Here is a 57086-nt window from a genome sequence, read left to right as displayed (position 1 = left end):
GCTCGCGCTGGAAGCGGGCAGCGAGGACGAGCTGCGCGCGCACATCGAGCGCGTCAACGGGGATCCCGGGACCCACGGGCTCATCGTGCTCTATCCCCTGCGCTGCGCGCTGCACGACGAGGACGTCATGGACCTCGTCTCGCCCTACAAGGACGTCGAGGGCCTGCACTCGGTCTCGCTGGGCTACCTCATCAAGTACAAGCGCTTCCTCGACGAGGCGCGCGGGATCAAGTGCGTCGTGCCGGCGACGCCCAAGGCCGTCGTGAAGGCCCTGCAGAGCCGCCCCGAGGTCCGCATCGACGGCGCCTTCGCCGTCGTCGTCAACAACTCGATGCGGGTGGGAAAGCCGCTGGGACTCATGCTCGAGAACCTGGGCGCGACGGTCGTGAAGTGCTACCACAAGACGCGCAAAGACGACCTCGAGGCCTGCGTGCGCCGCGCCGACATCCTCGTGCTCGCCGTCCCCGACCCGACCTTCGAGCTCGACCCCGCCTGGGTGCGGCCGGGCGCCGTCGTGCTCGACGTCTCGCATCAGGGGAACGCCGATGCCGAAGCGCTCAAGGGCCGGGCCTCCCTCGTGACCGTGCCGAGCAACCGCCTCGGGAAGATCACCCGCGCGATGACCTTCGTGAACCTGGTCTATTGCGCGCGGTATAAGGGAACTTACTACTAACCCTTCCTTAACTCCCCTTCCCGCAGGAGGGGGAGTGGAGGAAGGGTTCGGCTCAGGCTTTCCCTGATACGGCCGCCTCCAGGCGGCTGAGGAACTCGCTCGCCGACTTCATGCGCTTCTCCGGGTCGGCCTGCAGGGCTTCGGACACGAGCTTGTCGAAGCTCTCCGAGAGGCCCTGCACGCGCACCGAGGGCGGCTGGAAGCGCATGTCGAGCTTGTCCGTGAGCTTCACGGGATGCGGGAAGGGCGCGGCGCCCGTCAGCATCTCGTAGAGGCAGGCGCCCAGCGAGTAGACGTCGAACGCCGGGCGGACCTCCCCGCGTTCGGCCTCCGGCGGCATGTAGGCGGGCGTGCCGGTGAGGTTGGCCGTGTGCGAGACGAAGAGCTTGTCGGCGGCGCCGGGGGGCGCCGTCGCGAGCACCGCCGGCGGCGGCTTCGCGGTCGAGTGCGCGATCCCGAAGTCCATGAGCTTGATGTAGCCCGCGGTCGTCACCATGATGTTCGCGGGCTTGAGGTCCCGGTGGACGACGCCCTTGCCGTGCGCGAAGTCGAGGGCCTGGCAGATCGGCCGCAGGACCTCCAGCGCGCGCTGGGGCGTCAGCCGCTTCTCCTCCGCGAGGAGCTGGGAGACCGTCTTCCCCGAGACGAGCTCGAAGACGAGGAAGAGCTCGGAACCGCGCTCGATGACCTCGTAGATGTCCACGATGCCCGGGTGGTGCAGGGAGGCCACGGTCTTCGCCTCCGCGAGGACCCGTTCCTTGGCGCGCGCGTCGAGCTTCGCGTAGGCCTCGGCGATGCGCTTGACCGCGACTTCGCGTCCCAGGGAGAGGTCGCGCGCCACGAAGACCTGGCCCATGCCGCCGCGGCCGATCATGCGCAGGACCTCGTACTTCCCGGCGATCTTCCCGTCGTCGACCGCTTCGGGCTCGCGCAGGGCCGCCATCTTCGAGCGGAAGGAGGCGTCCTCGTCCTTCTCCTTGCGCCGCAGGAAGGCCCAGAGCCCCCAGCCGAGGCTGCCCATGAAGAGGGCCAGCGCCCCGTAGAGCGAGGGCGCGACGGGCCGGTTCCCTCCGGAGGAGACCTCGTCGAGCAGCGAGAGGGCGTCGTCCTGCAGGGACTCGAAGATGCTCCCGCCGTTCTTGGCGTTCCGGTAGATGTCCTTGTAGCGGGAGTCGAGGCGGGAGGCGCGCTTCATGTCGTCGAGCGCCCCGCTCCGGTCTCCGAGTTTCTCGCGGATCATGGCCCGCATCGCGAAGTTCGAGGCGTTGTCGGGGTCGAGCTGGATGGCGCGGTTGATGCTGTTGAGCGCGTCCTTGAACTTGCCCTGCTGCATCTGCGACCAGGCGACGGTGTGCCAGCCCTCGGCGTGGTTGGGGGAGATCCCGATGGCGCTGAGCGCGTCGGCCTCCGCGCTCGAGTAGTCCTTCATGCGCGCGTAGGTGCGGGCGCGCACGAGATAGGCGTCGGGGTTCTTCGGGTCCAGGGCGATGGCGCGCGTGGCGTCCTTGAGCGCGCCCTTGAAATCCATCATCTTCATCTTGAGCAGGGCCGAGCGCTGGAACTCCTGCGACTGCGCGACGGGGTCGGCCGCCGCCTCGATGCTCATGATCTCCTGGACGCGCGCGTTCTCGGAGAGCGCGCCGTGCCGAAGGGCGGCCTCCATCGCCGCTTCCCCGGAGGGCGCGGAGACCGACGCGTTCAGGCCCGAGGCGTCGATCTCATCGTCGACGGGACGCAGCCCCTTGCTCCCCGTGCCGGCTCCGCCCTTCTTGGCGAACTCAGCGGCGGTGCCGTTGATCTCGGGGATGCCCACGAGCGTCCGGTAGCGGGGGGCGCTCACGGGAGGAGGAGTGTCGCTGATCTCCGGGGGCGGGACGTAGGGCTTCTGGGCGATGAGCGTCTCCTCCGGCTTCGGCTTCTGGGTCACGGCCGGGCCGCCGGCGGACTCCCCGCCCCCCCGGGGCGCCGTGTTCGTCGCCGGCTGCGGGGGGATGAGCCGCGTGCTGTCCTCCGTGTTGGGCTTCGGCATGGGGACCGGAGTGGGCGTCGGGAGCTGCCAGCCGCCGGAGGGCGGTTTGCTGCTGGTGCCGCCGCCGTCGTTATGGCTGCCGCCGTGATGGCTGCTGCTCTCTTTGTCCTTGTCGCACTTGCTTCCGCTGAAGACGAGGACGAAGACGGCGGGCATGAGCAGGATGCTGAAGGCGCGGGAGAGCATCATGACGGCCTCCGGACGGCGTTCGATCGCACCGCCCAGAGGGCGGCGCCCGCGGCCGACGCCATAGCCAGCGCCATGTAGTGATAGGCGCTCAGGCCCAGCGGCGGACGCGGGATGAAATCGTAGCGGAAGAACTGCACGACGAAGCGGATGAGGGCGTAGCCGAGCACGTAGAGCAGGACGAGCTCCCCGTCGGGGCGTCCCGCGACGCGCAGGCGGCGGTGCAGGAGCCCGGCCAGGACCAGGCAGAGCGTGCCGTCGAAGACCTGGGTCGGATAGAGGGGGATCCCGACCGGCGCCGCGGAGGCCGGATGGGTCATCGTGAGTCCGAGCCAGCTCGGGGCCGGACGGCCCCAGCAGCAGCCGGCGCCGAAGCAGCCGACCCGGTTGAAGACCTGGAAGAGCGCGAAGGAGGGCGCGCCGAGGTCGAGCGCCTTCAGGGGGGAGATCCGCGCGAGGCGGCTGCCGACGGCCACGACGGCGAGCATGCCGAGGATGGCGCCCTGGATGGCCGTGCCGCTGAAGATGTTCAGGACCTCTCGCGCCGTGAGCTGGGAGAAGGGGGTCGGCGAGGCGACAAGGAGGTAGAAAGCGTGGGCGCCGGCGAAGGCTCCGAGCACGATCCAAGGGAGGAGGATGACGATCGTCCAGCGGGGATACGCGCGCAGGGGGGCGTTGTAGAGGCCGAGGAGGAAGGCGGCGATCCAGCCGAGGTTGATGCCGAGCGCCCAGACGGACAGATGGAGAGACCCCAGATCCAGATACGGGAGCATGAGATAGTTTTAGAGGCTTTTCTATAGTAAGTCAAGGGTCCTATATCCACATAGGACCTAAGGCCTATAGGGTAAAAGAGACGGGGGAGGGCGGAAGCCCTCCCCCGTCGAGCGGACGCCCTGAGCGTTTACCGACAGCCCGGGCAGGCGGCGCAGGATTCCTCTTCCTCGGCGCCCCACCACGCGTTCTTCCAGGTCTTGTTCCACCAGGCCTTGATGGGGACGAGGGTCTCGGTCTGCCAGCCGACGCGGTTCATCTCCGCGACGTTCGACCAGACCTTGTCCCAGTCCTTCGCGCCGTTCCACATCAGGTAGTCCCAGTCCCCGGGGATGGAGGCGACGCTCGTCGCCCAGTTCCACTTGGAGATGGAGCGCATCTCGCCGTTGAGGTGCGGCGAGCGCAGCAGCACCCAGGCCCCGGCCGGCCACTCCCACCACCACTTCGCGTCCTTCGTCCCCTTGTAGACGAGGTGGGTCGAGGTGGCGCTCACGCCCTTCATCGCTCGGATCTCGACGACCTTGTCGTAGAGGTCCTCCCAGGTGTGGGCGTCGATCCAGACGATGACGCCCCAGTTCCCGGTCACCATCCAGGCTCCGATCGTCTCGGGCCAGGCCTGGACCTTCTTCCAGACGGCTTCGCCGGCCTTCCAGTCCGACTTCACGAACAGGTAGGCCGAGCGCTGGTTCCACTCGTTCGACGGCATGGGCGACCTCCGTTGCGGCGGGTGCTTCCGACCTACGCAACATCGATCCCGGGGCGTGCCCCGGGATCGATGATCAAGAGTGCATCGCGCAGCAGCGGCCGCGCTTGAGTCTGCGCTCATCGGCCGCGGTGAGGCGGCCCTGGAGCCAGGCGTTGAGGCGCCGGCGCGCGCCGAGCGGGTCGAGCCCGCCGGCGGCGAAGGCGGTGAGAAGCTCCACCGAGCCGAGGAAGTCGCGGCGATGGATGGTCTCGACGGCGACGCCCCGGGGCCCGTTGTTGTGGTAGTTGCCCAGCGGCAGGGCGAGGCAGATGGCGCGGTAGCCGGCGAGCCCGAAGGCCGTGGCCTCGCAGGTCCCGCCGTCCATGAGCTTGCGCTGCCAGAGCGTCCCGCGCGCGGCCTGGAGCTCCTTGGCCCGCTCGAAGGCGGAGGAGGCGAGGTCGGCGTCGAAGACGCTCATCTTGTCGCCCACGCGCACGACCGCGCCGCCGCCCTGGGGGATGCCGGGCAGCGCCTTGCTGCACTCGAGAACGACGACCGGGCGCTCGCGGGGGATGAGGCGGGACTTCACGGCGCCGAGCGCGCCCTTGAAGCCGACTTCCTCCGCGCGCGTGAACACGGCGAGCACGTCGCCCTCGAGACGCCGGCGCGCGAGGTGGTCGAGGGTGGCGACGACGGCGCCGCAGCCGGCGAGGTCGTCGTGGGCCTTCGAGCGGATGAGGTCCTCGGAGAGCTCGAAGAGGGGGAGGTCGGCGTGGCCGAAGAAGCCGGGCTTCGTCCCCTCGGGGACCTTGAGGAGGAGCTCCGCGTTGCCCGGGGCCGGCTTGCGTCCGTCGCCCTTGAGGACGACGGCGGTGCCGTGGCGGATGGCGCCCGGCTCCGAGGGCCAGAGCGCGAGCTTGAGCCCCTTGAGGTCGAAGACGGGGACCTGACCGTTCCAGCGCGCCTGGGCCGTGCGGCCGGAGACGGAGAGGACCTCGAAACCGGGGTGGTCCATGTGGGCGGTGAAGGCGACCGGGAACGCTTTGCCCCGCCGGTAGTGCGCGACGAGGTTCCCGTGCGCGTCGATGCGGCAGGGGATGTCCACGGTCTCGAGCGCGCGGCGGATCGTCGCGCGCACGCGGTGCTCGAAGTAGGGCGCGGTCGGCTCGCGCAGGACGGAGGCGAGGATGCCGAGCGCGCGGCCGGCGTCGAAGGTCCCGAGGGCGGGGATGGGCGGGGTCATGATTTCACTCCGGAGCCGTTGCAGTCGGGGCAGAGCGCGCCCTTCACTTTGCCGCGTCCCTTGCACGAGGGGCAGGTGGGTTGGAGGCGGATCGTGACGCGGGTCCCCGGGCGCTGGGGGGCGGCGGGCTTCGCCGGCTTGGGCGGGGGGGCCGGAGTCTTGGACATCGGCGCCGTCGGGGTCTGAGGGTCCTTGCGGACCATCGGGTCCGGCGGGCGGACCACGCCGAGCTTGGCGTCGGTCCGCGCCTGGATCTCGAGCAGGCAGGCCTGGCAGTATTCCGGACACGCGTCCAGGATCTGGGTGGATTCCTTGACGGTCTGACCGCAGCGGGCGCAGGTGAACTCGTAGGTGCGCATTCTCCCTCTCCGGCGCCGCCTTCCGTCCGTTTTCGCGGCGCCACCAACGTCTCCCGCAATGTACTTAAAAGATGCTCGGGGAACAATGATTTTGGATAACACGCGAAGATGTCTTTGGGAGTACCTTCCCCAATGCCTCCCTGCGGGGAGGAGGGAACTCGGGAAAGGCGAAGGCCTGCACGTGCAGGCCTTTGGATGCTCCCCCTACCCCTGACCCCTTCCCGCGGGAAGGGGAGGGGTGGAAGGGTTTGTCAATGTTGATCCAGTTTGCAGGTGTGGGTCTTGTTCCAGCGCTCGAGGGCTTCCTGTTCCTGCGCGCGGTAGGCGGCGGCGCGGGTCTGCAGGAGAGGGAAGTCCACGGCGTGCGCGTCGAACATGGGGCCGTCGACGCAGGCGAACTTCGACTTGCCCCCGACGACGACGCGGCAGCCGCCGCACATGCCGGTGGCGTCGACCATGATGGGGTTGAGACTGGCGAAGGTCGGCAGGCCCCAGGGACGCGTGAGCTCGGCGACGAAGCGCATCATCGGGATGGGGCCGATGACGAAGGCGGCATCCATCGCGGCGCCGCGCGCGTGCAGCTCGGAGAGCGCGTCGGTGACGAGGCCCTTCTTCCCGTGGGAGCCGTCGTCGGTGGTGACGAGGACCTCCTCGGAAAGCCCGCGCATCTCGCGCTCGAGGATGAGGAGGTCCTTCGTGCGGGCCCCGAGCACGGAGACGACGCGGTTGCCCGCGTCCTTGAACGCCTTGGCGATGGGGAGGACCTCGGCGATGCCGACGCCGCCGCCCACGCACACCACGGTGCCCCAGCGCTTGAGCTCGACGGGGACTCCGAGGGGGCCGGCGAGGGTGAGGAACTCTCCTCCGAGCGGGAGGGTCAGGATCTCGGTCGTCGTCTTGCCCACGGCCTGGACGATGACGGTCACCGTGCCGACCGTCGCGTCCCAGTCGACGAGGGTGACGGGGACGCGCTCTCCCGCGTCGCTCGCGCGCAGCATGACGAACTGCCCGGCCTTCGCCTTCGCCGCGACGAGGGGGGCGCGCACGACGAAGCGCGCGACCGTCGAGCTCAGGGCGTCCTTGGCGACGATGCGGTAGGGCTCGGGAGTGATCATCGCTTCTTGCCGCCCGCAAGGGCGTCGAGGTCGACGTTCATCGCCGCGGCGGCGACCTTGCCGTCGCGCATGGCCAGCAGTACGGTCGCGCCGCCGCGCACGACGTCGCCGCCGGCGTAGACGCCGTCCTTCGAGGTCTTCCCGCGCTCATCCGCCTGGAGAGTCCCCCACTTGAGCGTCGTGAGGCCCGGGGTGGTCTGCTGGATGATGGGGTTGGGGCTCTGCCCGATGGCGACGATGAGGCTGTCGGCCTCGAGCGAATACTCCGAGCCCTCGATGGGCTCGGGGCGGCGCCGTCCGCTCTTGTCCGGCTCTCCCAGACGCATGCGCACGCAGCGTGCGCTCTTGAGCCGGCCCTTGCCGTCGCCCTCGAGAGCGACGGGCGCGGAGAGGAACTCGAAGCGGACGCCTTCCTGCATCGCGTGCTCGATCTCCTCGGCGCGGGCCGGCATCTCGGCGCGCGAGCGGCGGTAGACGACGGTGACGCTCTCGGGGCGCAGGCGCAGCGCGCCGCGGGCCGCGTCCATGGCCGAGTTCCCGCCGCCGACGACGAGGACCCGGCGGCCGACGAAGACGGGGGTGTCGTAGCGGGGGAACTGGTCGGCGTGCATGAGGTTGACGCGGGTGAGGAACTCGTTGGCGCTGTAGACGCCGACGAGGTTCTCGCCCTCGACGTCCATCATCGCCGGCAGGCCGGCGCCGGTCCCCACGTAGACGAGGTCGTAGAACTCCATGAGCTCGGCCACGGTGACGGTGCGGCCGACGAGGACATCGGCGTAGAAGCGGACTCCCATCTTCTTGAGGGTGTCGATCTCCGCGCGGACGACCTCGCGGGGGAGGCGGAAGGTGGGGATGCCGTACATGAGCACCCCGCCGAACTCGTGGAGGGCCTCGTAGACGGTGACCTCGTGACCGAGGCGGCGCAGCTCGGCGGCGACGGTGAGCGAGGAAGGGCCGGAGCCGATGCAGGCGACCTTTCGGCCGGTCTCCTTCGCGATCGGCGGGGAGGCCTGGAGCCCCTGCGCGCGCGCCTCGTCCGCGGTGAAGCGCTCGAGGCGGCCGATGGCGACGGGCTTGAACTTCCCGCCCTTGTTGAGGATGCAGGCGTGCTCGCAGTAGGTCTCCTGCGGGCAGACTCGGCCGCAGATGGCGGGCAGGAGGTTCGATTCGAGGATCTTCGCGCGGGCGCCGGCGAGGTCGCCTTCGCGCACGCGCTCGATGAAGGCGGGGATGTCGATGTTGACCGGGCAGGCGGCGACGCACTGAGCGTTCCTGCACTGGAGGCAGCGGCCGGCCTCGCGGGCGGCCTCCTCGCGGTTCAGCCCCCGGGCGACCTCGTCGAAGTTCTGGACGCGCTCCAGCGGCGTCTGCTCGGCGCCGTCGCTGCGCGGCAGCGCGGGCTGGGGCTTGAACTTCTTGGGCTCGTCCTTGTTAGCACCCTGTTCCATAGGTGACCTGCCAATAACTATAACAAATAGGCATCCTCACTGCTCCCTTGTCCATGGGGGGGGCGTTTACTACAATCCCGAAGGTTCAATCGACGCCGCAGAAAGGGGGAAACCCATGGCCCAGAACACCGCGAAGCCCGAGCCGATGAAGAAGTTCACGAAGGAAGAGCTCCTCGCCAAGGCCTACCAGCCCGCGAAGGACGCGATGGTCCTGCACCCGTTCTACAAGGGGAAGATCGAGGTCTCCCCGAAGTGCTGCGTGCGCGATTTCGACGATTTCGCCATCTGGTACACCCCGGGCGTGGCCGAGTCCTGCAAGGACATCCACAAGAACCCGGAGAAGGTCTACGAGCACACCAACAAGGGGAACATGGTCGCGGTCGTCAGCGACGGCACCCGCGTGCTCGGCCTCGGCGACATCGGCCCCGAGGCCGGTCTGCCGGTCATGGAGGGCAAGGGCCTGCTCTTCAAGTACCTCGGCGGCGTCGACGCCTTCCCGCTCTGCCTGAACACGAAGGACCCCGACGAGATCATCAAGGTCGTCGAGGCGATCCAGCCCTCCTTCGGCGGCATCAACCTCGAGGACATCGCCCAGCCCAAGTGCTTCTACATCCTCGACGAGCTGCGCAAGCGCTGCAAGATCCCGGTCTGGCACGACGACCAGCAGGGCACGGCCACGGTCTGTCTCTCGGCGCTCATCAACGCGCTGAAGATCGTGAACAAGCGCATCGAGGACGTGAAGATCACGCTCGTCGGCGCCGGGGCGGCCAACATCCGCATCGGCACGCTCTACATGGCCGCCGGGGCGAAGCCGGGCAACCTCATCTACGTGGACTCCAAGGGGACGCTCCACAAGGGCCGGACCGACCTCAAGGAGACGCACAAGGACAAGTGGCACATGTGCCAGATCACGAACAAGGACGACCTCAAGGGCGGCATCGCCGAGGCGCTGCGCGGCGCGGACGTCCTCTCGGCGGCCTCGACGCCGGGCCCGGACACCATCAAGAAGGAGTGGGTGGCGACGATGGCGAAGGACGCCATCGTGTTCATCACCGCCAACCCCATCCCCGAGATGTGGCCCTGGGACGCGAAGGAGGTCGGCGCGCGCATCGTGGGCACCGGCCGCTCGGACTTCCCGAACCAGGTCAACAACTCGCTGGGCTTCCCCGGCATCTTCCGCGGGACTCTCGACGTGCGCGCGAGCACCATCACCGACGAGATGTGCATCGCGGCCGCCCGGGAGCTGGCGAAGTGCGCCGAGGACAAGGGCCTGCACGAGGACAACATCATCCCGAAGATGAGCGACCATGAGGTCTTCGCCCGCGAGGCCGTCGCCGTGGGCATGAAGGCCATCGAGCAGGGCCTCGCGCGCAACCCGATGTCGCGCGACGCGCTCTACAAGCTGGCCGAGACGACCATCGCGCGCGCCCGGAAAGAAACGCACGTCAAAATGGAGTCGGGCGTCATCCAGCTGCCGCCGAAGAAGTAGCGCCGTCGGCGTGAGCGAAGGCCCCGTCGAAAGACGGGGCCTTCTTCTTTTAGGCCTTGATAGCCTCCGCGTCCCGCCACGGTGGGCGGGGGGGCGAGACGCGCAGCGGGAGGTGTGCGCGCTCGACGCACACCTCCCGCTATGAGGGCGTGAGGTTTGGAGGTGCGAGGTATGCGCGAACGGCCGCGCATACCTCGCACCGGCGCCACCGCCCACCCGCCCGCCGGAGCGGTGCGCGGCGGTTCAGCGGCCGGCGGCGTCGAGCATCTTGAGGAGGGCGGAACGGCGCTCGAGGATGGATTTGGCGCGGAAGGAGGGGCTGGCGAGGCGGCGCGCGAGCTTCGCGCGGGCGGCGCCCGCGCGCTCGAGGAGAGCGGCGGAGAGCTCCTCTTCCTCGTACGCGGCCTTCGAGAGGGGGGCGTCGATGTCCTCGCGGCCGGCGCGCACGCGCACGAAGGTCTTCCCGTCGGTGAAGATCCCGACGAGCACGGGGTTGCTGCCGGTCTTGCCGCGCGAGGAGAGGAGGTTCGCCGCGGCGGCGAGCTCGCCGGGGACGCCGCGCTCGAGGACGACGGAGCCGGAGGGCAGCGGCTGGTCCTCGGGCACGAAGAGCTCCATGTGTTCTCCGGCGTGCAGCTTCTCGTAGCGTCCGGAGCCCTGCGTCAGCATGAAGCGGCCTCCGTCGCAGGACGCGAGCCCGGGGCGCGGGACCGCGCTCAGGTCGAGGGTCTCTCCCGCGTTCTGGCGCGCGAGGAGGCCCGCATAAAATGGGAGGGAAGCGGACTGCGCGAGGACGGCGGGGACCCCCAGCGTGAGCGGGACCGGCGCCACGCGCACGACCTGGGCGCGCGCCTGTACCGCCGCGAAGAGCAGGGCGGTAGCGGCGACGCGCGCGAGCGTGCGGGAAGAACTCATCGAGGATAGTCTAGCGGGGAGAGGGAGGGCGCGCGGGGGTCCTTGGGGGAACGGGGACGGGATTTTGGACCTAGGCGGGATGGGTCTGAAGAAGGAGTGGTCGTTCGCTCGAGGGTTCTTTTATGACCTGAGCAGCCGCGGTGTGCGATGCGGTGGGGGGACGAGGCGCTCCGCGGGAGGTGTGCGCTCTGCGCACACCCGCCGCAGCGTCGCCACCCCACCCGCCCGCCGGAGCGGTGCGCGGCGGCTGCACCAGGAACGGATCGTGAAATTACTCCATTGTCGGCGCACGAATACACTTGGTATAATGCCCCGGTCGTCATAAGGGCCTGTAGCTCAGCTGGGAGAGCGCCTGCATGGCATGCAGGAGGTCAGCGGTTCGATCCCGCTCAGGTCCACCACTTTAAAACCGAAGGGCTCCCTCACGGGGGCCCTTCGTTTTCAAAGTGGTGTATGTGGGTCGGATCGACCGCTGACCTTTCCGCTTCGGGGGGTTCAGCGACGCGACCGAGCGCAGCGTGGGGAGCTAGCGTCGACGAAACGGGGGGCAGAGCCCCCCTTGAAGAGCCGCCGAGCTCCGGCCACGTCGGAAGGACTCTTCATCTCCGGAGCGAGGGAACCGCGCCCCCTGAGCCGACTACCAGTCGGCTCGGGCTGGCAGCGGCGGCGACAGGGGCGGCTCGATCCCGCTCAGGTCCATGCCTGTGCAGCCGCCGTGCCCCGTTACGGCGGGAGGGTGGGTCGAGTCGCCTCGCGGGAGGTGTGCGCGCTCGACGCACACCTCCCGCTATGAAGGCGTCGGGTCTGGAGGCGCGAGGTATGCGCGAGCGGCCGCGCATACCTCGCGCCGGCTCCACCGCCCACCCGCCCGCCGGAGCGGTGCGCGGCGGTTGCTCAGGATATCGGAGGTTCGCCGCGTGTTTCGCGGGCTTTCCGCCCTTCTTCCGTGACCCGCAGGTAGTTCGCTGCGATGCGCGCGGCCTGGCGCGACTCCTGCCAGCTCTTCAGGAAGCGTCCGACGACGCCGAGGACGATGGTGAGCGCCGCAAGGACGACGACGGCGGCGACGATCCCGAAGAGCCAGGAGGGGAGCAGGGGAGAGCCGGAGCTCCTCGCGCCGACCGCCGCCATCCCGGAAAGGTTCTGCCAGCCGCTCTGCATGCCGCGATTCTAGCATGTGCGTCCGCGCCTGTGACTGGAGTCACAGGAGGTCCCTTGACAGTGCTTCAGCGCATCTTTATCCTCTGCGTGTGGGCAAACGCGTTCTCGTCATCGAGGACGAGCCGGGCTACCAGGACCTCATGCGCTTCGTCCTGGGAGGCTACGAGCTCTCGGTCTACGGCTCCGTCGAGGAGGCCGAGCGCGACCATCCCGACGGGGACTTCGACCTCGTCATCAGCGACATCAACCTGGCCGGCGCCTCCGGCTTCGACTTCCTCCAGCGCTGGATCGACAAGGGCCGCGCCGAAAAGATCCCCTTCATCCTATGGTCGAGCAACAACAGCGATGAGACGCGCCAGAAGGCGATGGAGATGGGCGCGGCGGGCTTCATCACGAAACCCTTCAAGACCGAGGCCGTGCAGAAGATGGTCGAGACGCTCCTGAGCACCGCTCCGTCTTGAAGCGCGCCTTCAGCTGCCGCATCTACGGCGTCCTCCTCCGCGAAGGGAAAGTCCTCCTCACGCGCAGCACCTTCCAGGGACGCGAGTTCGTGAACTTCCCCGGCGGCGGCATCGACGCCGGGGAGGCGCCGGGAGCCGCGCTCCTGCGCGAGTTCCGCGAGGAGACCGGGCTCGAGGTCCGGCCGGTCCGCACGCTCTACGCGAGCGAGGGCCTGCACGAGTCCACGACCAAGCCCTTCCAGCTCCTGAGCATCTATTGGCTCGTCGAGGAGACCGGCGGGCGCCTGCGCGAAGGGGGCAACGGCGACGATGTCGTCGCGCTCTTCTGGGCGCCGCTCGCGGAGATCCCGACCGCGGAGATGTTCCCTTCCGACAAGGAATTCGTCTCGAAGCTCTCGACGCTCCTCTGAAAAGCGAGCCGCCGGGCCCGCGGCGCGGGCCCGGCGGCTTTCTTGCGCCCGGACGGCTTACTTGACCTTCTTGACCCTCGAGAGCTCGTCGTAGAGCCGGACCGAGGACTCGACGGACTTCTGCAGGTCCGAGAGGTCGAGGCTCTCGTTCTCGGAGTGCGGATTGCTGTAGGGGTCCTCGACGCCGACGAGCAGGGCCGGCGCTCCGCCCATGGCCTCGGAGAGCTCGCCCACGAAGGGGATGGAGCCGCCGGTGCCGACATAGACGGTCTTCTTCCCGTAGCCGGCGCTCAGCGCGCGGTTCGTCGCCCGGAAGACCTCGGACTCGGGGTCGGTGGTCCACCACGGGCCGGTGCCGATGTTCGAGAACTCGACCTTCACGCCCCAGGGCGCGTTCTTAAGGAGGTGCGCCTTCAGCAGCTTGAGCACGCGCGCGTTGTCCATCCCGGGCACCGTGCGGATGCCGAGGTGGCACCAGGCGCTCCCGTTGACGATGTTGGCGCACTCCTTGCGCGAGGAGGCCTCGATGGCGTTGACCGAGACGGCGGGAAGGCGCCACATCTTCTCGAGCGGGCCGGCCTTGCCGCCGACGATCTCGACGCCGGGCAGCAGGCCCGCCTGCTTGCGGTACTGGTTCGCGATGAAGCGCAGGGCCTTGTGGCTCTCCTTCTCCACCCTCGAGAGGGGGCGCACGCCCTTGTATATGCCGGGGATGGCGATGCGGCCGTCCGGTAGTGAGAGCGACGCGATCATCTTGGCCAGAGCCTGCACGGGGTCGGCCAGCGGCCCGCCCCACATGCCCGAGTGCAGGGAGTGGTCGAGCGCGCTCACGGTCACGTCCATCGCCACGAGGCCGCGCAGGGAGGTCGTGACGCTGGGCAGGCCCGTCTCGGCGTTGCCGCAGTCGGCGATGACCATGACGTCGGACATGATGAGCTTCTTGTTCTTCTTGAGGAAGAGGTCGAGGTGGCTGCCGCCGCACTCCTCTTCGCCCTCGATGAGCACCTTCACGTTGACCGGGAGCTTCCCCGAGGTCTTGATCCAGGCCGCGACGGAAGCGGCGTGCACCACGATGCCGGCCTTGTCGTCGGCCGTGCCGCGTCCGAAGAGGCGTCCGGCGCGGATCGTCGGCTTGTAGGGCGGAGACTTCCACTTCCGGACGTCCCCGACGGGCTGGACGTCGTAGTGGGCGTAGAGGAGGAGGGTCGGCTTGCCCGGCGCGTGCAGCCAGTCCGCGTAGACGTAGGGCGGGGCGCCCGGGACCGAGACGAGCTTCACGTGCTCGAGCCCGCTCCTGCGGAGAAGGTCGGCCGTCGCGTCGGCGGCGCGCTTGAGCTCGGCGGGGGGGAAGCCGGCGAAGGAGCAGCTCGGGATGGCGGCGAGCTTCGAGAGCTCGGCGACGGTCTTCTGGCGGTCCTTGCGGGCGTGCTGCAGGGCGTTCTTCAACATGTGTTCCTCCGTGGTGTGTTGATGATAGCAACCCTTCGTCTCGCTGAGAAGATGTATATAATCGGTCCGTGGCAGCTCCCCATCCGACCGACCTCCCCGCCGCGGCCCTCGACGAGTCCTTCGCCCGCGCCCGCGCCGCGCAGGGGCTCTGGGCGAACTACACGCTGAGCCAGCGCGTGCGCCTGCTGCGCCGGCTCTGGAGCGTGCTGGAGCGGGGCCGCGAGGAGCTCGCGGGCGTCGTGCACGAGGAGACGGGGAAGCTCCGCTCCGAGTTCGAGCTCATGGAGCTGGGCCCCTCCCGCCTCGCGCTCAAGTACTTCACGCGCAACGCCCACCGCCTCCTCCAGGACCGCCCGGCGCCGCGCCCATGGACGCTGCTCAATAAGCGCGCCTACGTGCGCTGGTCCCCGCGCGGCGTCGTCGGGGTCGTGAGCCCCTGGAACATGCCCTTCCTGCTCCCGTTCTCCGACGTTATGCCCGCGCTCCTGGCCGGCAACGCCGTCATCCTCAAGCCCTCCGAGCGCGCTCCGCGCACCGCCCTGTGGTTCGCGCGCCGCTCGGCGGCGGCGGGCCTTCTCCCCGAGGGCCTCTTCCAGGTCCTTCCCGGCGGCCCCGAGACGGGCGCAGGAGTCGTGGAGCGCTCCGACCTCGTCGTCTTCACGGGCGGGGCCGAGGCGGGGCGCAGCGTGGCGCGCGCCGCGGGCGCGCGCATGATCCCGGCCGTGCTCGAGCTCGGCGGGAAGCATCCGATGCTCGTCCTGCGCGACGCCCCGCTCGAGCGCGCCGCGAAGGCCGCCGTCTGGGGCGCGTTCGCCAACTGCGGGCAGGTCTGCGTCGGCGTCGAGCGGGTCTTCGTCGAGCGCGCGGCTCACGACGCGTTCTGCGCGCTGCTCGAGCGCGAGACCGGCGCGCTGCGCCCGGGTCTCGCCGACGGCTGGGACGTCGACCTCGGCCGCCTTGCCGGGCCCGACCGCCTCGCCGTCTTCGAGCGCCACCTCGACGACGCCCGGGCCAAGGGCGCGCGCGTCGTCGGCGGGGAGATCCTCGACCGCGAGCGCCTCCTCGTCTCCCCGGCGCTGGTCTTCGGAGCGCAGCCGGGGATGCTCGTCATGGAGGAGGAGAGCTTCGCCCCCATCCTCCCGGTGATGGCCGTCGAGCGCGTCGAGGACGCCCTGCGCCTGGCCAACGAGCACCCCAGCGGGCTCGCCGCCAGCGTCTGGACGCGGGACGGGCGACGCGGGGAGCGGCTGGCCGCCCTCCTCGAGTGCGGGGTCGTGGGGGTCAACGACCTCCTGACGCACAACGCCGTCCACTCCCTGCCCTTCGGCGGCTGGAAGGCCTCCGGCCTCGGCGTCCGCCATTCCGAAGAGGGCCTGCGGATGTTCTGCCGCCCCCAATCCGTCCTCGTCCACGAGTGGCCCCTCGGTTCCCCCGAGCCCTGGTGGTTCCCCTACGGACGCCTCAAGACGCGTCTCCTCGAGCTCCTCTCCCGCCTCAGCTGAATCCAAGCGATTAAATGCGTTTTTCCCATGAACCTGTTTCCGGAATAACAGGTTTCGTGATACTTGGTTCCCTGATAACTGGTATCTGGGACGGAGGTATCGCACTATCTGGAGAGGGACTAAGGGCCCATATTCAGATAGGTCCTGAGAGGCGGAAGGACTGGGTCCTCGGACCCCGCAAGCCGGCCGGGGTCGGGGCTATCCTGAGGACATGAGGAAGACAGGATTCGGACTGCTGGCGCTCCTGGTCCCGGCCCTCTCGTGGGGGCAGCAGGTCGCGGCCGTACGCTCCGTCCCGGTGACGGTACCCGTGGTCCAGACGGCGGCCCTCGCCGTCTCGGCGGTCCTGGCGGCGCCGACCCTCGCGCCCTCGATGCTGCCGAGCCTCCCGGCCGCGAACAACCCGGTCTTCTATTCCTACCAGGGCGCCTCCCCGACCCCGGTCCTCTCGGCACAGCCCATCGTCCTGCCGAAGGCCGTCGCCGCGGCGGCCTCCGCCGCTCCCGCCGCGACCCTGAAGCCCGTCGCCCGCGTCGAGAGCGTACAGTCCCAGGCCCAGGCCCTGGTCGCCGAAGTCGCCGACCTCGCCAAGATCCAGGCGGAGCCGGCAGTCCAGAACCAGGCCATCTCCCGCACTTTCGACGCCGCCCGCAAGGCCTCGGTCGACGGGATCGACGAAGTCGACGCCTCCTTCCGCCAGTCCTATGGGGAAGCGCTTCCTCAGGCCGATTCGGCGCGCACCGCGGAGCTGCGCTCCTTCCGGAAGGAGTTGAAGGCCTACTCCCGCGCGGCCGCCCTCGATAAGGCGAGCGCAGACTATCTCATTGCGAAGGCCCGCAAGCTCGGCGTGCCCATCCGCATCCACGCAAGCGATCTGCAGGCGACCAACAACCACTGGAAGCGCGGTCCGCACATTCACGTCGGGGAGTTCCACATCCCCGTGGAAGCGGGCTACGTGCCCGAGCTCATGCCGGGCGGCATCCATCTCAATTAGTCGGATCTAGGCTCTGAGCCGCGCGAGCTCCGCGAGGAAGTCCTCGGGGAGCGGCGAGCTCAGCCGTACGCTCGCGCGGGTGACGGGATGGACGAAGCCGAGCGTCGCGGCGTGCAGGAGCAGACGGGAGGACGCGAGGAGCTCGTAGTCCCCGCCGGAGAAGTCCCGGACATAGACGCGCTCCCCGACGACCGGATGGCCCGCCTCGGAGAGGTGGATGCGGATCTGGTGCGTCCGCCCGGTCTCGAGGCGGACCTCGCAGAGCGTCGCCTTCGGGAGCGTCTCAAGCACACCCACATGCGTGAGCGCGCGCTTTCCCGTGCCGGGCCGGCGCGTCGAGCCGCGCAGTCCGTCGCCGCGGTCGTCGACCAGCATCGACTCGATGCTGCGCGAGCTCAAGCGGCCGTGCGCCACGCAGAGGTAGGTGCGCTCGATGTCGTGCGCGGCGAAGAGCTCCTTGAGTTCGCGCTCGGCGCGCCCGCTCTTGGCGAAGGCCAGCAGTCCCGAGGTCTCCTTGTCGATGCGGTGCACGACGAGGAGGGGGCGCGCGTCGGAACGGCGGCCCTCGTGGCGCCAGGCGTCGCGGACGGAGTCCATCGCCGTGCCGGTCTCCCCTTCCTCGAAGGGGACGCTGGAGATCCCGGCGGGCTTGTCGATGACGACGACGTGCGCGTCTTCGAAGACGATCTTCGCGGCCGTCGGGGGACGGGGCGCTCGCGCGTGTTCGTCGATGACGAGCGTCTGTCCGCCCCGGACGCGCGCCGCTCCGTCGAGCGCAGGCGCGCCGTCGAGGGAGACCTTGCCGCGCGCGCACAGGTCCCGCGCGCGCGACCACGGCGCCGGGGAGCCGGGGGGGCCCAGGCGCAGGCGCACCACCGCCGAGACGGTCATGCCTGTTTCCGCCGGGAGGACGAGGGATTCCCGCTTCAACGGATCAGAGCTCTAAGGTGAGCCCGTCGCGGACCGCGGCGCAGGGGATCTGCGAGCCGTGCTCCTCGAGGACCTTGCGGGCGTGCTCTTCCATCCCGGCGAGGGCGTCGTCGGGATAGGAGTGGTCGGCGCCGATGAGGAGGAGGCGGCGGATCTCGTTGTCCGCCGCGAAGACGGCGGCGTGGGAGACGCTGGAGTGCCCCTCGTCGAGGTGCTTCGCGTAGTCCTCGTCGGTCCAGCGCGCGTCGTGGACGAGGAGGTCGGCTCCGCGGCAGAGGCGGCCGATCTTCTCGTCGTAGTCCTGGAGCGCGGTGGCGTTCTCGCCGTAGAGCTCGGCGTCGGGGGAGTAGACGACGCGGCGGCCGGCCAGCTCGAGCACGTAGCCGAGGGTGGCGCCCGGATGGTTCGCGTAGAAGGGGGCCGCGCGCAGTCCGGGCCCGAGCGCGTAGCTGTCCTCGCGCACCTCGTGGATCTGGACCTTGGCCTTCACCGGGCCGGCGTCCTTCGCGCGCGCGAGCGCCTCGCGCAGATGCAGCGAGGCGTTCTTGTCGGGGTCGTGCGGCGCGAGCACGTGCACGTGCCAGCCGTCCTCGCGCAGCAGCGGCAGTTCGCCGAAGCCGCTGAGGTGGCCGGCGGAGAAGCCGGTCAGCAGAAGCCAGGCTTCGCGGAAGCGGTTCTCCTCGAGGATCCGGCGGGCGAGGGGGACGATCCCGCGGCCGGCGTCGAGCAGGAAGAGGCGGCCGAAGGCCTCCAGCGAGAGGGAGGGGACGGAGTCGTGCTCGCGGGCGCCGGCGGCGTGCAGGCGCATCATCGCCTTCGCCGCGGAGGGCAGCCCGGAGGGCTCTCCGATGAGCTCCTTGATCATCATCGGGAAGCCCTTCACGTCATAGGGCTTCTTGATGAAAAGGTCGGCGCCGTAGCTCTTGGCGCGGTCGACCTCCGCCTTGAAGGACTTCGCGGAAACGACGGCCACCTTGATGGCGCTCATCGTCGGGTCCGCCTTGATCTGCTTGAGGAGCGTCAGCCCGTCGATGCCCGGCATGAGGATGTCGAGCATGACGAGCTTGGGGTTCTGCTCCTTGACCGCGGCCATCGCGAGGCGGCTGTCGGAGACCAGATGGGTGGAGAAGCCCGCCTCGTTGAGGATCTCCGAGGAGAGGTTCCCTACGAGCGGGTCGTCATCGACGATGAGGATCTCGGCAGGCATGCTCGCGAGTATCTTATAATATCGCCGTGCTCCGATTCATAGCCGGAAGCGCCCGCGGGCGCCGCATCCTCTCCGTACCGCAGGACTCGGGCGTGCGGCCCATCTCGGCGCGCATCCGGCAGTCGCTCTTCGACATCCTCCGGCCGCGCCTGCCCTCCTCCCGCTTCCTCGACCTCTACGCGGGGACCGGCACGGTCGGCCTCGAGGCCCTCTCGCGCGGCGCCGAGCGCGTCGTCTTCGTCGAGCGCGACAAGCGCGTCGTCGAGGTCATCGAGCGCAACGTCGCGCGTTTCGGCTGGGCCGCGAAGGGACAGGTCTTCCGCGCCGATGTCGCGGCGTCCCTCTCCTGGATCCCCTTCCGCTCCGGGGTCAAGGAGTTCGACCTCGTCTTCATGGGGCCTCCCTACGTGGACCCCGAGAAGAAGGCCCTCTTCCTCGTGACCCCCACGCTGGCCAACGTGGTCGCCTGCAACCTCGTGACCCCGACCGGCTGGGTCGTGGCCCAGCATCACCAGAAAGAGGAGCCGAAGGTCCCCGCGGGCTGGGAGCAGTTCCGCCGCGAGCGCTACGGCGACTCCCGCGTCAGCCTCTTCCGCCGACTCCTCCCCGCTGCGTGAAGGACCTGAAGCTCTGGCTTCAGGAGCACCCCGCGCCCGCGCGCCAGGCGCGGCCCAAGGGGATGGAGATCAGCTACTCGCAGATCCGCGCCTACCTCGACTGCCCCTGGCTCTATAAGACCGTCTACGTCGACCGACGCCGCGCCCCGATGAGCCCGCCCTCCGCGCTGGGGGTCTCCATCCATGGAGCGCTCGAGGCGTACCACCGCGGCGGCGGGGGGGACCTCGCGCGCCTGCTCGCCTGCTGCGACGAGAACTGGTGCCACGCCGGCTTCAAGGACGCCCAGGAGCAGCTGGAGTGGCACGCGAAGGCGCGGCGCATCCTGGAGCGCTACCACGGCGACGAGCTCGAGCGCCGCTCCGAGGTCCTCGCCGTCGAGAAGGACTTCCTCGTCCCGCTGGAGCCGCACGCCCTGCGCGGGACCATCGACCGCATCGATCGGCGCCCGGACGGCACCGTCGAGGTCATCGACTACAAGACCCACCTCGACGTCGAGAGCGAGGAGGCCGCGGCGGAGAACCTCCAGCTGGGCCTCTACGGGCTGGGCGCGCGCGACTGCCTCGACCTGGTCCCCGCCTGGCTGACCCTCTACTACGTCGCGACGGGGAAGCGCACGACGGTCCCCTTCGACCCCGCGCGTGAGGAGGGCATCGTGGAGCTCGTGACCCGCGTCGCCGACCTCGCCGTGACGGGACGCGGCTTCCGCGCGGATACGACGCACTGTCCGTCCTGCGACCTGCGCAGGACGTGCCCGCACTCCGTCTCCAGGGACTAAATCCCCCAATCTTTCAGGGTCGCGGCTTCTTCGTCGGGGGAGCAGACCTTCTTGAACTTCGCCGGCTTGCCGTGCACGCGCGCCTGGCATTCGGCCCAGGTGGCGTGGCGCTCGAGACGGCCGTCGAGGAGGCTGAGGTAGGTCCCGGGGCCCTTCTTCGCGCGCTTGCGCGGGGCCCGCGGCTCGTGCGGGGCGGGCGCGGCGAGGAGGTCCACCGGATAGTCGGAGAGGGGGCCGGCGTAGAGGTCGATCTCCCTGCCCTGGGCGAAGGCGACGGCGATGCGGTCGCAGCGCTCGTTGGCGGGGTGTCCGTCGTGGCCGCGCACGTGCTCCCACTCCACGCGGCGGGCGGCACAGAGCGCGTCGAGGCTCTCCCAGAGGTCGCGGTTGAGCACGTCCCCGCCGTCGATGCGCTTCCAGCCCTTGCGCTTCCAGGAGGCGACCCACGAGGTCACGCCCTTCACGAGGTAGGTGGAATCCGTCGTGACGCGCAGCGCCCCGGGATGGGCCTCGAGGGCGCGCAGGGCCTCGACGGCGGCGAGCATCTCCATGCGGTTGTTCGTCGTCCGCGGCACCGCTCCGCCGAGCTCGAAGACCTTCCCGTCGGGGAGGAGGAGGATCGCGGCCCAGCCGCCCCGGCCGGGGTTGCCCGCGCATGCGCCGTCGGTGAAGACCCGGATCACGGGACGAGGACGGTCTTGCCGTAGGCGCCGGGCTCGAGCACGGCCTTGTGCGCGAGGGGGGCGGCGTCGAGCGGGAGCACGCGTCCGATGACCGGGGCGAGGCTGCCGTGGGTGAGGCCGTCGCCCACCGCCTCGTAGGCGGAGAAGAGCTCGACGGGCGTCGCGTTCCAGAGGCTCGTGCCGTAGATCGCCGCGTCCCGTCTCATGGCGGCGCGCGGGTCGATCTCGACCTTCCCGCGGCTGCCGACGACCACGATGCGGCCGCCCTGGGCCACCGTCTCGAGGTCCGCCGCGAGGTTGAGGTTCGCGAGCATCTCGACGATGAGCTCGGGGCCGCGGCCTTTGGTGACCTCGAGGACGCGCTCCATGTGCTTCGGGTCGCGGTGGTCCACCGGGAGGGCGCCCTGGACGCGCACGAGCTCGAGGCCGCGGTCGCTGCCCGCGGTCCCGATGACGCTCAGCCCGGTCGAGCGGGCGAGCTGGATGGCCGCCACGCCCACGCCGCCGCTGGCGCCGTGGATGAGGATGGTCTCTCCGGGGTGGGCCCGGCCGCGCTGGAAGATCGCGCGGTAGGCGGTCGCGTAGGGGATCCCGATGGCCGCGCCCTGCTCGAAGGAGACGCGCTCGGGCAGCGGGTGCACGCAGCACTTGTCGCAGAGGGCGTATTGCGCGTAGGCGCCGGTGAGCGTCCTCGAGGTGTAGACGCGCTGGCCGGTCTTGAGTCCCTCGACGCCGGCGCCGAGCGCCTCGACGAAGCCCGCGGCGTCGGTCCCGGGGGTGTAGGGGAGCTTGGGCGTATGCGCGTAGGTCCCGGCGCGGATGTAGGCCTCGACGGGATTCACGCCGGCGGCGAAGATCTTCACGAGGATCTGTCCCCGGCCGACCTTGGGGACAGGGACGTCCTCCACGCGGAGGACCTCGGGTTCTCCGAACGAGCGGACGACGATGGCCTTCATGCCGGGACCTCCTCCGAGACGACGCGGTTCTTCCCGCCGTGCTTGGCACGATAGAGGTTCGCGTCCGCGCGGCCGATGAGCCCCGTCGCGTCGTCCTCCGCGCGCAGCGTGGCGACGCCGATGCTCACCGTCATGTGGACGGGAGGCGTGCGCGGGTCCATCTTCGCCTCTTTCGCGTCGATGACCGCGCGGTGGGCGACCGCGCGGCGGACGCGTTCGGCGACGCGGGAGGCGGTGGCCGGGTCGGCGCCCGGCATGACGAGGGCGAACTCCTCTCCGCCGTAGCGGCCCAGGACGTCCTCGCGGCGGATGCTCACGCTCGCCGTCTCGACGAGCTCGACGAGCACGCGGTCGCCGAAGAGGTGGCCGTGGGTGTCGTTGAGCTTCTTGAAGTCGTCGATGTCCATCATGAGCAGCGAGAGGGGGCGGCCGCCGCGCCGGGCGCGCTCGATCTCGTGGGTGAGGGTCTCGCGCAGGTAGCCGTGCGAGTAGGCGCCCGTGAGCCCGTCGGTGATCGACTTGAGGTGGAAGAGGTCGATGCGCTCGCGCAGCTCGCGGTTGCGGGCCCGCTGGCGCTCGCTGCGCGCACCGAGCACGTAGCCGAAGACGACGAAGGCCGCGACCGTCGCGACCTCCATGTAGACGTAGAAGACGAAGTTGTAGCTCAGCTCGCTGCGCACCCAGACCGCCTTGAGCACGGGGTCCGCGAGGACGAAGCGCAGGATGAAGGCCCCGAGGGGGCAGAGCAGCCCGAGCCCGAGACCCAGCAGCGGGTAGAGGACGGTGTGGGGGAGAGCGCTCAGGAAGCCGGCCGCCTCGGCGGCGCCGGGTTGTCTGCGCTCGCGGCTCGGCTGCGTCATCCCCGATGGGCCGTCGTGTGGTGGTGGTGGTGCGTCCCGGAGCGCATGTTCGCCTTGACGACCTTGGCCAGGCGCTTGACGCCTTCCTCGATCTTTTCGGGCGTCGGATAGGAGAAGTTCAGGCGCATCGTGTTGTGCCCGCTGCCGTCGCTGTGGAAGGCGGAGCCGACGACGAAGGCGACGTTCTCCTTGACCGCCTCGTAGAAGAGCTCGTCGGTGTTCATGTAGTCGGGCAGCTTCACGAAAAGGAAGAGGCCGCCCTCGGGCTTCGTCCAGGTCACGCCCTCGGGCATGTGGCGCTTGAGGGACTCGAGCATCGCGTCCTTCTTGACCTTGTAGATCGCGCGCGTCTTGTCGATGTGCTCGCGGTAGATGCCGAGCTTGAGGAACTCCGCGGCGATGAGCTGGTTGAGGGGAGAGGTGCAGAGGTCCACCGACTGCTTGAGGATGCTCATGCGCTTGATGATGGCCTCGTGGGCGAGGATGCAGCCCAGGCGCAGGCCGGGGGCGAGGGTCTTGGAGAAGGTGAGCAGAGAGATGACGTTGCCGTGCTTGCCCAGCTTGTAGAGCATGTGCGGGGCTTTGCCCTCGAAGCGGATGTGGCGGTAGGGGGAGTCCTCGATGATGAGGACCGAGTACTCCTCGGCGAGCTTCACCAGCGTCTTGCGCCGCTCCTCGGGCATGGTCACGCCGTTGGGGTTCTGGAAGTCGGGCACGACGTAGACGAACTTGTAGTGCTCCTCCTCGTTGCGCAGGTGGCGCAGCTTCTGCTCGAGGTCGTCCATGCGCATGCCGTCGTCGTCGCCCATGACGCCGATGGTGCGGCAGCCGTAGGCGTTGAAGGCCTGCAGGGCGCCGACGTAGCTCGGCAGCTCGACGAGGATGGGGTCGGAGGCGTCGATGAAGGTCTTGCCGACGAGATCGAGGGACTGCTGGGAGGCCGAGACGACGAGGAGGTTCTCGTTCTTGACGATGAGGCCCTCCTCCTCGCGCAGCATGCGCACGACCTGCTCCTTGAACTCCGGAAGCCCCTCGGTCGGGCCGTACTGGAGGGCGACGTGGGGCTGCTTGGAGATGACCTCCCGCGAGATGTCCGCGAGGATCTGGGAGGGGAAGGTCTGGGGGTCGGGGAGGCCGCCGGCGAAGGAGATGATCTCGGGCTTGTTGGTGAGCTTGAGGAGCTCGCGGATGACGGAGCTCTTGGTGCGGCGGTTGACGGCGGCGAGATTCTTGACGAGATCGATCATGATAGCCTCGGGATCATAGTGGAGCGCTATAGACCTGCGTGCGCGTATTCTAACAATTAGAGGGTGAAAGGCAAGTTGACGAAGGACGGATGAGAGGCTGAACCCCCACCCGAGAAGGAGCGGCGGAAACGCTAGAAGAGGAACATGGCCCGCACGTTCCCACCATCGCCACTCTGTCGCCGCCGCGCTCAGCCCGAGCCGACTGGTAGTCGGCTCCGGGGGCGCGGTCCCCTCGCTCCGGAGCGGAAGAGTCCTTCCGACGTGGCCGGAGCTCGGCGGCTCTTCAAGGGGGGACTCCGTCCCCCCGTTTCGTCGACGCTAGCTCCCCACGCTGCGCTCGGTCGCGTCGCTGAACCCCCCTGGGGGGAAAGTCGGGGTATTCGGGCGAGCGTGGGTCAGAAAAGAAACATCGCCCGGATGTTTCCTCCATCCCATACATGCCTCCCTGCGTCGTCGAGGTCCCAGTGGCCGTAGAGACCGAGGCGGCCGGAGCCGCCGCCGTAGACGAAGTCGACGCCGGTGCCGAGTTTGGCCTCGGCCGGGGTCTCGGCGACGCTCGAGGCGGGCGCGGACGGGTAGGCGCGCCGCTGTTCGCCCTCCCCGAGGAAGAGGGCGAGCTCGCTCACCGCCCAGGGACGCAGCTCGCGACGCCAGCGTCCGTAGGGCTGGAGCTCCCAGCGGCGATAGCGGATGTCGGCGGCGGAGTCGGGCCCGTGGCCCGCGTTCGCGCTGCGCGTGAGCAGGCGCGCGCCGGCCTCGACGCGGTCCCGGGCGCCCAGGAGCCGCTCGCCGGCGAGGGTCCAGGTGTGCAGCGTGCGGCGGAAGTCCAGGGTCTTCCTCGACGGATCGGGGTCGTAATAGTCCTGCTCCCGCTTGTACTCGAAGGCGTAGTCCGCGGCGAAGCCCCAGTCTCCCGCCGGCGCTGAGGCCGGACGGTCCCAGCTCAGCGCGAGCCGCGTGCGGCGGTAGCCGTAGAGCCGCCCGTCCGCGGGGACGGAGCGCTCGAGCGGCTCGTCGAGCTCCGCGGAGGCGAGGACGCGGTCTCCGCCCTCGGTCCAGGCCGCGCGGAGGTCCCAGGTCACGGGCTTGCGATGGTAGCTCTGCGAGGTGCGCCCGCGCTGGTTGAAGCTGAAGTCCACGGCGTCCATCGCTCCCCGGAGCATCCAGGGGCCGCGCGCCCAGCGCAGGAAGAGGCCGATGTCCGCGTCCTCCTTCGAGAACTCCGGCTCCCCGAAGAGACCGCCGGTGAGCTCCCGCCAGGGCCCGGCCTCGAGCTGGAGCCAATGATGGAGCTCGACGAGGTCCTTGTCCCCGCGCTGGACGAGGTCGTAGCGGAACGCGAGTCCGTCGTTGAGTCGGCGGGTCAGCTTGAGGTCCTGCTCGAGGAGGAGGTCGGAGCGGTCGAGGCTCGCGCCGTTGACGCGGTAGCCGCTGCTCGAGGCCTGCCACGCCCAGCGCCAGTCGAGGGGAGGGGAGAAGCCGAGCAGGTCGAGGAAGTACTCGCTGTCGAAGAGGCCCTCGGTGTCGAGGGCGTCCATCTCGCGCGCGGTGAAGACCGCCGAGGCCGGCGAGGCGAGGAGGAGTCCGAGCGCGAGCGCGGCGAACAACGGCCTCAGGTCAGAACCTCCCGTCGGGTCCGGCGCGCCAGAGCAGGCGCCACTCCCCGTCGGCGCCGCGCTCGAAGGCGGCGAGGCCCGCGGTGGGGTAGGCCATGGGCTCGCCCGCCAGACGTGAGGCCGCCTCTCCGATCTGCGGCATGTGCCCGACGAGCAGGAGCTCGCGGGACGGCCACTTCTCGGCGAGGACGAGCTCCAGGAGCTCGGCGCCGGAGAGGAGGTTGTCGAGGGGCTTGTAGACGCGCAGGGGGGCCCCGAAAGCGGCGGCGACCTGCTCGGCGGTCTGCCGAGCGCGCACCAGCGGGCTGCAGAGCGCGAGGCCGGGGGCCGCGGCGCGCGCCTTGAGCTGTTCGGCCGCCTTCTGCGCCTCCACGATCCCGCGTTCGGAGAGAGGGCGTTCGACGTCCGAGTGGACGCCGGCCTCGTGGGCGGTGGGCGAATGTCCGTGGCGCATCAGGTAGAGCTTCATGGGGAGGCCGATTATAGCAGAGGAATGCTCCGCGACCTAGAGCCAATAGCGGAGGAGGTAGAAGAAGCGCTCGAGCACCCGCTCGGAGTAGGGGCGCAGGGCCCAGCGCTCGCGGGTGATCTCGCGGGAGCGCTCCATGTCCGCGAGCACCGAGGCTTCCAGGCGCGAGGAGAACTCGCGGTCGACGGCGTGGATGTTCGCCTCGAGGTTGTGGAGCCAGGAGCGGTGGTCCATGTTGTAGGAGCCGACGGTGCTCCAGATCCCGTCCACCGTCGCGATCTTCGCGTGCATCATCGGGCCGGGCCAGGCGAAGATGCGCAGGCCGTTCCCGAGGTGCGGGCCGAAGAGCATGCGGCTCGCGTAGGTCGCGGCCGGGACGTCGGAGAGCGAGGGGACGAGGAGGCGGACGTCGACGCCCCGCTTGCGCGCGCGGTAGAGCGCTTTGCGGATGCCGCGGTCGGGGATGAAGTAGGCGTTCGCGATGCAGATGCGCGTGCGCGCGCGGCCGATGGCGTGCAGGTAGGCGCGGCGTATGCGGTGGCGGTGGAGGAGCTCGTCGTTGGCGACGACGCGCACCAGCGAGGTCCCGGGGGCGTGGCGCAGGTCGGAGACCGAGTGGAACCAGCGGCCCGTCTCGCGGTACCAGGTCCCGCGGAAGAGGCGCTCGAGCTCGTAGGCGGCGGGCCCCTCGAGGCGGACGTGGGCGTCGCGCCAGCCCGCGCCGCCCTCGGAGGCGTCGGCGTGGTCGTCGGTGATGTTGAGCCCGCCGGTGAACGCGACGCTCCCGTCCACGACGAGGATCTTGCGGTGGTCGCGGCGGCCCCAGCCCCAGCGGCGGTGCCAGGGGCCGAGCGGACGGAACTCGAGGAGCTGGATCCCGCGGTTGCGCAGGGCCTGGAGCCAGGAGGGCTCCGCGTCGATGGAGCCCGCCGCGTCGTAGATGACGCGCACCGCGACGCCCGCGCTGGCGCGCGCGGCGAGGGCGTCGCCGAACTGCCGGCCGGTGCGGTCGGAACGCAGGATGTAGGTCTCGAGGTGGATGCTGTGGCGCGCCGCGGCGATGGCCTCGAGCATCGCCGGGTAGGCCTCCCGTCCGTCCATGAGCAGGGTGAGGCGGTTGCCCGCGGTGAACTCGGCGGGGGCCTCGCAGTAGCCGTCGGCGTCCCGGCGCTGGCGGTGGAAGAGCTCCTTGAGCTTCTTGAAGGCCGAGGCGGAGAGCCTCCCGTGGCGCTGCATGCACCGAGTCTAACAAACTCGCCGGGAATCCCAAAGGGGGGATTCCCGGCGAGAATTGATACAATGCGCGGCCATGCCGTCCACGGAAGGCCGCTACGAACGCCTCCTCCAGCTGCTCGAACTCGAGCGGGAGGCGGAGCGCGAGGAGACCCGGCGCGAGCTCGAGCGCCTGGGCGAGGACGCCCGCGAGGCGCTCGGGCGCAGCGTCGCGCGCCTGACGCTCGAGTCCGTCGACGAGACGGAGGCCGGCTACCGGACGCTCCTGCTCGTGCGCCCGCCCCGCAAGGGAGAGGAGCTCTCGCCCTTCCACGCCATGGACCAGGGCGACAGCGTGCGCGTCGTGCTCCCCTCCGGCGCCGACCCGGGCTGGATCTACGGGACCCTCGAGCGCGTCGAGGAGGACCGCGCGCGCGTCGCCGTCGACGGTGCGCTGCCCGCGCGCTTCCCGACCGGACGCTATGCCCTCGACCTCATGGGCTCCGACGCGACCTGGCGGCGCATGCGCCGCGCGGTCTCCGAGATCTCGAGCGCCCACGGCCTCTGGGCCGCGCGCCTGCGCGACATCCTCCGCGGTTCGGCCGTCCCCGAGCCCGGCGTCGAGCGCCCCGTCGAGTTCCTCGACCGCACCCTCAACGAGTGGCAGCGCCGCGCCGTCGTCTCCGCCCTCAAGGCCGGGGATGTCGCGCTCATCCACGGCCCGCCCGGCACGGGGAAGACCACGACCCTCGTCGAGGTCATCCGCCAGGCGGCTCGCCGCGGCGACCGCGTGCTCGCGACCGCGCCCTCGAACGTCGCCGTCGACAACATGCTCGAGCGACTCCTCCCGGACCTCGACGCCGGCCTGCGCGTCGTGCGCCTGGGCCATCCCGCGAAGACCCTCGAGTCCCTGCGGCGCGCGAACCTGCGGGTCATCGCCGCCGCCGACCCGCAGCACCATCAGGCCGAGACCCTGCTCGGAGAGCGCGAACGCCTGCTCAAGCGCCTCGCGCGTCAGGGCCGGCGCGGCGTGCCGCCCGAGGAGCGCGGCCGCGCCCTCTTCGAGGTGCGGCGGCTCGAGCGCGAGGCCCGCGAGCTGGAGCTCGCCATCGCCCGGCGTCTCGTGCTCTCCGCGCAGGTCGTGCTCTGCACGCACGGGGGGATCTCGCGGCGCTGGCTCCCCGGGGACTTCGACCTCATCGCCCTGGACGAGGCCTCGCAGGCCACCGAGCCCCTCTCCTGGATCCCGCTGCTGCGCGGCCGCAAGGCCGTCTTCGCCGGCGATTCCATGCAGCTGCCGCCGACCCTGCGCTCGCGCGAGGCGGCGCCGGAGCTCGGACGCACCCTCTTCGACCGGCTCAAGGACCTCCTGCCCGACACGATGCAGACGCTCCTTCGCGAGCAGTACCGCATGAACGAGCGGCTCATGGAGTTCCCGTCCCGCGAGTTCTACGGCGGGGCGCTCATCGCCCATCCGTCCGTGAGCGGGCACCTCGCCTCGGACCTTCCGCGCGTGAAGGAGTCCGAACTCACGGGACAACCGCTCGTCTTCATCGACACCGCCGGGACGGGCTGGGAGGAGGGCTTCGACGAACTCCTCCAGAGCCGCGAGAACGAGGGCGAGGCGGGCCTCGCCGCGCGCATCGTGGCCGAGCTCCAGGAGGCCGGCCTGCGCGCGCGCGACATCGGCCTCCTCTCGCCCTACGTCGCGCAGGTGCGGCGCCTGCGCGCGCTCGTGAAGCCCCCCGTCGAGGTCGGCACGGTGGACGGCTTCCAGGGCCGCGAGAAGGAGGCGGTCGTCGTCTCCCTGGTGCGCTCCAACGAGAAGGGGGAGGTCGGCTTCCTCTCCGACACCCGGCGCATGAACGTGGCCATCACGCGCGCGCGGCGCCTGCTCGTCCTCATCGGCGACAGCGCGACCCTCTCCCGCCATCCCTTCTACCGCCGCTTCCTCGCCCACATCGAAGCCCGCGGCGCCCACAAAAGCGCGTACGAATGGGCGGCGTAGCCCTTCCTTAACCTGCCTGAAGGAGCGGGTTCACCCCACGACGCTTGTTTGCTATACTGCGGCCGGAGCGTTCGGGTCGCGTAGCCTGGAGGGAGCTCTCTCGGACCCCGCCGTTCAGGGGCCTCGATGAACTCCGTGGCTTTTCCGCACCGTACGTCCGCGCGCAAAGACGCTCTCAATCCCTGCTCCGGAGCCTCCCCGGCCGCGGAGCAGAGATCGAGAAAGGGTCCGCGCCCTCCGCTCCCGCCGTCCTAACGGCGAAGCATCGAGCAGCCCCCGGTCCTTCAGCGGCCGCGTGGAGCGCTCGCAGAACGGAGGACACATGAAACGGAAGAACGTCATCATCATGGGCGCAGCCGGCCGCGACTTCCATGACTTCAACGTGTACTGGAAGCACCAGCCCCAGTACAACGTCGTCGCCTTCACCGCCGCGCAGATCCCGGACATCGCCGGCCGCCGGTACCCGCGCGAGCTCGCCGGGAAGAACTATCCCAAGGGCATCCCGATCGAGGCCGAGAGCGAGCTGCTCGCGCTCATCAAGCGGCACAAGGTCGAAGAGGTGACGCTGGCCTACTCCGACCTCAACGCCCTCACCGTCATGCACAAGGCCGCCATCGTCAACGCCGCCGGGCCGGACTTCCGGCTCCTGGGCTGGCAGCAGACGATGATCCCCTCGAAGAAGCCCGTCATCGCCATCTGCGCGGTCCGCACGGGCTGCGGCAAGAGCCAGACGACCCGCAAGGTCTGCGAGTACCTCAAGGCGATGGGCAAGCGCGTGGCCGTCATCCGCCACCCGATGCCCTACGGCGACCTGCGCAAGCAGGTCTGCATGCGCTTCGCGACCCTCGAGGACATGGACCGCAACCACTGCACCATCGAGGAGCGCGAGGAGTTCGAGCCGCACGTCGAGGCCGGCAACGTGGTCTACGCCGGCGTGGACTACGAGAAGATCCTGCGCAGCGCGGAGAAGGAGGCCGACGTCATCCTCTGGGACGGCGGGAACAACGACATCTCCTTCTACAAGCCCGACCTCCTCATCACGGTGGTCGACCCGCTGCGCCCCGGCCACGAGCTCTCCTACTACCCGGGAGAGACGAACCTGCGCATGGCCGACGCCATCGTCATCAACAAGGTGGACAGCGCGAAGGCCTCCGACGTCGCCATCGTCGAGGCGAACTGTCACGCCGCGAACCCGAAGGCGCTCATCATCAAAGCCGAGTCCCCGGTCACCGTGACCGACCCGGCCATGGTGCGCGGCAAGCGCGTGCTCGTCGTCGAGGACGGCCCGACGCTGACCCACGGCGAGATGACCTTCGGCGCCGGCCACGTGGCCGCGCGCGCTGCGAAGGCCCGCACGATCGTGGATCCGCGGCCCTACGCCGTGGGCTCCATCAAGAAGACCTTCGCCACCTACCGGCACGTCAAGGACATCCTGCCGGCGATGGGGTACGGCGACAAGCAGATGTCGGAGCTGCGCCAGACCATCAACGCGGTGCCCAGCGACGTGGTCATCATCGGCACGCCGATCGACCTCTCGCGGATGATGTCGTTCAACAAGCCCTCGGTCCGCGTGACCTACGAGCTGCGCGAGCGCACCTCCGGCCTCAAGGCCCTCATCGCGAAGGCCGTCTCGAAGTAAGCAGGGAAAAGCTTCGCTTTTCCCTGGGAGTTCCGGACTCGTGATGCACGAGCAAAGTCAGGGGAACAGGGTGCAGTTGCCCTGTTCCCCTGATATGCTAATATCGCGTTATTAACGTTTTAGGAGGCCCCTCATGACCACCGCCGCCGCCGTGAGCAGCACCCAGGAGCTCATCGACACCGCCGAGAAGTACGGCGCCCACAACTACCACCCGCTTCCCATCGTCATCTCCCAGGCCAAGGGCGTCTGGGTCAAGGACCCCGAAGGGCGCAAGTACATGGACATGCTCAGCGCCTACTCGGCGCTCAACCACGGGCACCTCCACCCGAAGGTCGTGAAGGCCCTCGTCGAGCAGGCCAAGAAGGTCACGCTGACCTCCCGGGCCTTCCACAACGAGCAGATCGGCCCCTGGCTCAAGGAGCTCTGCGAGCTCACCGGCTTCGACATGGCGCTGCCGATGAACACCGGCGCCGAGGCCGTCGAGACCGCGGTCAAGACCGCCCGCAAGTGGGGCTGCCTCCGCAAAGGCCTGCCCCAGGACAAGGGCGAGATCATCGCCTGCGCCAACAACTTCCACGGCCGGACCGTCACCCTGGTCAGCTTCTCGACGGAGGAGCAGTATCGGCGCGACTTCGGGCCCTATACCCCGGGCTTCAAGATCGTCCCCTTCGGCGACGCCGACGCCCTCAAGCGCGCCATCACCCCGAACACCGTGGCCTTCCTCGTCGAGCCCATCCAGGCCGAGGCCGGCATCCTCATCCCGACGCCGGGCTATCTGCAGCAGGTCCGCGAGCTCTGCACGAAGAACAACGTCCTCATGATCCTCGACGAGATCCAGACCGGGCTCGGCCGCACCGGCAAGATGTTCGCCTACGAGCACGACGGCATCCGCCCCGACATGGTGATCATGGGCAAGGCGCTCGGCGGCGGCGTCATGCCGATCTCGGCCGTGGCGGCCTCGAAGGAGGTCCTCGGGGTCTTCAAGCCGGGCGACCACGGCAGCACCTTCGGCGGCAACCCGCTCGCCTGCGCGGTCTCCCGCGTCGCGATGCGGGTCCTCGTCGAGGACAAGCTCGTCGAGCGCTCCCACGAGCTGGGGGAGTACCTCATCGACAGCCTCTGCGAGATCAAGAGCCCGCACGTCAAGGAGATCCGGGGACGCGGTCTCCTCATCGGCATCGAGCTCAAGCCCGAGGCGGGCGGCGCGAGGACCTTCTGCGAGAAGCTCATGTCCGAGGGGATGCTGTGCAAGGAGACGCACGAGCACGTCATCCGGCTGGCCCCGCCGCTGACCATCGAGAAGAAGGAGCTCGACTGGGCCTGCACGCGCATCAAGAAGGTGCTCGCCTAGGGGCGGGCCCGGCGCGCGATGGAGCACGACCTCTACGTCGTCGCGATAGGGGGCAACGCCCTCCTCAGCCCCAAGGAGAAGGGCACGGCCGAGGAGCAGCAGCGCAACGCCGAGGAGACCTGCGAGAAGCTCTCCTGCCTCTTCGGCCCCGAGTACCACCTCGTCATCACCCACGGCAACGGCCCGCAGGTGGGGAACATCTTCCGGCAGAACGAGATCGCCGGGGGGGAGATCCCCCCGATGACACTCGACGCCTGCGTGGCGATGTCGGAAGGCAGCATGGGCCACTACCTCCAGCTCGGCATGCTCAACGCCCTGCGCCGGCGCGGCATCCGCCGCTACGTCGTGACGACCATCACGCAGGTCCTCGTGGACCCGCAGGACCCCGCCTTCCAGAATCCGACGAAGCCCGTCGGGCGCTTCTACACGGAGGCGGAGGCGAAGGGGTTGATGAAGGAGAAGGGCTGGTCCATGATGGAGGACGCCAAGCGCGGCTGGCGGCGCGTGGTCCCTTCGCCGCAGCCGCTCAAAGTCATCCAGCGGCACATGATCCGCACCCAGGTGCTCTTCGGGGACATCGTCATCGCCGTCGGCGGCGGCGGGGTCCCGACCGTCGAGCTGCCGGGCAAGCAGTACAAGGGCGTCGAGGCCGTCATCGACAAGGACCTGGCCAGCGCCGTGCTCGCCAGCTCCATCAAGGCCGACGCCCTCATCATCCTCACGGCGGTCCCCTGCGTCCGCCTCCGCTTCGGGACGCCGCAGCAGCAGGACCTGGGCAGGATCACCGCCCGGGAGGCCCGACAGTTCCTCGCCGAAGGCCATTTCGCCGTGGGCAGCATGCGCCCGAAGGTCGAGGCGGCGCTGCTCTACCTCGCGAACGGGGGACGGCGGGTCCACATCACGGACATCGAGAGCCTCCCGCTCGCCCTCGAGGGCAAGGCCGGGACCCTCATCCAGACCCACTACGACGACCCTCCCGCCGGGTGACGGAGCGGCCATCGACACCGTGAACGCGTCGCAGGCGGCGGCAGCCCGGGAGAAGCAGTCGGTCGCGATCTCCTCGGTGGCCGCCGCCGTCGTCCTCACCGGCACGAAGCTGGGCATCGGCCTCTGGACGAACAGCCTCGGCATCCTCTCCGAGGCCGCCCACTCGGGTCTCGACCTCGTCGCGGCGGCCGTGACCTGCTGGGCCGTCCATGCCTCCGCCAAACCGGCCGACGACACCCACACCTACGGACACGGGAAGATCGAGAACATCTCCGCGCTCTTCGAGACCCTCCTCCTCGTCGTGACCTGCGCCTGGATCCTCTGGGAATCCGTCGAGCGGCTCTTCTTCGTCGACAAGGAGGTCGCGGTCAACGTCTGGTCCTTCGCCGTCATCTTCCTGTCCATCGGCATCGACTGGTCCCGTTCGCGGGCGCTCAAGCGGGTGGCCGACAAGTACGACAGCCAGGCCCTCGAGGCCGACGCCCTCCACTTCTCCACCGACATCTGGTCCTCCTGCGTCGTCCTCCTCGGACTCTTCGGCGTCCTGATCGCCCACCGGACCGGCGCGTCCTGGCTGGTGAAGGCCGACGCGGTCGCCGCGCTCGGGGTCGCCCTCATCGTCCTCAAGGTCTGCTGGGCCCTCGGCAAGAAGTCCGTCGACGACCTGCTCGACACGGCTCCCGCGGGGATGCAGGAGAAGGTCCTCGCGGCCGCCCGCGTCCCCGGAGTCCTCGAGGTCCGCAAGGCCCGGGTGCGCAAGGCCGGCGCGGAGGTCTTCGCCGACGTGACCCTCGCCGTCCCTCAGGGGACCTTGTTCGAGGCCGCCCACGCGACGGCCGACCGGGCCGAGGCCGCCGTCCGCGCCGTCCTGCCCAACGCCGACGTCGTCGTCCACGTCGAGCCCGACGGGGTGGTGCCCGGCGAGCTCACCGCGGCCGCCCGCATCCTCGCGGCACGCCGGGGTCTCGGGGCCCACGCCGTGCGCGTCTACGAGGAGGAGGGGAAGCGCTCCGTCGAGCTCCACCTCGAGGTCGCCGAAGACCTGAGCGTCTCCGAGGCCCACGCCGAGGCGGACGCCTTCGAAGAGGACCTGCGCTCCTCCTTCCCGGCCCTCGAGAACGTCGTCACCCACCTCGAGCCGGCCGGAGAGGCGGCGGCGACGAAGAAGGCCGAGACGGTCGGCGAGGCCCGCGTCCAGGACGAGCTCCTCGAGTTCTGCAAGCGGCAGCACGTCCCCGCCAACCTCCACGACCTCAAGGTCCGGCTCAGCGGCGGGGAGCTCTCCGTCTCCATGCACTGCGCCCTCGACGCCGCCACGGGCATCCGCGACGCCCACGATTTCACCGAACAGCTGGAGAAGCACCTGCGCGAGCGCGTGAGCGGGCTGGGCCGCGTGCTCATCCACGTCGAACCGAAGCACTGAGGGGACATGAACGTCAACGCCTACGCCGCGAAGGCCGCGAAGGCCGCCCTCGCGCCCTGGAGCTACGAGCCCGGGCCGCTCGGACCCGATGAGGTGGAGGTCGCGGTCACTCACTGCGGCATCTGCCACAGCGACGTCCATCTCATCGACGACGACTGGGGCATCTCGAAGTACCCGCTCGTCCCCGGCCACGAGATCGTCGGTACGGTCGTCGCGCGAGGGAAGGCGGTGCGCCACCTGAAGGAGGGCATGCGGGTGGGCATCGGCTGGCAGTGCGGCTCCTGCATGGACTGCGAGTACTGCGAGCAGGGCGACGAGAACTACTGTTCGAAGAGCCGGGCCACCTGCGTCGGCCATCACGGGGGCTTCGCCGACCGCGTCCGCGCCGACGGCCGCTTCGCCTTCGCCCTGCCCGAGAAGCTCTCCTCCGAGACCGCCGCCCCGCTGCTCTGCGGCGGCATCACGGTCTACTCCCCGCTCAAGCACTACTGCGTGGGCAAGGGCACCCGCTGCGCGGTCCTGGGCCTGGGCGGGCTCGGGCACCTGGGCGTGCAGTTCGCGGCCAAGCGGGGCGCGGAGGTGACGGTGTTCTCCACTTCTCCCGACAAGGAGAAGGAGGCGCGGTCCTTCGGCGCCGCGCACTTCGTCTGCGGGCAGAAGCCCGCGCGCGGGGCCTACGACTTCATACTCTCCGCCGTCACGGCCGACCTCGACTGGGGGTCCTTCGTCGCGGCTCTGCGGCCGGAGGGCCGCCTCTGCTTCGTGGGCGCGTCCCCCGCGCCCCTGCAGCTCCCGGTCCTGGCGCTCATCGGAGGGCGCAAGAGCATCTGCGGCAGCCCCATCGGCAGCCGGCGGGACATCGAGGACATGCTCGCCTTCGCCGCGCGCAAGGGGGTCTGCGCTCTGACCGAGACGGTCCCGATGGGGGAGGTCAACGCGGCCGTCGAGCGGGTCCGCCGCGGCAAGGCGCGCTATCGCATGGTCTTGAGGGTTTCATGACCCACTGCAAGTACTGCGGCTGCTCGGGCTGGTTCTTCGCGCTGAACCCCGCGGGACTCTGCGGGAACTGCGCGCACATCGTCGGCATGGAGATCACGCAGCGCAAGCAGCACATGCGCGACGCGCTCGACCGCGCCGACCACACGGTCAACCCGCACACCCGCCTGGCGCGCATCGAGGAGATGCTCAAGGACCTCGAGGCGCTCTCGAAGTACGAGGAGAAGGGCATCCCGACCATCGAGGGCTCGCCGAAGGACGAGCATCAGAGGCGCCGCGAGCAGCTCGACGCGCTCCTGCTCGAGACCGCTCAGCAGGAGACGGACTCCGCCCTGGCCCGCGTCGTGAGCGCCGAGGACGCCGCCGCGAAGACGAAGGTGTACAGCGACCTGCTCCTGCGCCTGGCCGACTACCGCGAGAAGGCCGAGAAGAAGGATGCCCTGCACGCCCTGGAGCGCAAGATCCGCGACGCGGTGCTCCAGATCGAGCTCGACGGACGCCTCCTCCGGGCCCGCAACGAGGAGGCGAGGGGCTCCAACGCCGAGGCGCTGGCTCTCTACCAGGAGGCGCTGACCTACCTCAAGGCGCTCGACATGGACGTCGAGCTGCGCATCAAGCACGTCGCCCGCATCAACGGGAAGGTGAAGGAGCTGAAGGCCAAACTCTCATAAGCGGCAGCAAAGACGAAGGGCCGCCCGTCATCGGCGGCCCTTCGTCTTTGCTGGACGAGCGCCTAGGAGGAGGAGCCAGGAGCGAGCAGGCGGCGGCGCTTGGAGCAGAGCACGAGCGCGCGCAGGGCGAGGCCGAGGAGAAGCGCCGGGACGAGGAAGAGGTCTCCGCTCACCGCGGAGGAGACGACGGCGGCGGCGCAGTAGAGGACGAGCGCGAGCGCGGCGTAGGGGCTGAGCCGGAGGCGAAGGGCGAGTCCGAGGCCCAGGAGGATGGCCGCGTCCACCAGGGCCCAGGGTCGGGCGAGGCCGATGAGGGCGTCGAGGCCGCCCACGCCGAGGAAAGCCATGGACAGGGTCCGGACGCCCGCCGCGGCCCCTTCCGGGGTCTTCGGCTCGTCGGTCGCCGCCTTCCAATCGATCATACGCCCATTGTAATCGGCTATGATGCGGTTCGCAAGGAGGGACCATGGTCCGACGTCTGTTCGTCGCCCTGCTGCTGCTCGCCGGCGCCTGCTCGAAAGGAGCGCCCCCGGAGGCGAAGAAGGAGGAGAAGGTCGACAACGCCGCGACCCGCTACGCCGACGGCCTGAAGACCGACGTCGACAAGGCCAAAGCAGCGGCCGCAACCTACGGCGCGGCCGGCAAAGCGCGGGAAGATGAGCTCGCCGCCGGCGAGGAGCAGTCGAAGTAAGCGCCGGGGACCCCCGCAGGGGATTCCCGATCAGAAGCGGATGTTCGCGCCGAGGCGATAGGACTCGCCGAGGTCTCCGAGCAGCTGGAAGCCGAAGTCGAGAGAGAGCCGCTGGGTCCCGACGCCGACCCCGGCGGTCAGCCCCGCCAGCGGGCCGAGCTCCGCGAGGCTCACGGTCTTGTAGCCCAGGCGGAAGGCCATCGTGTAGCGGTCCGAGACCGGCGCGGAGTACTCCGCGCCGACCTTCCCGTAGGGCGGCCCGTAGTAGGGCTGCGCGGCTTCCACGGCGAGGAGGACTCGGCGGTCCGCGGAGAAGCGCGCGTCGTAGGAGAGGCCGCCGGCGAGCTCCAGCGGGAGCTTCTCGCTCTCCTGGATGAAGCGCATCGCCGTGCCGAGGTTGCGGAAGACGAGGCTGGCATGCAGCCGCTCGTAGTCGTGGTGGCGGTAGAGGATGCCCCCGTCGAGGGCCAGGGCCGAGGCGGAGCGGCGGTAGAGCGTCTCCTTGACGTACTTCCCGGCGAAGCCGAAGGCGAGGCGTCCGTGCCAGAAGTCCTCCTCCGGGTAGAGGGGGCGCACCGCGCCCGGATGGTTCCACATGGGACCGAAGTACTCGCGGTCGCGGGTGAGCGCCTCGTCGTCGATGTCGAAGGCGCGCGCGTAGGAGAGGGAGAGCACCTCGCTGTGCGGCTGGAAAGAGCCCACCGTCCGGTTCGTGTTGTCCACCGCATTGAGGGAATCCTGGTAGAAGAAGGCCCCGGAGACCCCGAGCGTCCCGCGCAGCGCGCGCACGGGGTGCGCGTAGGCGAGGTAGTCGTGGTGGAAGAAGGTCATGGACTCGGAGTGCGAATAGGCGAGGTCCGGGCCCTGAAGCATCGCCGAGCCGGCGGGGTTCCAGTAGATCGACTCGGCGCCCTCGGCGACCGGCCCGTAGGCCTCTCCCATGCCGAGCGCCCGCGCCCCGACCCCCACGCGCAGGAACTGCGCGGAAGCTCCGCCCGTGTTGCTCGTGAAGGCGTGCAGGGGCGCCGCGCAAGCGGCCAGCAGCGCGAGCAGCAATCTTCCCACTCCGGGGACCCGGTCCATACCCCGGAGTGCGGCGCGAGAGGAGAACGTCCGCGCGCGCGCACCGCCGGGGGCCCCCCTGAGACCCCGGAGTGCGGCGCGAGAGGAGAACGCCCGCGCGCGCGTCACCGGATCACCACCAGGCGGCGGACGACCTTGCTCCCGCCCCCTTCGATGACGGCCAGATAAGTCCCGCTCGCGACGCGGAAGCCCCCGCGCGTCGTCCCGTTCCAGCTCGCGACGCCTCCCGGCGAGGCGCTGCCGCTCCAGACGAACTCCCCCAGGATCGTGAAGATCCGGACCGTGGTCTCGGAGGGAAGGTTGCTGAAGGTGATCTTCGGCGCGTCGAAGGAGCCTCCGGTGTTCTGCTCCCAGGGCAGCGGGAAGATCTGCACCGAGCTCAGCGCGCCCGCCGCCTGCGTGACGAAGGGGGCGAAGCGCGAAAAGTGGCTGGTCTCCGCCGCGGCCGTGCGCGCCTCGAGGTCGACTTTCGTCGGGAGCATCGTCCACTGCCCGCTCTCAGGCACCCAGCGCGCGATGACGATGCTCCGCGGGTCGCTCCCCGACGGGAGGGCGGAGGGGTCGAAGGTCATCGTGACCGTCACGGGCTTGGAGGGCTGCAGGCCCTCGGCGGAGAGCTCGATGCCGTCGCTGCCGATGGAGCGCAGGACGGCCTGGTTGCAGTTCGCCGCGGGCAGGGCGGTGACGGGCGTCGAGTTCACGGTGATCTTCGTCCCGCTCGGGAACGCCCCGGAGGGGACGTCGATCTGGACCGTCGAGATCTGCGGGGTCGGAGGGGTCACGACCAGATGGGTGTCTCCGCCGCCGACCGGGACGGTGGACTCGTAGGCCAGGAAGGTGTGCACCCGTCCCAGCGAGGTCGTGTTCGCGCTCCCGTCCCAGTTGAGCGCGTCGAGCCGCACGAAATAGTCGGTGTCGGGGGTCAGCCCCACGACCGAGAGGGAAGCGACCAGCGGGCTCCGGGTCGAGGACGAGTAGACCGTCGAGCCGAAATCGGAGTTCGGCGAGACCTTGAGGACGTAGCCCTCGCAGGTCGCCGAAGGCGGCGCGGCGGGGAGCGCGGTCCACAGCACCGTGACGCTGCTGGGGCTCACGCCGGCGAGCCGTACCGACGCGGGTGCGGCGGAGAGGGTCGGCAGAGTCCCGAGGGCGACGAGGTCTCCTTCGACGAGCGCGCTGTTGCGGCTGTGGACGCGGAAATAATAGGTGGTGTTCGCCGAGAGGCCGGTGAAGACATAGGGGGAGGAAGCGACCCAGCCCGAGTTCCCGAGCCCCGCCCCGAAGCCCGCGTTCGTCGCCCGCTCCGCGTAGTACTGCGTCCCCGAGGGGTTCCCGGCGGCGTCCCAGGAGACGGAGACCGAGGCGCTGCTCGCGGGTCCGGGGGCGTAGGCGGAAGGGAGCTGGGAGAGGGTCGCGGCGGTCGGAAGGGACGTCGGCGCCGTCTCCACGAGCAGCGAACTGCGCGCGCGAACGCGCAGATAATAGAGGGTGTTGGGCTGGAGCGCGGTGAAGGTCGCGCTCGTCTGGGTGGTCCATTCCGAGGAGTCCAGCCCGTTGATGAAGCCGGCGTCGATCGAGCGCTCGACGAAGTATTCGGTGCCGGCGGGGTTCCCGTTCGCCGACCAGTTCGCCGTCAGCGAGCTGACGGCGACGCTCGTCACGGCCGCGGAGGCCGGAGCCCTGGCGAGCGTGACCGTCGAGTAGACCGCGCTGTAGTAGACGTCGGCCGCGGTCGTGATCTTCACCTTGAAGTAGTAGGGGGTGTTCGAGGTCAGGGCGCCGTAGGCGACGGTCTCCTGGCCGGCGCTGCCCGCCCCGGAGGAGACGGTCGTCGCGAAGGACGGGTCCGTGGAAAGGACCATGAGGGGCGCTTCGTCGAGACTGCCGAGGGTCCAGGAGAGCGTGAGCGAGTTGCTCCCGACCGCCGTGAAGCCGATCCCGCCGGGGGGCGGCGTGTAGGGCGGGAGGGTCGTCACGGAGGGGAGCGCCGTGTAGGCCGTCTCCACCGCGGCGCCGTTTCGGGCTTTGACGCGGACGAAATACCCGGTGGCGGCCGCGAGGCCGGTGAACGGGAAGCTCGTCGCGGAGACCCACCCGGAGGCCGCGACCCCGGTCGTGAAGCCCGCGTCGAGCGCGCGTTCCGCGTAATACTGCGTCGCGGCGGGGTTCCCGTTGGCTCCCCAGTTCGCCGTGAAGGCGTAGGCGCCGACGCCCGAGGGGGACGCAGGAGAGGGTGCGAAGGCCAGGGTCCGGGCCGAAGGCAGCGCGGTCGCCGGCCCGGCCACGCTGACGGAGTTGCGCGAGCGGACCCGGAGGTAGTAGAGCGTGTCCGGAGACAGCGAGGAGAAATCCGCGGTCAAGGCGGCGACCCAGCCGGAATCGGCGACGACGCTCGTGAAGCCGGCGTCGAGGGAGGCCTCGGCCAGATAGGAGGTTCCGCCCGGGTTCCCGTTGGCGAGCCAGTTGGCGGTGACGGCGCTGGGAGAGGCGACGACGCTCGCGGCGGAGAGCGGCGAGAAGGTGAGCGTGACCACGGTGTTCATCGGGACCACGATGGACTCCGTCCCCGCGCCGTTGCGGGCGCGGACGCGGAAGTAATGCGGCGTGTTCGCCGCGAGGCCGCCGAAGGTGAAGGAGGAGGCCGCCACCCAGCCGGAGTTCCCGAGGCCCGTCGTGAAGCCGGCGTTCGTCGCCCGCTCGGCGTAGTAGCGCGTCCACTCCGGGTTCCCGTTGGTCTGCCAGTTCACGGTGATGGAGTCCGAGGCCACCCCGGTGGCCGCGTCGGCGACGGGCTCGTTGACGCGGGTCTGGGTCGTCGGGAGGACGGTCCAGGAGGTCGGCGTCCCCGCGAAGTTCCGCGCGCGGGCGCGGAAGTAATAGGTCGTGTCCGGGGAGAGGGTCCCGAAGGAGCAGGTGTACGCCGAGGTCCAGCCCGAGTTCCCGAGTCCCGTCGTGAACGCGGGGTCGGTCGCGCGCTCCGCGTAGAACAGGGTCGAGAGGGGGTTCCCGTTCGCGGTCCAGTTGGCGGCGACGACGCTGGAGGTGACTCCCGAGGGGGCGGCGGAGAGCGGGACCTGGGCCTGCGTCATCGTGCTGTAGGTCGCGCTGTAATAGTAGTCGGCGGCGGTGGAGACCTTCACCTTGAAGAAGTAGGTCGTGTTGGGGGCCAGCGACGCGTACGAGACGCTCTGCTGCCCGACTCCGCCGGTCCCCGATGAGACGGTGGGGAAGAACGAGGAGTTCACCGAGAGGGCCATGAGCGGACTCTCGTTGAGGCTTTCGAGGACCCAGGATGCCGTCAGAGAGGTCGGTCCGATGCCCGAGAAGGCGATGGAGGTCGGGGCGGGAGACTCGGGCGGCATGGTCGTCGCGGATGGCAGGGAGACGACGGCCGACTCGGCCGCGGCGGCGTTCCGGGCGCGGACGCGGAAGTAATAGAGAGTGTTGGGGGTCAGCCCCGAGAACGACCAGAGGAGCGCCGTGGTCCAGCCGGAATCCGCCAGGCCGGTCGTGAAGCCGGGGTTGGTCGCGCGCTCGGCCAGGTATTCGGTGCCGCCGGGGTTCGCGTTCGCGGTCCAGGCGACGACGACGCTCATGGAGGCCACGCTCACGGGCGACGCGGAGCCCGGGACGTCCGGCAGCGTCGTCACACCGGGCAGCGCGGTCGTCGCGGTGGAGGCCTTCGACGCGTTGCGTGCGCGCACGCGGAAATAGCGTGCGCTGTTGGGCGTGAACCCGCTGAACGCGTAGCCGAGGGCGGAGGTCCAGCCCGAGCCCGTGACTCCCGAGGTGAAGCCGGCGTCGGACGCCGCCTCCGCGTAGTATTCCGTGCCGGCCGGGTTGCCGTTGGCGAGCCAGTTCGCGGTGACGGCGTTCGCGCTCACCCCCGAGGGGGCGGCGCTCGCCGGGACGCCCGCGAGGGTGATCGTGGAGACCACGGGGCTGTAGAACGCGTCGGAGGCGGTCGAGACCTTGAGCTTGAACCAGTAGGTCGTGTTGGGGCTCAGCGTGAGGTAGGTCGCGGCGCTCTGCCCGACGCTCCCGAGGGCGGAGGAGACCGTCGTCGAGAAATCGGACACGGCGGAGAGCGCCAGCAGCGGGGTCTGGTTCGAGTTCTCCAGCGTCCACCCCGCCGTAAGCGCCGTGGTCGTCAGGCCGCTGAAGGCGATGTTCGAGGGCGGGCGGGTGTCCGCGGGGAGGGTGAGCTTCCAGGGGAGCGCGGTGTAGGCGGTCGGCGTCCCGCCGGAGTTCCTCGCCCGGACCCGGAAATAGTAGGTCGTGGAGCAGGCGAGACCCCCCAGGTCGGCGCCGAGCGCGCTCGTCCAGCCGGAGGCGCCCAGGTCGGTCGTGAAGCCGGAGTCGAGCGCCCGCTCGGCGTAGTACTCCGTGCCCGCCGGGTTCCCGTTGTTGCCCCAAAGGGCGCTCACGGAGAAGGAGCTCACGCTCGAGGGCTCGGAGGAGACGGGCGGGTTCGCGAAGGTCACCGTGCTCGCAAGGGCCGTCGGCGCGGTCGAGGTGCGCGAGACGTTCCTCGCCCGGACCCGGAAGTAGTACGCCGTGTTCGGCAGGAGGCCCGAGAACTTCTGCGAGGAGGCGACGAACCAGCCGTAGCTCATGAGCCCGTCGACGAAGCCGGCGTCGAGCGCCCGCTCGGCGGAGTACTCGGTCCAGGCCGGGTTGCCGTTGCCCGTCCAATTCGCCGTGACCGAGCTCTCCGTGACGGCGGTCGGGAGCGCCGCGAGCGGAGCGACGGCGAGGGTATGGGTCGAATAGGCGCCGCTGTAGCAGAGGTCCTCGGCGGTGGAGACCTTCACCTTGAAGAAGTAGGTCGTGTCGGGCGTAAGAGACGAGAAGCTCGTCGTCGTCTGCCCGGCGGAGCCGGTGGCCGACGAGAGGGGGGACGCGAACGCGGGGTCCGCGGCGAAGACCATCAACGGACTCTGCGCGGGGTAGGCGAGGTCCCACGCCAGCGCGGCCGAGGCGGAGCCGACCGCCGAGTAGCGGATGTTCGCGGGGGGCGGCGTCGTCGGGTCGAGCGTCGTGGCGGAGGGGAGCCCGACGGCGGCGGTGGTCGTGCCGCTCTTGCTGCGGCCCGTGACCTGGAAGAAGTACTGGGTGTTCTGCTGGAGCCCGGTGAAGGCGTAGCTGTTGGCCGCGACCCAGCCCGAGTTCTGGTGGTCGGTCGTGAAGCCCGCGTCGCGCGCCCGCTCGACGTAGTATTCCGTGTCCGAGGGGTTCCCGTTCGGGGTCCAGTTCGCGACGATCGCGTCGCCCGTGATCCCGGAGGGGGCCGCCGAGACCGGGGGGTTGGCGAGCGTGGAGGTGCCGGGGAGGGCGATCGGACCCATCTCGAGGAGGGCGGAGTTCCGGGAGCGGACGCGGAAGTAATAAGGAGTGTTCACCGAGAGCCCGGCAAAGGGGTGGTTCGTCGAGGTCGTCCAGCCTGAGTTCGCGAGGCCGGTCGTGAAGCCCGCGTCGAGCGAACGCTCCGCGTAGTACTCGGTCCCTCCCGGGTTCCCGTTGTCGCTCCAGTTCGCGGTCACCGCGGCCGCGCCGATGGCGCTGGGAGCGCCGGGGGCCGGGGGTTGGGAGGCGCTCAGGATGTCGGAGAGGTCCGTCGGAGTCCCCGCCGTCCCGCTGCGGCTGCGGGAGCGGACGCGCAGATGGTAGAGGGTGTTCGGCGTCAAACCCGTGAAGTCGAAGGTCAGCGCCGTCGTCCACCCGGAATTCCCGAGACCCGCGGTGTAGCCCAGGTCCGTGGCCCGCTCGGCGTAGTATTCGGTGCCGTCGGGGTTCCCGTTGGCCCCCCAGCGGACCGTCGTCGACGTCCCGTAGACGGAAGGCGCAGCCGAGTCCGGCGCGTTGGCGAGCGTCGAGACGGCGGCGAGGGAGACCGGATCCCCGGAGGTCCTCTCCGAGTTCCGGGAACGGACGCGGAAGTGATAGGTGGTGTTCACGGAGAGCGTCCCGAAGGCGAAGGAGGTCGCGGTCGTCCAGCCCGAGTCGGACAGACCGTCGCCGAAGCCCGCGTCGAGCGCGCGTTCGGCGAGGTACTCGGTTCCGGCGGGGTTGGCGCCGCCGCCCCAGTTCGCGGTGATGGCCGTCGTGCCGATCCCCGAGAGGGCGAGAGGCGTCGGGTCCTGCGCGCGCGTCAGGGCGCGGGGGAGGTCGACGACGGCGGTGGGCGAGCGCGCGGCGTTGCGGGCCCGGACCCTCAGGTAATAGGTGGCGTTCGGGGCGAGCCCGGCGAAGTCCTGGGAGAGCGCCGCGACCCAGCCGGAGTCCGCGAGCCCGGTCGTGAAGCCGGCGTCCGTCGCGCGTTCGGCGAAGTATTCGGTGCCGGCGGCGTTCCCGTTGTCGCCCCAGCGAACGGTCATCGAGGTCGCGAACACGTCGGGCGCCTGCGCGAGCGGCGCGAGGGCGAGGGTGACCGTGCTGCCGAGGACCACCGGCTCGCCCTCCAGGGCCGCCGTGTTGCGGACGCGGACCTGGAAGTACTGGGTCGAGTTCGGGACGAGGCCCGTGAAGTGGAAGCTCGGGGCGGCGACCCAGCCGGAGGACGCGAAGGCCCCCACCCCCGAGAGGGTCTCCGCCAGGTACTCGGTCGTCGGCGCGTTCCCTGCCGTGCCCCAGTGCGCGACGACCTCGGACTCGGTGACTCCGTCGAGCGGCAGGGGGGTCGGCTGGTTGGGGAGCGTGTAGACGCTCGGAAGCTCGACCCCTTCGAACGTCCGCCCGCTCCAGTTTCGCCCGCCGACGCGGAAGAAGTACTGCCGGTCGGGGTCGAGCCCTTCGAAGGTGTAGTTGTCGGAGGTGATGATCCCCGAGTTCTGGAGGTCCTGCGTGAATTCGGCGTCGCTGGCGCACTCCGCGAAGAACTCGGTGCCGGGGGGGTTGTCCAGGGGGTCCCAGGACGCGGTGACCGAGGTGATGAAGACCCAGGGCGTGAGCGGAGCCGGCGGCTGCACGGGAGTGACCCCGAGGGGGAGGTCGGCGGGCGCGGTGATGCTCCCGGCGGAGTTGCGCGCGCGGACGCGGAAGTAGAAGGTGGTGTTCGGCGGGAGCCCGTCGAAGGCGCAGAATAGGTCGGGTTGGGGATCCGAGTCGTAGAGGTTCTCGGTGAAGGCTTGGTCCGTGGCCAGCTCGGCGTAGTATTCGGTGCCGGCCGGGTTCCCGTTCGCGCTCCAGTTCACCGTGACGGAGGACTCGTCGATGACCGTCGCCCCGGCGAGCGGGACGGCGGCCAGGGTCACGGTGCTGGGGAGCAGCGTCCCTTCGCTCTCGACGGAGTCGGCGTTGCGGGCCTTGACCCGGAAATAGTACGGGGTGTTCGGGATCAGTGAGCCGAACGCCCCGGTGAGCGCGGCGAGCCAGCCCGTGTTCGCAAGGCCGGTGTTGAAGCCGGGGTCGAGCGCGCTCTCCGCGTTGTATTGCGTCCCGCCGGGGTTCCCGTTGGCGAGCCAGTTCGCGCTCGCGCCGTTCGGGCCCACCCCGCTCGGTTCGGCGGAGCTCGGCGGGTACGCGAGCGTGGCGCGTGTCGGCAGCGAGGTCGGTGCGGTCGCGGTGCGCGCCGCGTTTCGCGCCCGGACGCGGAGGTAGTACGGGACGTTCGCCGAAAGGCCGATGAAGTCGCAGGAGAGCGCCGTCGTCCAGCCCGAGTTCCCCAGATTCGCGGTGAAGCCCGCGTCCGTGGCGCGCTCCGCGTAGTACTCGGTGCCGGCGGGGTTCCCGTTGTCCGACCAGGAAGCCGCGACCGAACTGATTCCCAGCGCGACGGAGCCCGCGGAGGCGGGGGGGAGCGCGCGGGTGACGGTCGTGTAGACCGCGCTGAAGTTCTCGTCGGAGGCGGTGGAGACCTTCACTTTGAAATAGTAGGTCGCGTTCGGAGAGAGGGAGTTGTAGGTCACGGTCTGCTGGCCGACAGCCCCGGTGCCCGAAGAGACGGTGGTCGCGAAGTCCGCGGCCCGCGAGAGGACCATGAGCGGGGTCTCCGCGAGGTTCTCGAGCGACCAGGTCAGTGTCGCCGCGTTGTCGCTGACGGAGGTGTAGGTGATCGCCGTCGGAGGAGCGGTGTAGGTCCCGATCGTGTTCGCGGTGGGCAGGTTCACCGTCGAGGTGGGGACTCCGGCGCCGTTGCGGCCCGTGATCCGGAAGTAATAGAGGTGCGCGGCGAGGAGTCCGGTGAAGGTGGCGCTGTTGCCGGTGACCCATCCCGAGTTCACGAGGTCGGTCGTGAAGCCCGCGTCGGTCGCCGCCTCGAGGTAGTACTCCGTGCCGCCGGGATTGCCGCTGACGCCCCAGTTGCAGGTGACGGCGTGGTCCGTGATGCCGGAGGGCGCGGAACTCGTCGGTGCCGCGGCCAGCGTCCACTTCGTCAGAGGCGCTGCGGCGCGGGTCTGCGCGGTGTTCGCGTGCTGGACGTAGACGGAGTACTGCGTATTCTGAGTCAGCCCCGTCTGGTTCCAGCTGCCGATCGTGTAGCCCAGCGTGCCCGAGAGGTCGGCGTCGTCGGATGCGCGGCGCACGCGCGAGTACGTGTGGTTGGTGACGTTGGCGAGCCAGTACCAGTTGATGTTCGTCAGTCCCGCCGTCGTGGCGGCCCCGTCCATCGTGGGGAGGCCGTTGGGGGGAGGCGTTCCGAGGAGCTTCCCATAGCCCCAGACGTTGTTGGGGGCCGAGCCCACGGCCGCGTCGGCGCGGGCGGTCCCTTGGAGGAGGGTCTTGATCTCGGCGACGGTGATGGCCGGGTTCGCCTGGAGCACGAGCGCCACCGCACCCACCACCACCGGGGTCGCCATGCTCGTGCCCTGCATGTCGCGGTGGCGGCGGTCGTAGCTCACCCAGGTGTTGGAGGCGGTGTAGGTCGTCGTCGACAGGGAGGCGACGAGACCGTAGCCCGGGGCGCTGATCAGCGGCTTCATGCGGCCGTCGCGGGTGGGACCCACGCTGCTGAAGTCGGCCATGAGCCCGAGATCGCTCGCCGTGTAGCCGTTGTAGCAGTAGGTCGCGCCGTCCTGCGCACGCCAGCAGCGCTTCGTCCGGTATGCGCCGACCGCGATGACGTTGTTCGCCGTGGCCGGCTCCGCGATGTCCATCACGTAGTCCCGATGAGAGGTGAAGCTCGAGGTGTTCGTCGAGAAGCCGTCGACCCTCCCCGTGGCTCCCGAGGCCGTACGGGTGAAGACGAAGGTCGCCCCGGTCGGGGTGATGCTCGGGTTCTGGGAGAGCTGGACGATGATGGACTTGTCGTTGACGGGGTGCCCGGAGTTGGTCGCGTTGTAGATCGCGATGCTCGTCGAGCCGAGGGTGCTGGTGGTGTTCGTCCCCGCGGTCGCGATGATGCTGCCCGGCACGCCGGTGAGCGAGACTTCGATGCTGTAGGCGTCGCCGTTGGGATGCCAGAACTGGTAGTAGTCGAAGCTCGCGCCGGCCGAGAGGGAGACGGTGACGGTCGTCGAGGCCGTCGCGCTGAAGTTGAGCAGGGCGTGGGTGTTCTTGTTGTGGTCGTTGCCCATCGCGACGACGACCGGGGTGCTCGCGCCGACCGAGGCCACGGCCATGTCGAGGGCGCCTGTGCCGTCGTGGGGTCCGTACTGCCCTCCGAGGCTGAGGTTGATGACGCATCGCTTCCCGAGGCTGCGGGCGCGGGCCACGATGTAGTTGACTCCGTCTGCGACCTGCGAGGAACCGAGGTTGGACTTCACCATGATGATGTCCGCCCCCGGGGCCATGCCGGTGTAGGTCCCGGCGGGCTCGTTGCCGTTGGTGTCCGTCCCGTCTCCGGCGATGGTGCCGCTCACATGGGTCCCGTGCCCGTTGGTGTCCGCCTCCCGCACGCCGTTGGGGGGGTAGTAGCCGCTCGTCAGCGCGGCGTCGATGTTGGCTTTCGTCCACTCCGAACCGTAGGCGTAGCCGCTCGGGTTGGGGCCGACCGCGTCGGTCTGGTCCCAGATGTACTGGATGCGCGAGGCATGCGTGCCGTCGACGTAGAAGTCCTTGTGCGACCAGTCGATGCCGGTGTCGACGATCCCGACGACGACGCCGGTGCCGTCCACTCCGTTGACCTCCCGGGTGCTCTGCATGACGCCCATGGTGTAGGAGCCGTAGGTCCAACTGGTCTTGACGACGTCCATCATCGGCTCGAGGAAGACGCTGGGCTCGATGGCCGCGACGTCGGGGTCGTTCTCGAGCTCGTCGAGGAGGTCCATGGGGAGGGTCGCCGTCACGATGCGGTCCTCGTGCCCGCGTGCCTCGGTCTCGCTGTGGAAGCGCATGCGGCCATGCGAACGCTGCAGGTCCGATTTGCGGCGGGCGCCCCCGCGCAGGCGGATGAGCACGTCCACCGTAGGGGTCGCGGCGTCGGGGTCGAGGGAGAAGAGCTTCCGCAGCGCGCGGCGCTGCTCCCTGTTCGCGCCCTTCAGGAAGTGGAGGGTGGCGTCGCCCTTGCGGGGCGCGGCGGCCGCGGGGGCGGCGGCGTAGGGCAGGAGGAGAAGCCCGAGGAGGGGTATCAGAAGGGAAACACGCGTGCGGGCGCGCGCGTACGGGAACATAGGCAAAGTGTAGGGCCGGGGAGAGAAGTATTCAATGCCCTAATTGTTACGGAAGAGGGGGGCCTCCCCGACGGGAGGTCCTCACCGGTTGGGGAGAACCGGGTACAGCGCCTTATTTAATAGAGACGGGATCCCCGGCAGGGAGCCCCGGGCCGAGCACTTCGCGTCCGACGATGAGGTTCTCGGTGTGACTGCTCCGTCGGGCGGAGGTCCAGCGGGAGAGGGCCATGGGGAGCGCGAAGAGGAGCGTGAAGGCCGCCAGGGCGAGGTCCCGGCGCCGGCGCACGGACGCGAGATAGAGCGCCAGGGTCCAGGGAGGCAGGATGAGCAGGCCGGCGGCCCAGGCCCAGAGCGCGCAGGGGAACTCCCGGCGGCCGCGGGCGAGCAGGAGCAGCCCCAGGACGCCGGAGAAGGCCCAGCAGGAGAGGAACAGCAGGGAGACGAGCAGTTCGAGCCGCTGCATTCCCGTATGATACACTTTCGCGATGAAAGGCGTGGGTCGGAACGTCTGGGCGCTGGGCATCGTGAGCGGTCTCACCGACATCTCCAGCGAGATGCTCTACCCGATCGTGCCGATCTTCCTGACGAGCGAGCTCGGCGCGCCGATGGCGGTGGTCGGCCTCATCGAGGGGACGGCCGAGGCCACGGCGAGCGTTCTGAAGATCGCGGGCGGCCGGCTCTCGGACCGTTGGCGGCGCCGCAAGCTCTTCGTCCTGACCGGCTACGGGCTCTCGGCCCTGAGCAAGCCGCTCATGGCCCTCGCGACGGCCTGGACCTGCGTGCTCTTCACGCGCTTCGTCGACCGCGTCGGCAAGGGCATCCGGGTCGGCCCGAGAGACGCGCTGATCGCCGACGCCTGCGACGCGGAGCATCGCGGCCTGGCCTTCGGCTTCCACCGGGCGATGGACACCGCCGGCGCCGCCCTCGGCCCCCTGCTCGCGCTCGCGCTCATGCACTTCTGGGGCATGAGCTATCGGGGGCTCTTCTTCACCGCTTTCATCCCCGGCGCTCTCGGCGTGCTGGTCCTTGCCGCCTTCGTCCGCGAGACGCCTCCGGCGCTCCGCGCCGAAGACGCCTCTCCGAGAGCGAGCGGGGCGCTCGCTGCGCTCTCCCCGGGCTTCAAGCGCTTCCTCGCCGTGTACGGGCTCTTCGCCCTCTGCAACAGCAGCGACGTCTTCCTGCTGCTGCGCATGAAGGGGGGCGGCTTCGGCACGGAGGAGGTTCTCCTCGCCTACGTCGCCTACAACGTCGTCTACGCCCTTCTCGCGGCGCCCGCCGGGCGGCTCTCCGACCGCCTCGGCCGGCCGAAGACGCTCGCTCTGGGGCTCGCGGTCTTCGCCGCGGTCTATCTGGGCTTCGCGCTGACGCACTCGCGCGCGGCCCTCTGGTCGTTCTGGATGCTCTACGGGCTCTACGGGGCCCTGACCGAAGGAGTCGGCAAGGCGTTCGTCGCCGACCTCACTCCCTCGGAGACGAGGGCCTCGGCGATGGGGGTCTTTCAGGGCGCCGGCGGCCTTCTGGCGTTCGGGGCGAGCGCCTCCGCGGGCCTCTTATGGACCCATGTATCCCCGGCCGCGCCGTTCCTCATGGGAGCCGCCGGCGCCGGCCTCTCCGCCGTTCTCTTCCTGATGTGGGGTCGGGAATCCCTCAGGGATTCCCGCGCGTAAGGATAAGATCCCGGAGTCGCTTATTTCCGAGGCCGGGAATCTTTCTGGGATTCCCGGCTTTTGAGGGACGCGAGGCGACCCTCGATGCGGGCGATGTCGGCTTTGCGGGGGGTGCGGCGGAGGATGCCGAGGTACTCCTCGAGCAGGCCGGAGAGACGGGGGCTGTCCGGCCCCCAGGTCTCTCCCTCGATGGAGAGGGCCTGCTCGTAGTAGGCGATGGACTGCGCCAGCTTGCGGTCCAGAGCGCTGATCCTTGCGAGCCGCTCCGCGGCATAGGCGACCTCGAGGACGCGGGGACCTTTGACCGTGGCGATGATGCGCGCGGACTTGAGCCCCATCTTCTCGGCGTCCTCGTAGAGCCCCTGCGAGGCCAGACTGCGCGAGAGACCGTCGAGCGCCTCCGCCAGACGCAGGTCGTCGGGCGCAAGGACCTCGTCGTAGACCTCGAGCGCGCGGATGTAGACCGCGATGGCGTCCTTGTCGCGGCCCTGCGCGCGCAGGGCGTCGGCCTGCGCGGCGAGCCGCTCCCCGTCCTTCGGGTCGGCCGGCTTCTTCTGCGGGGCCGTCGTCCCGGCCCGCACGGGCGCCTTCGTCGGGGGCGCGGCGAAAGAGGCCGCGGGCAGGAAGAGGGAGAGCAGCGCCGCGGCGGCGTTCATGCGAGGTCGAAGAGCTTCTCGAGCGCGAGTTGGGCTTCCATGAGCTTCATGCCGTCCAGACGGCGCCCGAATTCTAGCTCAATCGCGAGGCCCGATGCGAGATGGTCCGCGTCCTTCTCCTTCGCGCGGACCATCAGCGGCGCCAGCGCCGCGGCGGCCACCGAGAGGGTCCCGTCGCCCAGGGCGTCGACGAGTCCTTTGAGCGCCTCCTTCGTTCCCAGGCGGCCCAGGGCCGCCGCCGCGGCACGGCGCTCGGAGGCCGCCGCGTCGACGAGGGGGGCGTTCCCGTCCACGATGCTGAGCGTCGAATAGGGGAGCGTCCCCAGGACCTTCCGGGCGGACTCTCCGGTGAGAGACGCGTCGCCGGTTCGAACGAGGCGCGGGTTCTTCAGGACGCGCAGGAGGCCGGCGACATCGCCGGCCTCCTCGAGCGCGCGGACCGCGTCGGCCTCCGCGCTCAGGACTTGGCCTCCGGGGAGGTCCCTTCGGTCGTCGAGCCGCCCCGCCGCTGCTCCTTGCTGAAGAAGAGCCAGGGCGCCGCGAGGCGCACGGCGGCGAGGACGGTGGTGGCGATGGCGGCGATGTAGAGCGAGGTCGAGACGGAGATGCCGTTGAGGACGAAGCCGTAGAGGTAGGTCGAGACGATGGCCGCGATGATGCCCATGAAGGACTCCGCCGCGAGCACCTTGTTGACGTTCTTCGACTCGAGTCCTCCGAGGGTCTTCTGGTGCAGGCCGGAGACCACGAGGGTCCCGAAGCTCGTGACGAGCGTCTGCAGGCCGTAGAGGACGAGGACGGCCCAGGGAGAGGTCGTCGAGACCATCAGCCAGAAGAGCGGGGCCTCGAGCACGGCGAGGAGGTAGAACGGGATGGTCAGCGACTCCTCGGTCTTGAAGCCCATCTTGACGAAGAGCTTGCGCAGGGGCTCGGCGAGGGCCGTGGCCACGATGCTGCCGATGCTCGAGAAGACCACGAGCAGGCTGTAATAGCCCATCGGAGTCGACATCAAGCTCTTGAGGAACCAGCCCAGGCCGGGGATGTCCATCAGGAAGCCGATGGCCGGGCTCTTGGAGAGCACGTTCTCGACGAACTCCGGCAGGATGTTGAAGATCAGCGGGTCGGAGAAGAGCGAACTGATCAGCGACATCCCCATCATCGTGGCGAGGAAGCGGTTCTTGAGGATGAGCTTCACGCCGTCCTTGACCGAGGCGAGCACCTCGAGGAGGAGCCCCTTGGCCGAGAAGGCCTTCTTCTCCGCGGGGGCCGCGGCGGCGTCGCCGGACGCTTCTCCCGACTTCCCGTTGAAGATGCGGATGGTGGAGAAGACCATCGCGGTGACGGCCGTGGCGAGGGCGTAGACGCTGTAGATGACGGCGCCCCCGATGCCGGTCTTCCCGAACATGTCGGGGATCTTGGCGAACTGGGCGGCGATGGCCGGGGCGATGATGGCGATCGTCGAGACCGTGAAGGTGAGGATGGAGTTGGCCTTCAGGCGCTCACCGGCGGTGACGCTCTTGTCGCCGAAGAGCTTCGCCATCGACGCGCTCTCCATCGTGACGGAGATGCCCTGGACGAAGGACTGCAGGCCGATGAGGATGAACAGGGTCGCGAGCGCGACGGGCGTGCTCATGATCCCCGAGGCGAAGAAGAGCGCCGGGATGCCCGCGAGGATGACGGTCCGGACGAGGAGGGAGCGGACGAGGATCTTCCCCGGCTGATCGTGGCGGTCGACGAGGGGGGAGATCGGGTAGGAGAAGGCGGCCGCGACCCAGTGCGCGATGCGCGAGAAGCTCCGGTTCTCGCGGATGAGGGTCTTGAGCGCCTCGGCGTTCGCCATGCGCTGGTCGTTGTTCTCCTTCAGGGTGTTCTTCGTGAAGGCGGAGATGAGGAAGGGCACGCCCACGATGTACATCTCGTAGCCGAAGAGGAAGGCGGCGTAGCCCATGAGATAGCGCCAGAAGGACTTGTTGCGCTCGCCGTCCTTGAAGACCTGCCCGAAGGGGGTCTTCTCCGCAGGAGCGGGGGTCTCGGCGGCCGCAGGCGCCTCCTCGGCGCCGCGGCTGCGGCCCAGGAGGGAGCGGAACTTCCCGCCGAGGGAGGAGGAGACGGAGGCGGCGCGCAGTCCGTTCTCCGCTCGCGCCGTCCCTTCGACGCTCAGGCCCGTCGAAGGGACGGGGTCGGCGACGGCGTTCCCGGCGCGGACCTGCTCTCCCGTAAGAAGGGAGAACTGCTTCGTCGCCGCGGAACCGGCGGCGTCGGAGCCCATGCGCTCGACGCCTTCGACGGCCTTGGCCGTCTCGGCCGCGAGGGGAGCGACGGACTTTTCAAGATAGGACGCGGGAGTCTTCGCCTGGACGACGGCGGTCTGGGCCGAGGTAGCCGCCAGGCTCGTGAGGACGGCGGCGTTCGCGGATGTCCCAGGGACGGCGATGACGGTCGAAGCGGCGCTCCCCGGCCGGCTCAGGGCGGGGGAGGCGCTCAGCGTGGGCAGCGCGGTCTGGAGGTTCTGGAGGGTGCTCGAAGGGAGGGCGAGCGTACGTCCGACCTGGAGGCCGCCGACGAGGGCGGCGGACTGGACGGGGACGGTCTGGACCGTGATCGGAGTCGTCCGGGCAGCCTGGAACTGGGCGAAAGTGGGCTGGACTCCGAGTGCGTATACGAGAGAGACCGCGATGAGCCGGTTCAGGGTCTTCATGCCTTTATTAAAGCCCGCGGACCCGTCCGACGCCTGAACCCTAAGGCCCTCCTTGGATGAGTAATGGGCCTAAGCGGGAATAGGCCCTAATGCTTAGAGGAAGGTGAGAAAGGGGAATCTATGGATCTAATGGGGCGGGCCCGACGGCGCAGACTTTGCGGAGCTCCGCGGAGTGATCCTTGAGCCAGCGGCGGCGGAGCTTGTGCTCGGGGCAGTGCCCGTTGACGAGGTGCCAGAACTTCTTGGAATGATTGAGTTCGAGGATGTGGCAGAGCTCGTGGATGACGACGTAGTCGAGCACCTCGGGGGGGGCGAGAACGAGCCGCCAGTTGAAGCTCAGGTGCCCCTTGGCGGAGCAGGAGCCCCACAGGGTCCGCTGGTCCTTGATGGAGACCCGCCGGCAGCGCACGCCGACGACGCGGGCGAAGTGCTCGACGCGGGCGCAGATGACCGCGCGGGCCTTCGCCGGGTCGCCCTCGGGCCAGAGCATCTCCTGGGCGGGCGCCTCCGGGACCGGCGCGGGGAGCGCGGTCTTCGCCTTGGGCTTCTCCTCGTAGAGTTCGGGATGGACGCGGTGGAGGTCGTCGATGAAATGCTGGACGTCCTTGAGGACCCCGTCCGGGCGCTCCGTCAGGGGGAGCTGGGGCTGTTTGGGGTCCCCCGCCATCTCAGGCCTCTTCGCCGGCCACGGCGGGCGGCTCGTCCGAGGGGACCGTGCGGAGTTTGGCGAGCACGCTGTGGTGGCGGCTGTAGCCGAAGTAGACGATGAAGCCGAGGCCCAGCCAGACGAGGAGGCGCAGCCAGTTCTCGGCCGGGAGGGAGAACATGAGGAGCAGGCAGACGGCGATGCCGAGCAGGGGCACGAGCGGCACGAAGGGACAGCGGAACGGGCGCGGCGCGTTCGGGTGCGTCCGGCGCATGATGAGCACGGCCGCGCAGACGATGACGAACGCCAGCAGCGTCCCGATGTTGACGAGCTCGGCGAGGATGCGCAGCGGCACGAGCGCCGAGAGGAGCGCGACGACGCAGCCGGTCAGGATGGTGGATTTCCAGGGCGTACGGTAGACGGGGTGCACCGCCCCGAAGATCGAGGCGGGGACCATCCCGTCGCGCGCCATGGCGAGGAACACGCGCGGCTGGCTGAGCATGAGGACCAGGAGCACCGAGGTGATCCCGGCGATGGCTCCCAGGGCGATGATGAACTGCGCCCACGGCAGGCCCACCTGGGCGAAGGCGTCGGAGACGGGGGCGTCGATGTTGATCTTGTCGTAGGGGACCATCCCCGTCAGCACCGCGGAGACGGCGATGTAGAGTACGGTGCAGACGATCAGCGAGGCGATGATCCCGATGGGGACGTCGCGCTGGGGGTTGACCGCCTCCTCGGAGTGCGTGGAGACCGAGTCGAAGCCGATGTAGGCGAAGAAGATCATCGAGGCGCCGGCGAGCATGCCGAGCGGCTCCCCGCCGGTCCCGGTCTGCCCGAGGAGCGTGTGCCCGAAGAAGCTCACCCCGGTGAAGCCGAAGGGCGAGAAGGGGTGCCAGTTGCGCGGGTCGACGTAGAAGGCGCCGACCGCGATGACGAAGAGGACGATGGCGACCTTGACCACCACCATCGCCGTGTTGACGCTCGCGCTCTCCTTGATCCCTTTGACGAGGATGTAGGTGACGACGGCGGCGATGAGGATCGCGGGAAGGTCGAAGAGCGTCCCGGTCGCCACGAGCCGGCCGACGTCGGGGTTGTAGTCGAACGGGGCGCGGGAGAGCGCCGTCGGGATGTGGAGGCCGAAGATGCCGATGAAGCTCTGGAAATAGGCCGACCAGCCGTGGGCGACGCTGGCGGACGCCACGGTGTACTCCAGGACGAGGTCCCAGCCGATGATCCAGGCGAAGAGCTCCCCGAGCGTCGCGTAGGCGTAGGTGTAGGCGGAACCGGCGACCGGGACCATCGCGGCGAACTCCGCGTAGCAGAGGGCGGCGAGGATGCACGCGAAGCCGGCGACCACGAAGGAGAGGATGAGGGCGGGACCCGCCTTGTCGTGGGCGGCCACGCCGGTCAGCACGAAGATGCCGGTGCCGATGATGCAGCCGATGCCCAGACTCGAGAGCTGCATGGGGCCGAGGACGCGGCGCAGGCGATGCTCGCCTTCCATCTCCTCCATGAGCAGGCTCAGGGGCTTGCGCGCGAAGATGTTTTTCATGCCGCTATACTATAAAAATTCCGGCGCTCGGAGACGGCGAGTGCGGGAAGTCCTGGACCCCTTGCGGGAACCGGGGGGATATGTTAAACATAAAGAACGGCAACAACGGCATACCGGCGGGTCGCCGTTGCCGCCGTCGATGGCTGCGTCGGGCGGACGGGGGGCTTGACTTCGCAGGGGGGGCGTGCTATCCTAACCCTGCGGGGTAGAGCAGCCTGGTAGCTCGCAAGGCTCATAACCTTGAGGTCGGTGGTTCAAATCCACCCCCCGCACCCATTTCGAAGCACTTTCGAACCTGAGACGAGAAATGTCAGGACCGGACCCGCCGAGAGGCGGGTTTTGTGTTTTACGGACTGAAAAGCTCGATCCGATTCCGATGGGCGACCCTTCGCGCGTCGCAGAGCATCGCGCTGACCGCGCTCTTCGCCGCCTTCCTCGCCGGGGTCTGGATCATGTCGGCCGCGTACCTACGGCTCGAATACGCGGCGGAGGTCCGCGTCGTCGCGTCCCGATTGGAGGCCGCCGGCGAGGCCCGCATGCGCGAGTCTCAGGCCTGGCTGAGGGACCGGGAGAACGAAGCCCACTACGTCGCCCGCTCCTCCGCGCTTGCAGGAGCTCTGCGCGGAGATACGGTCTCCCGGCGGCAGTTCACCGAAGAGATTGAACACCTGCGCGGCTCGCACAACTACAGCGCGTTCTGCCTCCTCGACGCCGCCGGCGCCCTGCGGCTGAGTACGCGCGGTTCCGCCGATCTCTGCCGCGCCGCGGGCAAGAGTGGGATCGCCGTCTTCCAAAGCAAGGAGTTCAGCATCCTCCTCCACGGCAAGACCCCCGAGACGAGCATGTTCGGCTTCTGCTCCCGGGCGCCCGGACTCCACGGCCCCCGCGTCTGCGGTTGGTCCCCGCTCGCGGGGGCGTTCCTGCAGATCTTCCGACAGGAGCAGCCCGGACTTGAAAGCGGCGAGACCCTTCTCGTCTGCAGCGACCCACGCGACGGGAGCATCCTCT

46 protein-coding genes and 2 tRNA genes (2 of these 48 only partly in view) are annotated in these 57086 nt (G+C 69.6%); 20 read left to right on the top strand and 28 right to left on the bottom strand.

All coding sequences use genetic code 11. From position 1 onward, the window contains the following. Positions 1–673, top strand: partial view of a bifunctional 5,10-methylenetetrahydrofolate dehydrogenase/5,10-methenyltetrahydrofolate cyclohydrolase gene (locus tag WC969_04660; GenBank protein MFA6029129.1) — the 3' portion only. It extends 203 nt beyond the left edge of the window; 673 of the gene's 876 nt are visible here — the last part of the coding sequence; its start codon lies off the left edge, out of view; its stop codon occupies positions 671–673. Between the two features lie 52 nt (positions 674–725). Here WC969_04660 and WC969_04655 read toward each other — a convergent pair whose 3' ends face one another. The 7 genes from WC969_04655 to gltA all read right to left on the bottom strand — a co-directional run bounded on the left by WC969_04655 (position 726) and on the right by gltA (position 8509). Beyond that, positions 726–2891, bottom strand: coding sequence for a protein kinase (locus WC969_04655; GenBank protein ID MFA6029128.1), 2166 nt, complete (start codon positions 2889–2891; stop codon positions 726–728). After that, the gene (locus WC969_04650) at positions 2888–3661 is read right to left on the bottom strand and encodes a prolipoprotein diacylglyceryl transferase family protein (protein MFA6029127.1); all 774 of its coding nucleotides are present in this window, start codon (positions 3659–3661) and stop codon (positions 2888–2890) included. The genes WC969_04655 and WC969_04650 overlap by 4 nt, the downstream gene beginning before the upstream one ends. 128 nt (positions 3662–3789) lie before the next feature. Next, on the bottom strand, positions 3790–4365 hold the full coding sequence (locus WC969_04645) for an Lrp/AsnC ligand binding domain-containing protein (protein MFA6029126.1): 576 nt from the start codon (positions 4363–4365) through the stop codon (positions 3790–3792). A 73-nt stretch (positions 4366–4438) separates the two neighbouring features. Then, positions 4439–5587, bottom strand: a complete 1149-nt coding sequence (locus WC969_04640) for a hypothetical protein (protein MFA6029125.1) — start codon at positions 5585–5587, stop codon at positions 4439–4441. Continuing rightward, positions 5584–5946, bottom strand: coding sequence for a hypothetical protein (locus tag WC969_04635; protein ID MFA6029124.1), 363 nt, complete (start codon positions 5944–5946; stop codon positions 5584–5586). Before WC969_04635 ends, WC969_04640 begins: the two co-directional genes overlap by 4 nt. A 251-nt stretch (positions 5947–6197) precedes the next feature. Then, the gene (locus tag WC969_04630) at positions 6198–7061 is read right to left on the bottom strand and encodes a sulfide/dihydroorotate dehydrogenase-like FAD/NAD-binding protein (GenBank protein ID MFA6029123.1); all 864 of its coding nucleotides are present in this window, start codon (positions 7059–7061) and stop codon (positions 6198–6200) included. Continuing rightward, complete coding sequence (gene gltA / locus WC969_04625) at positions 7058–8509, bottom strand: NADPH-dependent glutamate synthase (GenBank protein MFA6029122.1); 1452 nt, start codon at positions 8507–8509, stop codon at positions 7058–7060. Before gltA ends, WC969_04630 begins: the two co-directional genes overlap by 4 nt. A 115-nt stretch (positions 8510–8624) precedes the next feature. On the opposite strand from gltA, the gene WC969_04620 reads away from it, so the two are divergent. Continuing rightward, entirely contained in the window at positions 8625–9998 is a 1374-nt protein-coding gene (locus tag WC969_04620; GenBank protein MFA6029121.1) for an NADP-dependent malic enzyme, read from the top strand. Between the two features lie 243 nt (positions 9999–10241). Here WC969_04620 and WC969_04615 read toward each other — a convergent pair whose 3' ends face one another. Beyond that, positions 10242–10913, bottom strand: a complete 672-nt coding sequence (locus WC969_04615) for a hypothetical protein (GenBank protein ID MFA6029120.1) — start codon at positions 10911–10913, stop codon at positions 10242–10244. Between the two features lie 325 nt (positions 10914–11238). Between WC969_04615 and WC969_04610 the strand changes: the two genes are divergently transcribed. Beyond that, positions 11239–11314, top strand: a tRNA-Ala gene (locus WC969_04610). Positions 11315–11807: 493 nt separating this feature from the next. Here the strand turns inward: WC969_04610 and WC969_04605 are convergent. After that, the gene (locus WC969_04605) at positions 11808–12074 is read right to left on the bottom strand and encodes a hypothetical protein (GenBank protein ID MFA6029119.1); all 267 of its coding nucleotides are present in this window, start codon (positions 12072–12074) and stop codon (positions 11808–11810) included. Positions 12075–12163: 89 nt separating this feature from the next. Here WC969_04605 and WC969_04600 point away from each other — a divergent pair, with 89 nt between their 5' ends. Together WC969_04600 and WC969_04595 are read left to right on the top strand one after the other, a co-directional pair. Continuing rightward, on the top strand, positions 12164–12535 hold the full coding sequence (locus WC969_04600) for a response regulator (GenBank protein ID MFA6029118.1): 372 nt from the start codon (positions 12164–12166) through the stop codon (positions 12533–12535). Continuing rightward, positions 12532–12945, top strand: coding sequence for an NUDIX hydrolase (locus WC969_04595; protein ID MFA6029117.1), 414 nt, complete (start codon positions 12532–12534; stop codon positions 12943–12945). Before WC969_04600 ends, WC969_04595 begins: the two co-directional genes overlap by 4 nt. A 57-nt stretch (positions 12946–13002) precedes the next feature. Here WC969_04595 and WC969_04590 read toward each other — a convergent pair whose 3' ends face one another. Beyond that, complete coding sequence (locus WC969_04590) at positions 13003–14394, bottom strand: M20/M25/M40 family metallo-hydrolase (protein MFA6029116.1); 1392 nt, start codon at positions 14392–14394, stop codon at positions 13003–13005. Between the two features lie 68 nt (positions 14395–14462). On the opposite strand from WC969_04590, the gene WC969_04585 reads away from it, so the two are divergent. Together WC969_04585 and WC969_04580 are read left to right on the top strand one after the other, a co-directional pair. Next, complete coding sequence (locus WC969_04585; GenBank protein ID MFA6029115.1) at positions 14463–15896, top strand: aldehyde dehydrogenase family protein; 1434 nt, start codon at positions 14463–14465, stop codon at positions 15894–15896. Between the two features lie 211 nt (positions 15897–16107). Next, positions 16108–16890, top strand: coding sequence for a hypothetical protein (locus WC969_04580; GenBank protein ID MFA6029114.1), 783 nt, complete (start codon positions 16108–16110; stop codon positions 16888–16890). 6 nt (positions 16891–16896) lie between these two features. Here the strand turns inward: WC969_04580 and WC969_04575 are convergent, their stop codons facing one another. Together WC969_04575 and WC969_04570 are read right to left on the bottom strand one after the other, a co-directional pair. Further along, a complete protein-coding gene (locus tag WC969_04575; GenBank protein MFA6029113.1) occupies positions 16897–17781 on the bottom strand; it encodes an RluA family pseudouridine synthase in 885 nt (294 codons plus the stop codon). Positions 17782–17824: 43 nt separating this feature from the next. After that, positions 17825–19027 carry a response regulator gene (locus WC969_04570; protein ID MFA6029112.1) on the bottom strand — a complete coding sequence of 401 codons (1203 nt, stop codon included), beginning with the start codon at positions 19025–19027 and terminating at the stop codon, positions 17825–17827. Positions 19028–19053: 26 nt separating this feature from the next. Between WC969_04570 and rsmD the strand changes: the two genes are divergently transcribed. Continuing rightward, positions 19054–19644 carry a 16S rRNA (guanine(966)-N(2))-methyltransferase RsmD gene (rsmD, locus tag WC969_04565; protein MFA6029111.1) on the top strand — a complete coding sequence of 197 codons (591 nt, stop codon included), beginning with the start codon at positions 19054–19056 and terminating at the stop codon, positions 19642–19644. Continuing rightward, positions 19641–20420: a PD-(D/E)XK nuclease family protein gene (locus WC969_04560; GenBank protein MFA6029110.1), complete on the top strand. Its 780-nt coding sequence runs from the start codon at positions 19641–19643 to the stop codon at positions 20418–20420. Before rsmD ends, WC969_04560 begins: the two co-directional genes overlap by 4 nt. Here the strand turns inward: WC969_04560 and rnhA are convergent. The 7 genes from rnhA to WC969_04525 all read right to left on the bottom strand — a co-directional run bounded on the left by rnhA (position 20417) and on the right by WC969_04525 (position 27487). Further along, positions 20417–21103: a ribonuclease HI gene (gene rnhA / locus WC969_04555; GenBank protein ID MFA6029109.1), complete on the bottom strand. Its 687-nt coding sequence runs from the start codon at positions 21101–21103 to the stop codon at positions 20417–20419. The two genes, WC969_04560 and rnhA, sit on opposite strands and share 4 nt — an antisense overlap. Continuing rightward, positions 21100–22059, bottom strand: coding sequence for an NADPH:quinone reductase (locus tag WC969_04550; GenBank protein ID MFA6029108.1), 960 nt, complete (start codon positions 22057–22059; stop codon positions 21100–21102). Before WC969_04550 ends, rnhA begins: the two co-directional genes overlap by 4 nt. Then, positions 22056–22919 carry a GGDEF domain-containing protein gene (locus tag WC969_04545; protein MFA6029107.1) on the bottom strand — a complete coding sequence of 288 codons (864 nt, stop codon included), beginning with the start codon at positions 22917–22919 and terminating at the stop codon, positions 22056–22058. The genes WC969_04550 and WC969_04545 overlap by 4 nt, the downstream gene beginning before the upstream one ends. After that, entirely contained in the window at positions 22916–24166 is a 1251-nt protein-coding gene (locus tag WC969_04540) for a PLP-dependent aminotransferase family protein (protein MFA6029106.1), read from the bottom strand. Before WC969_04540 ends, WC969_04545 begins: the two co-directional genes overlap by 4 nt. Before the next feature lie 395 nt (positions 24167–24561). Continuing rightward, the gene (locus tag WC969_04535) at positions 24562–25773 is read right to left on the bottom strand and encodes a hypothetical protein (GenBank protein ID MFA6029105.1); all 1212 of its coding nucleotides are present in this window, start codon (positions 25771–25773) and stop codon (positions 24562–24564) included. Between the two features lie 10 nt (positions 25774–25783). Then, entirely contained in the window at positions 25784–26251 is a 468-nt protein-coding gene (gene sixA, locus WC969_04530; GenBank protein ID MFA6029104.1) for a phosphohistidine phosphatase SixA, read from the bottom strand. 36 nt (positions 26252–26287) lie between these two features. Then, the gene (locus WC969_04525; protein ID MFA6029103.1) at positions 26288–27487 is read right to left on the bottom strand and encodes a phospholipase D-like domain-containing protein; all 1200 of its coding nucleotides are present in this window, start codon (positions 27485–27487) and stop codon (positions 26288–26290) included. 73 nt (positions 27488–27560) lie between these two features. Between WC969_04525 and WC969_04520 the strand changes: the two genes are divergently transcribed. From WC969_04520 to WC969_04490, 7 genes are all read left to right on the top strand, one after another. After that, on the top strand, positions 27561–29471 hold the full coding sequence (locus WC969_04520) for an AAA domain-containing protein (GenBank protein MFA6029102.1): 1911 nt from the start codon (positions 27561–27563) through the stop codon (positions 29469–29471). Between the two features lie 322 nt (positions 29472–29793). Beyond that, positions 29794–31110: a cyclic 2,3-diphosphoglycerate synthase gene (locus WC969_04515; protein ID MFA6029101.1), complete on the top strand. Its 1317-nt coding sequence runs from the start codon at positions 29794–29796 to the stop codon at positions 31108–31110. Positions 31111–31243: 133 nt separating this feature from the next. Next, the gene (gene rocD / locus WC969_04510) at positions 31244–32461 is read left to right on the top strand and encodes an ornithine--oxo-acid transaminase (protein ID MFA6029100.1); all 1218 of its coding nucleotides are present in this window, start codon (positions 31244–31246) and stop codon (positions 32459–32461) included. A gap of 18 nt (positions 32462–32479) precedes the next feature. Then, positions 32480–33448 carry a carbamate kinase gene (locus tag WC969_04505; protein ID MFA6029099.1) on the top strand — a complete coding sequence of 323 codons (969 nt, stop codon included), beginning with the start codon at positions 32480–32482 and terminating at the stop codon, positions 33446–33448. A gap of 19 nt (positions 33449–33467) precedes the next feature. Next, complete coding sequence (locus tag WC969_04500; protein MFA6029098.1) at positions 33468–34871, top strand: cation-efflux pump; 1404 nt, start codon at positions 33468–33470, stop codon at positions 34869–34871. Positions 34872–34877: 6 nt separating this feature from the next. Beyond that, complete coding sequence (locus WC969_04495; GenBank protein ID MFA6029097.1) at positions 34878–35870, top strand: NAD(P)-dependent alcohol dehydrogenase; 993 nt, start codon at positions 34878–34880, stop codon at positions 35868–35870. After that, entirely contained in the window at positions 35867–36538 is a 672-nt protein-coding gene (locus tag WC969_04490) for a hypothetical protein (protein MFA6029096.1), read from the top strand. Before WC969_04495 ends, WC969_04490 begins: the two co-directional genes overlap by 4 nt. A gap of 62 nt (positions 36539–36600) precedes the next feature. Here WC969_04490 and WC969_04485 read toward each other — a convergent pair whose 3' ends face one another. After that, complete coding sequence (locus tag WC969_04485; GenBank protein ID MFA6029095.1) at positions 36601–36960, bottom strand: hypothetical protein; 360 nt, start codon at positions 36958–36960, stop codon at positions 36601–36603. 44 nt (positions 36961–37004) lie between these two features. Here WC969_04485 and WC969_04480 point away from each other — a divergent pair, with 44 nt between their 5' ends. Next, positions 37005–37229, top strand: a complete 225-nt coding sequence (locus tag WC969_04480) for a hypothetical protein (GenBank protein ID MFA6029094.1) — start codon at positions 37005–37007, stop codon at positions 37227–37229. Positions 37230–37259: 30 nt separating this feature from the next. Here the strand turns inward: WC969_04480 and WC969_04475 are convergent, their stop codons facing one another. The 3 genes from WC969_04475 to WC969_04465 form a co-directional block, all read right to left on the bottom strand. Further along, positions 37260–38294: a hypothetical protein gene (locus WC969_04475; GenBank protein ID MFA6029093.1), complete on the bottom strand. Its 1035-nt coding sequence runs from the start codon at positions 38292–38294 to the stop codon at positions 37260–37262. Positions 38295–38416: 122 nt separating this feature from the next. Next, a complete protein-coding gene (locus WC969_04470; protein ID MFA6029092.1) occupies positions 38417–48862 on the bottom strand; it encodes a fibronectin type III domain-containing protein in 10446 nt (3481 codons plus the stop codon). 112 nt (positions 48863–48974) lie between these two features. Continuing rightward, a complete protein-coding gene (locus WC969_04465; protein ID MFA6029091.1) occupies positions 48975–49325 on the bottom strand; it encodes a hypothetical protein in 351 nt (116 codons plus the stop codon). 22 nt (positions 49326–49347) lie between these two features. On the opposite strand from WC969_04465, the gene WC969_04460 reads away from it, so the two are divergent. Continuing rightward, positions 49348–50529, top strand: a complete 1182-nt coding sequence (locus WC969_04460) for an MFS transporter (protein MFA6029090.1) — start codon at positions 49348–49350, stop codon at positions 50527–50529. Between the two features lie 20 nt (positions 50530–50549). Here WC969_04460 and WC969_04455 read toward each other — a convergent pair whose 3' ends face one another. The 5 genes from WC969_04455 to WC969_04435 all read right to left on the bottom strand — a co-directional run bounded on the left by WC969_04455 (position 50550) and on the right by WC969_04435 (position 56078). Then, positions 50550–51185: a tetratricopeptide repeat protein gene (locus WC969_04455; protein ID MFA6029089.1), complete on the bottom strand. Its 636-nt coding sequence runs from the start codon at positions 51183–51185 to the stop codon at positions 50550–50552. Beyond that, positions 51182–51478, bottom strand: coding sequence for a hypothetical protein (locus WC969_04450; GenBank protein ID MFA6029088.1), 297 nt, complete (start codon positions 51476–51478; stop codon positions 51182–51184). Before WC969_04450 ends, WC969_04455 begins: the two co-directional genes overlap by 4 nt. Before the next feature lie 164 nt (positions 51479–51642). Beyond that, complete coding sequence (locus WC969_04445; GenBank protein MFA6029087.1) at positions 51643–53880, bottom strand: hypothetical protein; 2238 nt, start codon at positions 53878–53880, stop codon at positions 51643–51645. Between the two features lie 118 nt (positions 53881–53998). Then, positions 53999–54547: a M48 family metallopeptidase gene (locus WC969_04440; GenBank protein ID MFA6029086.1), complete on the bottom strand. Its 549-nt coding sequence runs from the start codon at positions 54545–54547 to the stop codon at positions 53999–54001. A gap of 1 nt (position 54548) precedes the next feature. Then, positions 54549–56078, bottom strand: coding sequence for an amino acid permease (locus WC969_04435; GenBank protein ID MFA6029085.1), 1530 nt, complete (start codon positions 56076–56078; stop codon positions 54549–54551). 199 nt (positions 56079–56277) lie between these two features. On the opposite strand from WC969_04435, the gene WC969_04430 reads away from it, so the two are divergent. Then, positions 56278–56354: transfer RNA gene (locus WC969_04430), tRNA-Met, on the top strand. A 65-nt stretch (positions 56355–56419) separates the two neighbouring features. Then, on the top strand, positions 56420–57086 hold the 5' portion of the coding sequence (locus WC969_04425) for a PAS domain S-box protein (GenBank protein ID MFA6029084.1). 2630 nt of this gene lie beyond the right edge of the window; 667 of the gene's 3297 nt are visible here — the first part of the coding sequence; it begins with the start codon at positions 56420–56422; its stop codon lies off the right edge, out of view.

This window comes from Elusimicrobiota bacterium, assembly GCA_041660925.1.
Lineage (GTDB): Bacteria > Elusimicrobiota > Elusimicrobia > UBA1565 > UBA1565 > JBAZUV01.
Note: the sequence above shows the minus strand (reverse complement) of the source record. Positions and strands in the feature narration are given on the sequence as shown.

Coding starts and splice junctions, on each gene's coding strand:
- WC969_04635 (MFA6029124.1), bottom strand. CDS start 5,946: ATGCGCACCTACGAGTTCACCTGCGCCCGCTGCGGTCAGACCGTCAAG.
- WC969_04460 (MFA6029090.1), top strand. CDS start 49,348: ATGAAAGGCGTGGGTCGGAACGTCTGGGCGCTGGGCATCGTGAGCGGT.
- WC969_04505 (MFA6029099.1), top strand. CDS start 32,480: ATGGAGCACGACCTCTACGTCGTCGCGATAGGGGGCAACGCCCTCCTC.
- WC969_04655 (MFA6029128.1), bottom strand. CDS start 2,891: ATGATGCTCTCCCGCGCCTTCAGCATCCTGCTCATGCCCGCCGTCTTC.
- WC969_04650 (MFA6029127.1), bottom strand. CDS start 3,661: ATGCTCCCGTATCTGGATCTGGGGTCTCTCCATCTGTCCGTCTGGGCG.
- WC969_04435 (MFA6029085.1), bottom strand. CDS start 56,078: ATGAAAAACATCTTCGCGCGCAAGCCCCTGAGCCTGCTCATGGAGGAG.
- WC969_04515 (MFA6029101.1), top strand. CDS start 29,794: ATGAAACGGAAGAACGTCATCATCATGGGCGCAGCCGGCCGCGACTTC.
- WC969_04645 (MFA6029126.1), bottom strand. CDS start 4,365: ATGCCGTCGAACGAGTGGAACCAGCGCTCGGCCTACCTGTTCGTGAAG.
- WC969_04495 (MFA6029097.1), top strand. CDS start 34,878: ATGAACGTCAACGCCTACGCCGCGAAGGCCGCGAAGGCCGCCCTCGCG.
- WC969_04440 (MFA6029086.1), bottom strand. CDS start 54,547: ATGGCGGGGGACCCCAAACAGCCCCAGCTCCCCCTGACGGAGCGCCCG.
- WC969_04545 (MFA6029107.1), bottom strand. CDS start 22,919: ATGACGCAGCCGAGCCGCGAGCGCAGACAACCCGGCGCCGCCGAGGCG.
- WC969_04540 (MFA6029106.1), bottom strand. CDS start 24,166: ATGATCGATCTCGTCAAGAATCTCGCCGCCGTCAACCGCCGCACCAAG.
- WC969_04455 (MFA6029089.1), bottom strand. CDS start 51,185: ATGAACGCCGCCGCGGCGCTGCTCTCCCTCTTCCTGCCCGCGGCCTCT.
- WC969_04615 (MFA6029120.1), bottom strand. CDS start 10,913: ATGAGTTCTTCCCGCACGCTCGCGCGCGTCGCCGCTACCGCCCTGCTC.
- WC969_04640 (MFA6029125.1), bottom strand. CDS start 5,587: ATGACCCCGCCCATCCCCGCCCTCGGGACCTTCGACGCCGGCCGCGCG.
- WC969_04480 (MFA6029094.1), top strand. CDS start 37,005: ATGGTCCGACGTCTGTTCGTCGCCCTGCTGCTGCTCGCCGGCGCCTGC.
- WC969_04520 (MFA6029102.1), top strand. CDS start 27,561: ATGCCGTCCACGGAAGGCCGCTACGAACGCCTCCTCCAGCTGCTCGAA.
- WC969_04525 (MFA6029103.1), bottom strand. CDS start 27,487: ATGCAGCGCCACGGGAGGCTCTCCGCCTCGGCCTTCAAGAAGCTCAAG.
- WC969_04485 (MFA6029095.1), bottom strand. CDS start 36,960: ATGATCGATTGGAAGGCGGCGACCGACGAGCCGAAGACCCCGGAAGGG.
- sixA (MFA6029104.1), bottom strand. CDS start 26,251: ATGAAGCTCTACCTGATGCGCCACGGACATTCGCCCACCGCCCACGAG.
- WC969_04575 (MFA6029113.1), bottom strand. CDS start 17,781: ATGACCGTCTCGGCGGTGGTGCGCCTGCGCCTGGGCCCCCCCGGCTCC.
- WC969_04445 (MFA6029087.1), bottom strand. CDS start 53,880: ATGAAGACCCTGAACCGGCTCATCGCGGTCTCTCTCGTATACGCACTC.
- WC969_04630 (MFA6029123.1), bottom strand. CDS start 7,061: ATGATCACTCCCGAGCCCTACCGCATCGTCGCCAAGGACGCCCTGAGC.
- gltA (MFA6029122.1), bottom strand. CDS start 8,509: ATGGAACAGGGTGCTAACAAGGACGAGCCCAAGAAGTTCAAGCCCCAG.
- WC969_04580 (MFA6029114.1), top strand. CDS start 16,108: ATGAGGAAGACAGGATTCGGACTGCTGGCGCTCCTGGTCCCGGCCCTC.
- rocD (MFA6029100.1), top strand. CDS start 31,244: ATGACCACCGCCGCCGCCGTGAGCAGCACCCAGGAGCTCATCGACACC.
- WC969_04465 (MFA6029091.1), bottom strand. CDS start 49,325: ATGCAGCGGCTCGAACTGCTCGTCTCCCTGCTGTTCCTCTCCTGCTGG.
- WC969_04570 (MFA6029112.1), bottom strand. CDS start 19,027: ATGCCTGCCGAGATCCTCATCGTCGATGACGACCCGCTCGTAGGGAAC.
- WC969_04470 (MFA6029092.1), bottom strand. CDS start 48,862: ATGTTCCCGTACGCGCGCGCCCGCACGCGTGTTTCCCTTCTGATACCC.
- WC969_04605 (MFA6029119.1), bottom strand. CDS start 12,074: ATGCAGAGCGGCTGGCAGAACCTTTCCGGGATGGCGGCGGTCGGCGCG.
- WC969_04550 (MFA6029108.1), bottom strand. CDS start 22,059: ATGAAGGCCATCGTCGTCCGCTCGTTCGGAGAACCCGAGGTCCTCCGC.
- WC969_04620 (MFA6029121.1), top strand. CDS start 8,625: ATGGCCCAGAACACCGCGAAGCCCGAGCCGATGAAGAAGTTCACGAAG.
- WC969_04590 (MFA6029116.1), bottom strand. CDS start 14,394: ATGTTGAAGAACGCCCTGCAGCACGCCCGCAAGGACCGCCAGAAGACC.
- WC969_04490 (MFA6029096.1), top strand. CDS start 35,867: ATGACCCACTGCAAGTACTGCGGCTGCTCGGGCTGGTTCTTCGCGCTG.